The sequence below is a fragment of the Pseudomonas sp. AB39(2026) genome (genome assembly GCF_059831485.1).
In genome coordinates, this window is the sequence record NZ_CP195212.1 from 3,025,888 (window position 1) to 3,081,995 (window position 56,108).

Annotated in this window: 55 protein-coding genes and 1 other RNA gene (2 of these 56 only partly in view); 24 read left to right on the plus strand and 32 right to left on the minus strand. The window is 60.1% G+C overall.

All coding sequences use genetic code 11. From position 1 onward, the window contains the following. Positions 1-280, minus strand: partial view of an RNA-binding S4 domain-containing protein gene (locus ACSAMW_RS13945; RefSeq protein WP_500590799.1) — the 5' portion only. It extends 119 nt beyond the left edge of the window; 280 of the gene's 399 nt are visible here — the first part of the coding sequence; it begins with the start codon at positions 278-280; its stop codon lies off the left edge, out of view. 204 nt (positions 281-484) lie between these two features. Here ACSAMW_RS13945 and rimB point away from each other — a divergent pair, with 204 nt between their 5' ends. After that, positions 485-967 (plus strand): retropepsin-like aspartic endopeptidase RimB, encoded by a 483-nt coding sequence (gene rimB, locus ACSAMW_RS13950; protein WP_500590800.1) that lies wholly within the window; start codon positions 485-487, stop codon positions 965-967. Then, positions 964-1,869, plus strand: a complete 906-nt coding sequence (gene rimK, locus ACSAMW_RS13955) for a 30S ribosomal protein S6--L-glutamate ligase (RefSeq protein ID WP_168083237.1) — start codon at positions 964-966, stop codon at positions 1,867-1,869. Before rimB ends, rimK begins: the two co-directional genes overlap by 4 nt. Before the next feature lie 26 nt (positions 1,870-1,895). Here the strand turns inward: rimK and ACSAMW_RS13960 are convergent, their stop codons facing one another. Continuing rightward, complete coding sequence (locus ACSAMW_RS13960) at positions 1,896-3,206, minus strand: ATP-binding protein (RefSeq protein WP_500590801.1); 1,311 nt, start codon at positions 3,204-3,206, stop codon at positions 1,896-1,898. Between the two features lie 97 nt (positions 3,207-3,303). Next, a complete protein-coding gene (gene ompR, locus ACSAMW_RS13965) occupies positions 3,304-4,044 on the minus strand; it encodes an osmolarity response regulator transcription factor OmpR (protein WP_168083241.1) in 741 nt (246 codons plus the stop codon). 233 nt (positions 4,045-4,277) lie between these two features. Here ompR and ACSAMW_RS13970 point away from each other — a divergent pair, with 233 nt between their 5' ends. From ACSAMW_RS13970 to gshA, 3 genes are all read left to right on the plus strand, one after another. Continuing rightward, entirely contained in the window at positions 4,278-6,599 is a 2,322-nt protein-coding gene (locus ACSAMW_RS13970) for a Tex family protein (protein ID WP_500590802.1), read from the plus strand. Next, on the plus strand, positions 6,599-6,982 hold the full coding sequence (locus tag ACSAMW_RS13975) for a PaaI family thioesterase (protein WP_500590803.1): 384 nt from the start codon (positions 6,599-6,601) through the stop codon (positions 6,980-6,982). Before ACSAMW_RS13970 ends, ACSAMW_RS13975 begins: the two co-directional genes overlap by 1 nt. Positions 6,983-7,148: 166 nt before the next feature. Beyond that, positions 7,149-8,732 carry a glutamate--cysteine ligase gene (gene gshA / locus ACSAMW_RS13980; protein ID WP_500590804.1) on the plus strand — a complete coding sequence of 528 codons (1,584 nt, stop codon included), beginning with the start codon at positions 7,149-7,151 and terminating at the stop codon, positions 8,730-8,732. A gap of 35 nt (positions 8,733-8,767) precedes the next feature. Here the strand turns inward: gshA and argA are convergent, their stop codons facing one another. Both argA and argE read right to left on the minus strand, forming a co-directional pair. Continuing rightward, complete coding sequence (gene argA / locus ACSAMW_RS13985; RefSeq protein WP_500590805.1) at positions 8,768-10,066, minus strand: amino-acid N-acetyltransferase; 1,299 nt, start codon at positions 10,064-10,066, stop codon at positions 8,768-8,770. Between the two features lie 111 nt (positions 10,067-10,177). After that, positions 10,178-11,332 (minus strand): acetylornithine deacetylase, encoded by a 1,155-nt coding sequence (gene argE, locus ACSAMW_RS13990; RefSeq protein ID WP_500590806.1) that lies wholly within the window; start codon positions 11,330-11,332, stop codon positions 10,178-10,180. 132 nt (positions 11,333-11,464) lie between these two features. Here argE and ACSAMW_RS13995 point away from each other — a divergent pair, with 132 nt between their 5' ends. From ACSAMW_RS13995 to ACSAMW_RS14005, 3 genes are all read left to right on the plus strand, one after another. Further along, positions 11,465-12,829: a CYTH domain-containing protein gene (locus tag ACSAMW_RS13995; protein WP_500590807.1), complete on the plus strand. Its 1,365-nt coding sequence runs from the start codon at positions 11,465-11,467 to the stop codon at positions 12,827-12,829. Positions 12,830-12,931: 102 nt separating this feature from the next. Further along, positions 12,932-14,698 (plus strand): GspE/PulE family protein, encoded by a 1,767-nt coding sequence (locus ACSAMW_RS14000; protein WP_500590808.1) that lies wholly within the window; start codon positions 12,932-12,934, stop codon positions 14,696-14,698. Between the two features lie 93 nt (positions 14,699-14,791). Further along, a complete protein-coding gene (locus ACSAMW_RS14005; protein ID WP_500590809.1) occupies positions 14,792-15,109 on the plus strand; it encodes a DUF2388 domain-containing protein in 318 nt (105 codons plus the stop codon). A 94-nt stretch (positions 15,110-15,203) separates the two neighbouring features. Here the strand turns inward: ACSAMW_RS14005 and gcvH are convergent, their stop codons facing one another. The 8 genes from gcvH to ACSAMW_RS14045 form a co-directional block, all read right to left on the minus strand. Next, a complete protein-coding gene (gene gcvH, locus ACSAMW_RS14010) occupies positions 15,204-15,587 on the minus strand; it encodes a glycine cleavage system protein GcvH (RefSeq protein WP_500590810.1) in 384 nt (127 codons plus the stop codon). A gap of 43 nt (positions 15,588-15,630) precedes the next feature. After that, positions 15,631-16,710: a glycine cleavage system aminomethyltransferase GcvT gene (gcvT, locus tag ACSAMW_RS14015; protein ID WP_500590811.1), complete on the minus strand. Its 1,080-nt coding sequence runs from the start codon at positions 16,708-16,710 to the stop codon at positions 15,631-15,633. Positions 16,711-16,794: 84 nt separating this feature from the next. Beyond that, positions 16,795-18,342: an ABC transporter permease gene (locus ACSAMW_RS14020; protein ID WP_500594041.1), complete on the minus strand. Its 1,548-nt coding sequence runs from the start codon at positions 18,340-18,342 to the stop codon at positions 16,795-16,797. A gap of 74 nt (positions 18,343-18,416) precedes the next feature. After that, a complete protein-coding gene (locus ACSAMW_RS14025) occupies positions 18,417-19,418 on the minus strand; it encodes an extracellular solute-binding protein (protein ID WP_500590812.1) in 1,002 nt (333 codons plus the stop codon). A 128-nt stretch (positions 19,419-19,546) separates the two neighbouring features. Next, positions 19,547-20,785: a 2-octaprenyl-3-methyl-6-methoxy-1,4-benzoquinol hydroxylase gene (locus tag ACSAMW_RS14030; RefSeq protein ID WP_500594042.1), complete on the minus strand. Its 1,239-nt coding sequence runs from the start codon at positions 20,783-20,785 to the stop codon at positions 19,547-19,549. A gap of 32 nt (positions 20,786-20,817) precedes the next feature. Beyond that, positions 20,818-22,017: a 2-octaprenyl-6-methoxyphenyl hydroxylase gene (ubiH, locus tag ACSAMW_RS14035; protein WP_500590813.1), complete on the minus strand. Its 1,200-nt coding sequence runs from the start codon at positions 22,015-22,017 to the stop codon at positions 20,818-20,820. Next, entirely contained in the window at positions 22,014-23,348 is a 1,335-nt protein-coding gene (gene pepP / locus ACSAMW_RS14040) for a Xaa-Pro aminopeptidase (protein ID WP_500590814.1), read from the minus strand. The genes ubiH and pepP overlap by 4 nt, the downstream gene beginning before the upstream one ends. A 20-nt stretch (positions 23,349-23,368) precedes the next feature. Then, the gene (locus ACSAMW_RS14045; RefSeq protein WP_500590815.1) at positions 23,369-23,923 is read right to left on the minus strand and encodes a YecA/YgfB family protein; all 555 of its coding nucleotides are present in this window, start codon (positions 23,921-23,923) and stop codon (positions 23,369-23,371) included. A gap of 154 nt (positions 23,924-24,077) precedes the next feature. Here ACSAMW_RS14045 and ACSAMW_RS14050 point away from each other — a divergent pair, with 154 nt between their 5' ends. From ACSAMW_RS14050 to ACSAMW_RS14065, 4 genes are all read left to right on the plus strand, one after another. After that, positions 24,078-24,284 carry a TIGR02449 family protein gene (locus ACSAMW_RS14050; protein ID WP_168083271.1) on the plus strand — a complete coding sequence of 69 codons (207 nt, stop codon included), beginning with the start codon at positions 24,078-24,080 and terminating at the stop codon, positions 24,282-24,284. Continuing rightward, positions 24,284-24,601, plus strand: coding sequence for a cell division protein ZapA (locus tag ACSAMW_RS14055; RefSeq protein WP_168083273.1), 318 nt, complete (start codon positions 24,284-24,286; stop codon positions 24,599-24,601). Before ACSAMW_RS14050 ends, ACSAMW_RS14055 begins: the two co-directional genes overlap by 1 nt. A 32-nt stretch (positions 24,602-24,633) precedes the next feature. Then, positions 24,634-24,812: non-coding RNA, 6S RNA (gene ssrS, locus ACSAMW_RS14060), on the plus strand. Positions 24,813-24,872: 60 nt separating this feature from the next. Next, positions 24,873-25,475 (plus strand): 5-formyltetrahydrofolate cyclo-ligase, encoded by a 603-nt coding sequence (locus ACSAMW_RS14065; protein ID WP_500590816.1) that lies wholly within the window; start codon positions 24,873-24,875, stop codon positions 25,473-25,475. A gap of 21 nt (positions 25,476-25,496) precedes the next feature. Here ACSAMW_RS14065 and ACSAMW_RS14070 read toward each other — a convergent pair whose 3' ends face one another. Beyond that, the gene (locus tag ACSAMW_RS14070; RefSeq protein WP_500590817.1) at positions 25,497-25,637 is read right to left on the minus strand and encodes a hypothetical protein; all 141 of its coding nucleotides are present in this window, start codon (positions 25,635-25,637) and stop codon (positions 25,497-25,499) included. Between the two features lie 192 nt (positions 25,638-25,829). Here ACSAMW_RS14070 and ACSAMW_RS14075 point away from each other — a divergent pair, with 192 nt between their 5' ends. Beyond that, positions 25,830-26,279 carry an EVE domain-containing protein gene (locus tag ACSAMW_RS14075; RefSeq protein ID WP_500590818.1) on the plus strand — a complete coding sequence of 150 codons (450 nt, stop codon included), beginning with the start codon at positions 25,830-25,832 and terminating at the stop codon, positions 26,277-26,279. Positions 26,280-26,371: 92 nt separating this feature from the next. Here the strand turns inward: ACSAMW_RS14075 and ACSAMW_RS14080 are convergent, their stop codons facing one another. The 5 genes from ACSAMW_RS14080 to ubiD form a co-directional block, all read right to left on the minus strand. Further along, positions 26,372-27,607 (minus strand): M20/M25/M40 family metallo-hydrolase, encoded by a 1,236-nt coding sequence (locus ACSAMW_RS14080; RefSeq protein WP_500590819.1) that lies wholly within the window; start codon positions 27,605-27,607, stop codon positions 26,372-26,374. A gap of 143 nt (positions 27,608-27,750) precedes the next feature. Further along, positions 27,751-28,164: a flagellar basal body-associated protein FliL gene (locus ACSAMW_RS14085; protein WP_500590820.1), complete on the minus strand. Its 414-nt coding sequence runs from the start codon at positions 28,162-28,164 to the stop codon at positions 27,751-27,753. Between the two features lie 198 nt (positions 28,165-28,362). After that, positions 28,363-29,052 (minus strand): gamma-glutamylcyclotransferase, encoded by a 690-nt coding sequence (locus tag ACSAMW_RS14090; protein WP_500590821.1) that lies wholly within the window; start codon positions 29,050-29,052, stop codon positions 28,363-28,365. An 84-nt stretch (positions 29,053-29,136) separates the two neighbouring features. Further along, positions 29,137-30,105, minus strand: coding sequence for a CDP-6-deoxy-delta-3,4-glucoseen reductase (locus ACSAMW_RS14095; RefSeq protein ID WP_500590822.1), 969 nt, complete (start codon positions 30,103-30,105; stop codon positions 29,137-29,139). Continuing rightward, on the minus strand, positions 30,105-31,571 hold the full coding sequence (gene ubiD / locus ACSAMW_RS14100) for a 4-hydroxy-3-polyprenylbenzoate decarboxylase (protein ID WP_500590823.1): 1,467 nt from the start codon (positions 31,569-31,571) through the stop codon (positions 30,105-30,107). Before ubiD ends, ACSAMW_RS14095 begins: the two co-directional genes overlap by 1 nt. Before the next feature lie 248 nt (positions 31,572-31,819). On the opposite strand from ubiD, the gene zapE reads away from it, so the two are divergent. Together zapE and ACSAMW_RS14110 are read left to right on the plus strand one after the other, a co-directional pair. Continuing rightward, a complete protein-coding gene (zapE, locus tag ACSAMW_RS14105) occupies positions 31,820-32,896 on the plus strand; it encodes a cell division protein ZapE (RefSeq protein ID WP_500590824.1) in 1,077 nt (358 codons plus the stop codon). 111 nt (positions 32,897-33,007) lie between these two features. Next, on the plus strand, positions 33,008-33,769 hold the full coding sequence (locus tag ACSAMW_RS14110; protein WP_500590825.1) for a sulfite exporter TauE/SafE family protein: 762 nt from the start codon (positions 33,008-33,010) through the stop codon (positions 33,767-33,769). 67 nt (positions 33,770-33,836) lie between these two features. On the opposite strand, the gene rho is transcribed toward ACSAMW_RS14110, so the two are convergent. Together rho and trxA are read right to left on the minus strand one after the other, a co-directional pair. Next, positions 33,837-35,096, minus strand: coding sequence for a transcription termination factor Rho (gene rho / locus ACSAMW_RS14115; RefSeq protein WP_168083295.1), 1,260 nt, complete (start codon positions 35,094-35,096; stop codon positions 33,837-33,839). A 235-nt stretch (positions 35,097-35,331) separates the two neighbouring features. Then, complete coding sequence (gene trxA, locus ACSAMW_RS14120) at positions 35,332-35,661, minus strand: thioredoxin TrxA (protein WP_168083297.1); 330 nt, start codon at positions 35,659-35,661, stop codon at positions 35,332-35,334. 308 nt (positions 35,662-35,969) lie between these two features. Here trxA and ACSAMW_RS14125 point away from each other — a divergent pair, with 308 nt between their 5' ends. The 5 genes from ACSAMW_RS14125 to ppx all read left to right on the plus strand — a co-directional run bounded on the left by ACSAMW_RS14125 (position 35,970) and on the right by ppx (position 40,404). Next, a complete protein-coding gene (locus ACSAMW_RS14125; protein ID WP_500590826.1) occupies positions 35,970-36,752 on the plus strand; it encodes a transporter substrate-binding domain-containing protein in 783 nt (260 codons plus the stop codon). A gap of 34 nt (positions 36,753-36,786) precedes the next feature. Further along, positions 36,787-37,452 carry an amino acid ABC transporter permease gene (locus ACSAMW_RS14130; RefSeq protein ID WP_500590827.1) on the plus strand — a complete coding sequence of 222 codons (666 nt, stop codon included), beginning with the start codon at positions 36,787-36,789 and terminating at the stop codon, positions 37,450-37,452. Next, complete coding sequence (locus ACSAMW_RS14135) at positions 37,449-38,099, plus strand: amino acid ABC transporter permease (protein WP_500594043.1); 651 nt, start codon at positions 37,449-37,451, stop codon at positions 38,097-38,099. Before ACSAMW_RS14130 ends, ACSAMW_RS14135 begins: the two co-directional genes overlap by 4 nt. Further along, on the plus strand, positions 38,086-38,817 hold the full coding sequence (locus ACSAMW_RS14140) for an amino acid ABC transporter ATP-binding protein (RefSeq protein ID WP_500590828.1): 732 nt from the start codon (positions 38,086-38,088) through the stop codon (positions 38,815-38,817). The genes ACSAMW_RS14135 and ACSAMW_RS14140 overlap by 14 nt, the downstream gene beginning before the upstream one ends. Positions 38,818-38,901: 84 nt before the next feature. Continuing rightward, complete coding sequence (gene ppx, locus ACSAMW_RS14145; RefSeq protein WP_500590829.1) at positions 38,902-40,404, plus strand: exopolyphosphatase; 1,503 nt, start codon at positions 38,902-38,904, stop codon at positions 40,402-40,404. Here the strand turns inward: ppx and ppk1 are convergent. Continuing rightward, entirely contained in the window at positions 40,391-42,604 is a 2,214-nt protein-coding gene (ppk1, locus tag ACSAMW_RS14150) for a polyphosphate kinase 1 (RefSeq protein WP_500590830.1), read from the minus strand. The two genes, ppx and ppk1, sit on opposite strands and share 14 nt — an antisense overlap. A gap of 311 nt (positions 42,605-42,915) precedes the next feature. On the opposite strand from ppk1, the gene ACSAMW_RS14155 reads away from it, so the two are divergent. Next, on the plus strand, positions 42,916-43,518 hold the full coding sequence (locus ACSAMW_RS14155; protein ID WP_500590831.1) for a DedA family protein: 603 nt from the start codon (positions 42,916-42,918) through the stop codon (positions 43,516-43,518). 2 nt (positions 43,519-43,520) lie between these two features. On the opposite strand, the gene ACSAMW_RS14160 is transcribed toward ACSAMW_RS14155, so the two are convergent. Together ACSAMW_RS14160 and ACSAMW_RS14165 are read right to left on the minus strand one after the other, a co-directional pair. Continuing rightward, complete coding sequence (locus tag ACSAMW_RS14160; RefSeq protein ID WP_500590832.1) at positions 43,521-44,153, minus strand: LysE family transporter; 633 nt, start codon at positions 44,151-44,153, stop codon at positions 43,521-43,523. Positions 44,154-44,208: 55 nt separating this feature from the next. Then, entirely contained in the window at positions 44,209-46,119 is a 1,911-nt protein-coding gene (locus tag ACSAMW_RS14165; protein WP_500590833.1) for an ATP-binding cassette domain-containing protein, read from the minus strand. Positions 46,120-46,168: 49 nt separating this feature from the next. Here ACSAMW_RS14165 and ACSAMW_RS14170 point away from each other — a divergent pair, with 49 nt between their 5' ends. Beyond that, positions 46,169-46,615: a TIGR02444 family protein gene (locus ACSAMW_RS14170; RefSeq protein ID WP_500590834.1), complete on the plus strand. Its 447-nt coding sequence runs from the start codon at positions 46,169-46,171 to the stop codon at positions 46,613-46,615. Here the strand turns inward: ACSAMW_RS14170 and ACSAMW_RS14175 are convergent. Continuing rightward, positions 46,612-47,322: an AlgP family protein gene (locus ACSAMW_RS14175; RefSeq protein ID WP_500590835.1), complete on the minus strand. Its 711-nt coding sequence runs from the start codon at positions 47,320-47,322 to the stop codon at positions 46,612-46,614. The two genes, ACSAMW_RS14170 and ACSAMW_RS14175, sit on opposite strands and share 4 nt — an antisense overlap. A 169-nt stretch (positions 47,323-47,491) precedes the next feature. Between ACSAMW_RS14175 and ACSAMW_RS14180 the strand changes: the two genes are divergently transcribed. Next, complete coding sequence (locus ACSAMW_RS14180) at positions 47,492-48,151, plus strand: FKBP-type peptidyl-prolyl cis-trans isomerase (protein WP_500590836.1); 660 nt, start codon at positions 47,492-47,494, stop codon at positions 48,149-48,151. A gap of 6 nt (positions 48,152-48,157) precedes the next feature. Here the strand turns inward: ACSAMW_RS14180 and rsd are convergent, their stop codons facing one another. The 7 genes from rsd to ACSAMW_RS14215 form a co-directional block, all read right to left on the minus strand. Then, a complete protein-coding gene (rsd, locus tag ACSAMW_RS14185; RefSeq protein WP_500590837.1) occupies positions 48,158-48,631 on the minus strand; it encodes a sigma D regulator in 474 nt (157 codons plus the stop codon). Between the two features lie 200 nt (positions 48,632-48,831). After that, positions 48,832-49,320, minus strand: a complete 489-nt coding sequence (locus ACSAMW_RS14190) for a disulfide bond formation protein B (RefSeq protein WP_500590838.1) — start codon at positions 49,318-49,320, stop codon at positions 48,832-48,834. Between the two features lie 148 nt (positions 49,321-49,468). Then, positions 49,469-50,704 (minus strand): heme biosynthesis HemY N-terminal domain-containing protein, encoded by a 1,236-nt coding sequence (locus tag ACSAMW_RS14195; protein WP_500590839.1) that lies wholly within the window; start codon positions 50,702-50,704, stop codon positions 49,469-49,471. After that, positions 50,701-51,900 carry a uroporphyrinogen-III C-methyltransferase gene (locus tag ACSAMW_RS14200; RefSeq protein WP_500590840.1) on the minus strand — a complete coding sequence of 400 codons (1,200 nt, stop codon included), beginning with the start codon at positions 51,898-51,900 and terminating at the stop codon, positions 50,701-50,703. Before ACSAMW_RS14200 ends, ACSAMW_RS14195 begins: the two co-directional genes overlap by 4 nt. 28 nt (positions 51,901-51,928) lie before the next feature. Beyond that, entirely contained in the window at positions 51,929-52,678 is a 750-nt protein-coding gene (locus tag ACSAMW_RS14205) for a uroporphyrinogen-III synthase (protein ID WP_500590841.1), read from the minus strand. After that, on the minus strand, positions 52,675-53,616 hold the full coding sequence (hemC, locus tag ACSAMW_RS14210; protein WP_500590842.1) for a hydroxymethylbilane synthase: 942 nt from the start codon (positions 53,614-53,616) through the stop codon (positions 52,675-52,677). Before hemC ends, ACSAMW_RS14205 begins: the two co-directional genes overlap by 4 nt. Positions 53,617-53,731: 115 nt before the next feature. Continuing rightward, entirely contained in the window at positions 53,732-54,481 is a 750-nt protein-coding gene (locus tag ACSAMW_RS14215) for a LytR/AlgR family response regulator transcription factor (protein WP_500590843.1), read from the minus strand. Positions 54,482-54,939: 458 nt separating this feature from the next. On the opposite strand from ACSAMW_RS14215, the gene argH reads away from it, so the two are divergent. Then, positions 54,940-56,108, plus strand: partial view of an argininosuccinate lyase gene (gene argH, locus ACSAMW_RS14220; protein WP_500590844.1) — the 5' portion only. It continues 226 nt past the right edge of the window; only the first 1,169 of its 1,395 coding nucleotides appear in the window; its start codon is at positions 54,940-54,942; its stop codon lies beyond the right edge, outside the window.

Below are 56,108 nucleotides of genomic sequence, written 5' to 3' on the forward strand. Positions count from 1 at the left end.
TGCTGTCTTCTGTTTCGGCATACAACTGTTGCGCCTCGGGCGCACCCCGACGCACATCGCTCAAAGCCTTCACCACGACCGTACGCTCGTCAAAACCGGTACGTAGCTGAAACTCGTCGCCCAACCGAGGCTCTTTTCCAGGCTTGCAGCGCTCCCCACGGCAATGCACCTTGCCGCTTTCGATGGCGGCTTTGGCCAAGGCCCTGGTTTTATAGAAACGTGCCGCCCACAGCCATTTATCAAGGCGAACTTTGCTGTCCTGCTCAGCCTGTTGTGCCACTGCGTAACCTCATTTGGAAACATTCATCCACTTTACTACCCCTGCGCAGGGATGCAACGTGGCCCCGCTTTGTTTAGAGTGCCGCACATGTTCAACCGCTGACGCAATCAGGCCCACTTCGCGGTCTATGCAATGGCCCGGCCGCGTTGCGTTGCCAGCCTCGGCTCAGCCTCTTGAAGGGGCAATTAATTTTGGGCAAACCTGTTGAAGACTTTCGACCACCTTACCGTCATTGGCCTTCGCGAATGGATCGCGCTACCCGAATTGGGCGTGGCAGGGCTTCGTGCCAAGATAGACACAGGGGCCAGTACCTCCAGCCTACATGCGACGGAAATCGAACCTTTTGAACGCGACGGCCAGCGCTGGGTACGCTTCAACGCGCACCTGGGAACGGTGGTGCAGTTGCGCCACCGCCGGTGCGAAGCCCCGCTGGTGGCGAGAAAAACCATTAAAAGCTCCAATGGGCTGGCACAAACGCGCTATGTCATCCGCACCATGATGGCCTTGGGTGATCGTGTATGGCAGGTGGAGTTCACCCTCGCTTGCCGCAAGGCCATGCGTTACCGCTTGCTGTTAGGGTCCAAGGCGCTGATAGATGGCCAATTGGTAGTCAACCCTGGCGAAACGTACATACAAAATAAACCAACGTCTCCGGCCTCTCTCTCCCTCTCCCCAGGTGCTGAATGAAAATCGCTGTGCTATCGCGCAATCCGCGCCTGTACTCCACCCGACGGCTGGTTGAAGCCGGAACAGAGCGTGGCCATGACATGGTTGTAGTGGACACGCTTCGGGCCTATATGAACATTGCCAGCCACAAGCCGCAGATCCATTACCGTGGCAAGCCGCTGGAAGGCTTCGATGCAGTGATTCCGCGCATTGGTGCGTCTGTCACTTTCTATGGCTGCGCCGTATTGCGTCAATTCGAAATGATGGGGGTATTCCCACTCAACGAATCGGTTGCCATCGCCCGCTCTCGGGACAAGCTGCGCTCCCTGCAGCTGCTTTCTCGAAAAGGCGTAGGGCTGCCTGTAACCGGATTCGCCCACTCGCCGGACGATATTCCAGACCTGATCCAGATGGTCAACGGCGCGCCACTGGTTATCAAGGTGCTGGAAGGCACACAAGGCATCGGCGTGGTGCTGTGCGAGACCACCAAGGCTGCTGAATCGGTGATTGAGGCCTTCATGGGCCTGAAGCAGAACATCATGGTGCAGGAATACATCCAGGAAGCAGGTGGCGCCGACATCCGATGTTTTGTGGTGGGTGACCGGGTAATCGCTTCCATGAAGCGGCAGGCCAAGCCAGGGGAGTTCCGCTCCAACCTTCACCGCGGCGGCAGTGCCAGCCTCATCAAGATCACCCCTGAAGAGCGCATGACTGCCATTCGGGCAGCCAAAGTGATGGGGTTGAGCGTAGCTGGGGTTGATATCCTACGCTCCAACCACGGCCCATTGGTCATGGAAGTGAACTCGTCCCCAGGCCTTGAGGGCATCGAATCTACTACCGGCAAAAATGTTGCCTGCATGATTATCGAACACCTGGAGAAAAACAGCGGGCCGAACCTTACGCGTACACGGGGCAAGGGCTAAGCCAGGCGCGTGGACCTCCTGCTCGGCTATATCGCGTCCCGTGGTAGCACCAGGTTCAGTGGCAGGCGAACCCTGGCCTCTAGCCCACCACCAGCACGGTTGCGCAGCTCCACGTTGCCGCCGTGCATGGAGGCGATACGCTTCACAATGGCAAGGCCCAGCCCTGTGCCTTTGCTTTTGGCCCGGTCGCCTCGGGTGAAGGGGTTGAAGATACCTTCGAACTCTTGTGGGTCTATGCCTTCCCCCCTGTCCAGTACGCTGAGCACTACATAGGGTGCGCTGGAGTCACCCGACACGAAAGCCGCTACTTCAACGCCTTTGCCGGCGTGGTACAACGCGTTACCAATCAAATTGTTCAGCAGCCGTTTGATGGAAATACGCCGCAATGGGAAAGCCGGTATCGGCTCAAGGCACAAGCGCACACGCTGATCCGGCTGGTTGAAGGGCGCAACGACCTCTTCAACCAAAGCGCCCAAATCCGCTTCCTCTACGGTTTCGTCGCGACCGTCGCGGATAAAGGCCAGGAACTGGTCCAGAATGGCATCCATGTCCTCGATATCACGCACCATCCCTTCGGCAAATTCGTTGTCGCTGCTCATCAAGTCCAGCGACAGGCGCAACCGCGTGAGCGGCGTACGAAGGTCGTGAGATACGCCCGCCAGCATCAATTCCCGTTCGCGGCCCGCCTGCTCGACGTCTTCGGCCATCTGGTTGAAGGCGCTGTAGACCTCGGTCATTTCGCTAGGGGTGTCACTGATAGGCAAGCGGATGCTTCGGCCCTGCCCCAGTTGCCGGGCCGCGAATACCAGGTGCTTGAGTGGCTGATTGAGCTGGCGTACGAAAATCCAGGCGGAGGCCGTGGAGAGCAGACCAATTGCCAGGAACCAGCCCAGCACGCTCCAGATTTTCTGGCCGCGAAGCGGATGGGGGTACAAGGGTACTTTCAGCCAGTCCTGCCCAATGCTGGGCGCGCGCACCCACAGGGCGGGTGGAGCATGCACCCGTAGCCGCACCTCGGTATCTTCCCCCAGCTCTGCCTGCATCTGCCGCTGGTAGATTTCGCTGTAGGGCCAATGCTGCTCGCCTTCCGGTACGGCGTCCTTGGTGACCCGCAGCAGGCCTGCCGCCTCTGCGATCTTGCCTTGGTTCTCCTCATCGGCTGACCAGTAGGCACGAAGCGTCAAAGCCACACCGTGGCTGTATTGCCGGTCTACCAATACGTCCTCATTCATGAGCAGGTAAACCAGGGTCAAAGCCTTGGAGAAGAGCACAACGATAAGGACCAGCCATAGCGTGCGGGCAAAGAAGCTCTGGGGGAACCACACAGGGGTTTTCATAGGGCCAGCCTATTTCGGGGTCATACGCCGAGCGCGCCGGCAAAACAAAAAGAAACGGGCAGGCATACCTTTCGACATGCCTGCCCGACGCATTACGCTACTTGCCCGCGTTGCCGTCCGGCACGAACACGTAGCCCACTCCCCAGACCGTTTGTATATAGCGGGGTTTGGAAGGGTCAGGTTCGATCATGCGTCGAAGGCGCGAGATCTGCACGTCAATGGAGCGCTCCAGAGCATCCCATTCCCGGCCGCGAGCGAGGCTCATGAGCTTGTCGCGCGTGAGCGGCTCTCGTGCATGGGTGACCAGCGCCTTGAGCACCGCGAATTCGCCCGTGGTCAGCATGTGCACTTCGTCACCACGCTTGAGCTCGCGCGTAGCCAGGGACAGGTGATATTCCCCGAAGGATACGGTCTCGTCACTGGCACCCGGCGCGCCTGGCACAGGCGCCGACTGGCGGCGCAGCACGGCTTTCACGCGTGCCGCGAGCTCGTCTGGATTGAAAGGTTTGGCCAGGTAGTCGTCGGCGCCCAGTTCCAGCCCTTTGATACGGCTCAGCTCATCGCCCTTGGCAGTAAGCATGATGATAGGGATCTGGTTGTTCGCAGCACGAAGCCGGCGACAGGCCGAAAGACCATCTTCCCCCGGCAGCATGAGGTCCAGTACCACAAGGTTGAACACTTCCCGGCTCAAGAGGCGGTCCATCTGCTCCACGTTGGGCACGGCCCGAGCACGGTACCCCTTGCTGACGAAGAAGCGCTCAAGCAGGCTGCTCAATCCCGGGTCGTCATCCACGATGAGGATTTTTTCACCTTCGTTGGTTTGGGCGGTGCTGCTCATGAATAACTCCTTTGCTGTCGGCCCACATTATGGCGCAGCCGCCGCGGTACGTGCTTCGCGCATTGTTAGCAGATTTTTCTTCGGCACCCTTGTATACCCCAAAATGGCTACCTCAGGGCCCCGTGCAACGTTTCGCTGGTTATAATGCGACGCTTTTTGCGCCGGCGAGTGCCCGGCCCGGTTTGCCGCCTGTACCTTGCAGGCGCAGGCATCACAGTCATTCAGGTGGTTTTATGGAAAGCATCAACAGCCGCATCGCCGAAGAACTGGGCGTGCGCCCACAACAGGTGGAGGCTGCGGTAGCGCTGCTCGACGAAGGCTCCACAGTGCCCTTCATCGCACGTTACCGCAAGGAAGTGACCGGCAGCCTGGACGACACCCAGCTGCGCCACCTGGAAGAGCGGCTGCGCTACCTGCGCGAACTGGACGATCGCCGGGCCAGCATCCTGGCCAGTATCGAGGAGCAAGGCAAGCTTACTCCGGAACTGGCCCGGGACATCCGCTTGGCCGATACCAAGACACGCCTTGAAGACCTTTACCTTCCCTACAAGCAGAAGCGCCGCACCAAAGGGCAGATTGCCCTTGAAGCAGGCCTGGGCGAACTGGCCGACAGCGTACTGGCCGACCCCATGCTGGTACCGGAGGCCGAAGCCGCCCGCTTCGTGGACGTCGAAAAAGGATTACCGGATGTTCGCGCCGTGCTGGAAGGTGCCAAGTACATCCTGATGGAGCGTTTTGCAGAGGACGCCAGCTTGCTGGGTCGCCTGAGGAGCTTCCTTGGGGAGCAAGCCACCCTCGCCGCCCGTGTCGTACCCGGCAAGGAAGAAGAAGGCGCCAAGTTCCGCGACTACTTTGAGCATGATGAGCCTTTGAAGAATGCACCCTCCCATCGGGCGCTGGCCATCTTTCGGGGCCGCAACGAAGGTATCCTGGCCGTATCGCTCAAGGTGGGGGACGAAGCGCCCGGTACGCTTCACCCTTGCGAGCTAATGGTGGCTGAACAGGTGGGCCTGAAAAACCAGGGCCGCCCTGCAGACAAGTGGCTGGCCGAAGTGGTGCGCTGGACGTGGAAGGTCAAGCTGTACACGTCCCTGGAAAACGACCTGCTGGGGGAGCTGCGCGAGCACGCCGAAGCGGAAGCCATCAATGTGTTTGCCCACAACCTGCATGACCTGCTGCTGGCCGCGCCTGCCGGCCCGCGTGCCACGCTTGGGCTGGACCCTGGCCTGCGCACCGGCTGCAAGGTGGCCGTGGTCGATGCCACGGGCAAGCTGCTGGATACCGCAACCGTCTACCCCCACGTTCCCAAGAACCAGTGGGACCAGACCCTGGCCGTGCTGGGCGCCCTTTGCACCAAGCACAATGTGGACCTCATCGCGATCGGCAACGGCACGGCCAGCCGCGAGAGCGACAAGCTGGCTGCCGAACTGATCAAGAAATACCCGGCGCTGAAACTCACCAAGGTCATGGTGTCTGAGGCCGGCGCCTCGGTCTATTCCGCTTCGGAGCTGGCTGCACGGGAATTCCCCGACCTGGATGTGTCGATCCGTGGTGCCGTATCCATTGCGCGCCGCTTGCAGGATCCCCTCGCCGAATTGGTGAAGATCGATCCCAAGTCCATTGGCGTGGGCCAATACCAGCACGATGTGTCCCAACTCAAGTTGGCACGTGGGCTGGATGCAGTCGTGGAAGACTGCGTGAACGCCGTGGGCGTGGACGTGAATACCGCCTCTGTAGCCTTGCTGGCACGCATTTCCGGCCTCAATACCACTCTGGCACAGAATATTGTCAGCCATCGGGACGCCAACGGTGCTTTCCGCACTCGCGCAGACCTGAAAAAAGTCAGCCGGCTGGGTGAGAAAACCTTCGAACAGGCTGCAGGCTTCCTGCGGGTCATGAATGGTGACAACCCGCTGGACGCCTCGGCCGTCCACCCCGAGGCCTACCCGCTGGTTCAACGTATTGCCGCCCAGACCGACCGGGATATCCGCTCGCTGATTGGCGACAGCGGCTTCCTGCGCCGCCTGGACCCTGCCCGCTACACCGATGAAACCTTCGGCCTGCCTACGGTCACCGACATCATCAAGGAACTGGACAAACCTGGCCGTGACCCTCGCCCCGAGTTCAAGACCGCTGCCTTCCAGGATGGCGTTGAAGACCTCAAGGACCTACAGCCTGGCATGGTGTTGGAAGGGGTCGTGACCAACGTTACAAACTTCGGGGCCTTCGTGGACATTGGTGTTCACCAGGACGGCCTTGTGCATATTTCGGCCCTGTCCGAGAAGTTTGTGAAAGACCCCCGCGAGGCGGTGAAGGCCGGTGACGTGGTCAAGGTCAAGGTGATGGAAGTGGACATCCCGCGAAAGCGCGTGGGCCTGTCCATGCGTATGAGTGACACGCCTGGGGAAAAAATCGAAGGCAACCGTGGCACCAGCCGCCCCGGCGGAAATCGCTCGTCGAGTACGCCCAAACCACGGGAAACCGCTACTGCTGCACCTGCTACAGGCGCCATGGCAAACCTGTTCGCCAATGCCAAGGCCCTGAAGAAACGCTGATGGATATTCCCGCACAAGCGACGCAAAGCGCATTCAGCCAACTGCTGGGCTGTAGGGTGGTGGCGCTGGACGAGGGCCGCGCGGAAGTGGCTCTCGTCCTCACGCCACCGCTGCGTAACCGTGGCGGGGTACTGCATGGGGGCGCATTGTTCAGCCTGGTCGATATCGCAATGGGCCTGGCCTGCTCCACGTCACATGGTTTCGACAAGCAAAGCGCTACCCTGGAATGCAAGATCAATTACCTGCGGCCGGTGTCAGAGGGTGAGGTCACCTGTGTGGCCACGGTACTCCATGCCGGCCGTCGGACATTGGTTGTAGAAGCACACGTGTCGCAAGCTTCCAAAATGGTGGCCAAGGCACAGGGTACCTTTGTCGTTCTATAGCCCCGCTGCTTGAAGTGGGGTAAGTTCGGCACGTAAGCGGCAACGCCGAATGGCCTCCAGACGCAACCTGTAACGAACAGGTTGATAACGATCAGGCGCCTCCTCGACCTTGCAGAACGTCACGGCCATCCCCATATCGGGGCGATCGACGCGTAAGGACATCAACTTGAGCGAACTTCTGAACCGCCGCCTGCACTTGCTCGGCGAGCCTGCCAACCTGCCCCTGCTCAAGCAGTGCCTGCATGGTATAGAGCGCGAATGCCTGCGCGTAACCGTTGAGGGTAGGCTGGCACAAACGCCGCACCCTGAAGCGCTCGGCTCTGCGCTGACCCACGAACAGATCACCACGGATTACTCCGAAGCGTTGGTCGAGTTCATCACCCCAGCGCTGCCAGACCCTGCCGACACACTCGAAAGCCTGGATAACATCCATCGCTTTGCTTACACGGCGCTGGGTGAAGAATTGTTATGGGCCCCTTCTATGCCTTGCGCCCTGCCGGCCGAGGAAGACATACCGCTGGCCTGGTATGGCAGCTCCAACATCGGCCAGCTCAAGCACGTGTACCGCAAGGGCCTGTCCATACGTTACGGGCGCACCATGCAGTGCATCGCCGGTATCCACTACAACTTCTCGTTGCCTGCCCCTTTGTGGCCCCTGCTGCGGGCGGCAGATGCCAGCGACAGTACAGACCGGGACTTCCAGTCTGCTGCGTACATTGGCCTGATTCGCAACTTCCGCCGCTACAGCTGGCTATTGATGTATTTGTTCGGCGCTTCACCGGCACTGGATATCGGCTTCCTGCGTGGCCGACCGCATCGGCTGGATACCTTGGACGCCAGCACGCTATACCTGCCCTACGCCACCAGCTTGCGCATGAGCGACCTGGGCTATCAGAACAACGCCCAAGCCAGCCTTACTCCCTGCTACAACGACCTGCAAAGCTACACCGAAAGCTTGCGCAAGGCCGTGGCCACGCCCTACCCGCCTTATGTGGACATCGGCACCCACAAAGACGGTGAGTGGGTACAGCTCAACACCAATGTGCTGCAGATCGAAAACGAGTACTACTCCAGCATTCGGCCCAAGCGTGTGACGTATACCGGCGAGCGGCCGATCCAGGCGCTAATGGCCCGGGGCGTTCAGTATGTTGAAGTGCGGTGCCTGGACATCAACCCGTTCCTGCCAACGGGTGTGGACCTGGAGCAGTCCCGCTTCCTAGATGCGTTCCTGATGTACTGCGCCCTGGAAGAGAGCCCTTTGCTGAAAGGGCCGGAGTGCAGCGATTGCACGGACAATTTCATGAAAGTGGTGAAGGAAGGCCGCCGCCCTGGGCTTGTACTGCAACGCAACGGCGAAGCGATCACTTTGCAAGGCTGGGCCAACCAGTTGCTGGAGTCGATTGCCCCCCTGGCCGAGTTGCTGGACCAAAGCCACGAGATGGGTGATCACCGCCGCGCACTGGAGACCATGCGCGCACGCGTGGCCGATGCCTCCCTTACACCATCGGCCCAAGTGCTGGCCAGCATGGTGGAAAACAAGGAAAGCTTCAGCCAGTTCTCCATGCGCCAGACCCTGGCCCATGCCGAGTACTTCCGCAGTACGCCTTTGCCTGCCGAGCTACGAGATGCCTTCGAGGCACAAGCCAGCGCGTCACTGGAGCAGCAACATACGCTGGAGCGTGACGAAGTAGGTGAGTTCGACCTGTTTGTGTCGGCGTACCAGGCGAGCATTTTGGGCATCAGCCAGTAGCCCGGTGAGCCAAACACCGGGCGGCAGGGCCGAACCTACAGCGTTTTCTCGAAGATCTTCGAATTACGTGTGAAGTTGTAGAGCGAGGCCCGCGCTGCCGGCAGCCGCTCTACACTGCTAGGGCTGAAGCCCCGCTCGCGGAACCAGTGCGCCGTGCGCGTGGTAAGCACGAACAACGTTGAGAGGCCCTGCTGGCGTGCCCGCGCCTCAATGCGCTCCAGCAACTCATCGCCTCGGCCACCATGGCGGTATTCCGGGTTCACGGCCAGGCAGGCCAGCTCGCCTGCTTCTGAATCAGGAATCGGGTAGAGCGCGGCACAGGCGATGATCATGCCCTCACGCTCTACTACACTGAATTGTTCGATCTCGCGCTCCAGCACTTCTCGCGAGCGCCGCACAAGAATGCCTTGCTCCTCCAGGGGGCTGATCAGCTCGATCAGACCGCCAACGTCTCCGATGTTGGCTTCGCGTACCTGTTCGAACTGCTCTTGGGCGACCAGTGTGCCGCTACCGTTGCGGGTGAACAACTCCGCCAGCAGCGCACCATTTTCGGCATAGCTGACAATATGGCTGCGGGCCACACCCCCGCGACAGGCCTGCGCAGCAGCGTCCAGCAACTCACCTTGGTAATCACTGCCCAAGCGTTCCAGATGAGCGGGCACCTGCTGAGGGCGCAGTTCGCGCACCAGCTGGCCGCGCGCGTCCAGCAGGCCAGGCTCGGCGCCGAACAGCAGCAGCTTGTCAGCTGCTAGGTCGATAGCTGCGCGGGTGGCCACGTCTTCGCAGGCAATATTGAAAATCTCCCCAGTCGGGGAATACCCCAAAGGGGACAGCAATACAATGGTGCGCTCATCCAGCAGGCGGTTGATGCCTTTGCGGTCGATCCGCCGTACTTCACCGGTGTGGTGGTAATCCACACCTTCCACTACGCCAATAGGGCGTGCGGTGACCAGGTTGCCGCTGGCTACACGAAGGCGGGCGCCCTGCATCGGCGAGGACGCCATGTCCATCGACAGGCGGGCCTCGATGGCCACCCGCAGGTAGCCCACCGCATCGATCACGCATTCCAGCGTAGGGCCATCGGTGATACGCAGCCCTCTATGGTAATGAGGCGTAAGGCCACGCTGCGCCAGCCGGCTTTCGATCTGCGGGCGCGACCCGTGCACCAGCACCAGGCGCACGCCCAGGCTATGGAGCAGCACCAGGTCGTGAACGATGTTGCCGAAGTTGGGGTGCTCAATGCCGTCACCGGGCAGCATCACAACAAAGGTACAGTCCCGGTGGGCGTTGATGTAAGGAGAAGCATGGCGAAGCCAATTGACGTATTCGAACATGGAGCAGCCTGTACAGAAATTGGAACGGATAGAGTGCGGGGAATGGGGACGGTTATCGTCGTAACAGGCCTGGCAACACGCGCACATCTCCTTTTTCTGTAGGTTCCACGGCTAGGCTTCAGCAGGCCGCAGGCAATAATGTTCAACAAGGTCCTGGATCAGACGCAGCGTAGGGTTCAAACGTGACATTTCAAGGAATTCCCCTGGCTGGTGCGCACAGGCAATATCGCCTGGCCCCAAGACAATGGTCTGGCAGCCGAGCTGTTGAAGATACGGGGCCTCTGTTCCGAATGCCACCGCTTCTGCCCGATGGCCGGTGAGTTTTTCTGCAACCTGCACCAGTTCGCTGCCTGCCGGCTCTTCGAACGGCGACACCTCAGAGAACAGCGGCTTGTAGTTAATTTCCACGTGGTGGCGCTCTGCAACAGGGCGAAGTTTTTCAGCAATGGCTTCGCGCAGCATGGCAGGGTCCATGCCCGGCAGAGGGCGCAGGTCAAACTCCATGGAGCATTGCCCGCAGATACGGTTGGGGTTATCACCTCCGTGAATGCAGCCAAAGTTCAGGGTGGGCTGGGGCACGCCGAACTGGGGGTTCTGATAGCGTGTCTGCCATTCCTGCCTCAGGCCCATCAGCGCACCAATCGACTCATGCATGGCTTCCAGCGCGCTGTGGCCCAAGCTCGGGTCAGAAGAATGGCCACTGCGCCCCAGGATATCGATGCGCTCCATCATCACGCCTTTATGCAGGCGCACAGGCCGCAGGCCGGTGGGCTCGCCAATGACGGCTGCCCTGCCCAAGGGCGCACCTTCTCGGGCCAGTGCCTTGGCGCCGGCCATGGAGCTTTCTTCGTCACAGGTGGCCAGGATCAGCAAAGGCTGGCGGAAGGGCTGGGCCAGCAAAGGGCGAACCGCTTCGATCACCAGCGCGAAGAAGCCCTTCATGTCGCAGCTACCCAGGCCTACCCAGCGCCCATCCACCTCGGTCAACTTCAGCGGGTCTGTGGCCCACAAGCGTTCGTCATAGGGCACCGTGTCGCTATGGCCCGCCAGCACAAGGCCGCCAGGGCCCGTGCCATATGAGGCCAGCAAGTTGTATTTACCCGCTGACACTTCGCGCACATCGCACTTGAATCCCAGCTCGGACAGCCAGCCTGCCAACAGGTGGATCACCGGGCCATTGCTTTGGTCGAGGCTGGGCTGAGTACAGCTCACCGAGGGGGTGGCCACCAGGGCGGCAAAGCGTTCCTTGAGTGTCGGCAAAGGCATCGCATACTCCTTGAAGCATTATGAACGGGTGGCGGACCGACCAGGGCCGGGGGCATAGGCCCTGTGACTGCTGTACACTGCCAGGCTACTTGCCTCTACGCTACGCCTTGTCTGCGTCTGGAAATACCCACCATGCACAAAGAAACCGAAATCAAATTGCGCGTCAGCCGCGAAACACTGGCTGCCTTGCGCGAGCATCCCCTGCTGAAAAAACGTAACAAAAGTGGATGGTCCCGTCACGAGTTGTTCAACCAGTATTTCGATACTCCTGAACGCGACTTGGCGCAGGCACGCGTGGCATTACGCCTGCGAAAGGACGGGGAAGACGTGATCCAGACGCTTAAAACCCGTGGCCAGAGCATTGCCGGGCTGTCCGAGCGCAACGAATTCGACTGGCCCCTGGCCAAAGCCAAACTGGACCTGAAAAAGCTGGACGACAGTTGCTGGCCGGCTGACCTGGCCGAGCTGGACAAGAAAACCATCAAACCCTTGTTCACTACCGACTTCGTACGCGAGAAGGCCGAAATTGCCTGGGGCCGCGGCAAAGCCAAGGTCGTGATCGAGGCCGCCCTAGACCTGGGCAAGGTCACAGCCGGCAAACTGTCGGAAGAGATCTGCGAGCTGGAGCTGGAACTGCGCGAAGGCGACGCTGCCGCCCTGTTGGAACTGGCCCATGAGCTGGCCGCCAGCCTGCCCCTGATGCCCTGCGATATCAGCAAAGCTGAACGTGGATACCGCCTGCTCGACCCTGCCAGCTATACCCTCGCCATACCGGCGCCTAGCCTGGAAGCGGACCAGCCCCTGGACGATGCTTTTACGTCAATTGCCTGGCACCTGCTGGGCAGCAGCCAGCGGCTGGCCGAACAGTATCGGCACACTGGCCAATGGCGCTTGCTTCAAGACTGGGTACAGCAGCTCATCGAGCTTCGTGCACTTTTGGGTAGCCTGGGCCAGGCTGCGCCTCGCCCCACTACGCATGACCTGCGTACAGAACTGGACGCACTGCTTGAAGACTGGCGCCCACTGCTGGATGCCGGTCAGGACGATGAAGACATCCGTGCCGCGGCCCCAGAGCAATTCATCGAGGAGCTGACGGACCCGCGTTGGGGCCATTTCTCGCTGAGCCTGTCGCGCTGGCTGCTGGCGCGCAGCTGGACGGTAGAGCGCGCCAACCGTGGCAACCGCCAGGGGCAAGCGGCCTTGGCCAATTGGCTGGCTACGTTCCTCAAGGAAGAAACCGGTGCCCTGAAGCTGGAACGTTACGAAATGCAGCCTGAGGACCTCGCCGAACAGCTGCCACGCATAGAGCGTGTGCAAGTGTGGCTGCGCCACGCCCGCCATGTGCTGGCGGTGGAAGAAACCGACCGCCTGTATGGGGAGTTGAACAAGCTGCATACCCTGGCCAGCCTGCCGGTCAGCGACGACGTGCTGCAGCCGCGTGCAGACCAGGCGGCTGTCGTCAGCCGTACCCGCGCCTGGAAGGCCTTGTCGCGCTGAAGCACGCACATATGCGCTGACAGTTGCCGCCTGCACTGGAGGTGAGGCCGGGGTAGGATTTCCCGGCCGGGCAAGGATGCCCCTCACCGCACAGGACACGCCATGGCCTTTGCCTCCTACACAGAAGATACGCCGCTCGACCTTGCTGGACTCCTCCAGGCACTGGTTCGCCAGAAGCGCCTTGCACCCGCGGCTGCCGACCTTGCGCTCACGTCTCGGAACGATAGCCCGGGCACTCACCCACTTGAATTCATCGCTGCACTGGCGCTGGACGACCTCATGGCGCCTGGGCAGCCATTGCACCTTGAAGCCCTCTGTATTTGGTTGGCGGAGCATGTGGGCCAACGCTACGTGCGGCTGGACCCGCTCAAGCTGGGCCGGCGGCTGGTCACTACCTCTATGCCAGCCGCTTTTGCCCGGCACCATCAGATTCTGGCCGTGGCAGCGGATGAACACAGCCTTACTGTCGCAAGCGCCCAGCCGGGTATCCGGGGGTGGGAGGCTGACCTGGCCCAGGCGTGTAGGAAAACCATCCAGCGCGTGATAGCCAACCCTGTCGTGCTGCGCCACTTGATTGATGATTCCTTCCAGTTGGCCCAATCGGTCAGTGGTGCCAAAAGCCAGGGGCCGGTGGCCTATGGGGATGCGTTCGAGCAATTGCTGCCCTTGCAAGGTGTGCAAGAAAGCGCAGCAAGCTACGAGGCACCTGTTGTGCAGATCGTAGAGTGGCTGTTCAAGTACGCCTTCGAGCAAGGCGCCAGCGATATTCATATCGAGCCTCGCCGCGAACAAGGTGACATCCGCTTGCGGATCGACGGAGTACTGCGCGATGCCCACCAGTTTCCCGCACCTGTCACCCTTGCAGTCATCAGCCGGCTCAAATCGCTCGGGCGCATGAACGTTGCAGAAAAACGCAAACCTCAGGACGGCCGGGTAAAAACACAGGCACACGACGGGACCGTAGTAGAACTGCGAATGGCCACCCTGCCCACGGCCTTTGGCGAAAAAATGGTGTTACGTATTTTTGACCCAGGCGTGCTCAAGCAAGGGCTATCAGCGCTTGGGCTTTCCCGCACTGACCTGCAGCGCTGGCAGGCACTGCTGGGGCGCCCTCACGGCATTATCCTGGTCACGGGCCCCACTGGTTCTGGAAAAACCACCACCCTATACGCCAGCCTCCACCAGTTGGCTACGCGGGCGGTCAATCTGTGCACCATTGAAGACCCTATTGAAATGGTGGAGCCTGCCTTTAACCAGATGCAGGTGCGCCCTGCCATTGAACTGGGCTTTGCCGAAGGCATACGTGCGCTGATGCGCCAGGACCCGGACATCATCATGATCGGGGAAATCCGGGACAAGGAAACCGCCCATATGGCGGTTCAGGCGGCGTTGACTGGGCACTTGGTGCTGTCCACCCTGCACACCAATGATGCACCGGGCGCCCTCACACGGCTGCTAGAACTAGGCATTCCCAGCTACTTGGTGAGGGCAACCCTGCTCGGCGTTATGGCCCAACGCCTGTTACGCCTGTTGTGCCCACACTGCAAGCTCCGCCAGCCACTGGCTGAAGTGGGTTGGCGCAGCCTTGTAACCCCAGAGGAAGGCTCGCCCCGTGCGACGGCTTATGCGCCCAAAGGGTGTGACCTGTGTGGCGGCTCAGGCTATAAGGGCCGTGCTGGCGTCTATGAACTGATGGTGATGGACGAGCCCTTGGCCCAGTGCGTTGGGCCAGCACCTGATCTGGCTCAGGTTCGGCAAGTGGCGTGCAAAGGCGGCATGAAGCCCTTGCGTATGGCAGCTGCACGGTTGGTGGCCGCTGGCCAGACGAGCCTGGCCGAGGCCTTGCGAGTGGTCCCGGGGCTTGCCTGAAAGCGCCGTACTACCATGGGCACGTGGTGGAACTCTCGCCCTGCGCAAACGCTCAAACGGGGTGGATAACAACACCACTCGGAGTACGCAGTCATGCGTGTCAAACTTGCTGTAGCAACCCTCGCGCTCGCCTCCTTGCCCCTCGCTTCGGCCATGGCCGATCCCTTCTGGCGCAATGTGCTGTCCTCAGGGGCAACCACTGGCTCCACCTACCTGACATCGCGTGATCACAAGTTGGTAGTGGCTACGCAAGATGACGCCGGTAGCTTCGTCGCCAGCAACGGGGAAATCCGTGGCCCTTACCTTGAGGCTGCCATTACCCAGTTAAGGGCTGACCAGCCAGGCCTGAGCGCTTCCGACATGGACCTGGCCAACGCAATCCTTGCCAAAAACGCATTGGCTGACCAATAAGCATCCAAGCTGGCCTGCAGGCTGGACGCATTCGACCCGGTGGGATTGTTTACGTGCTCGCCGGGCACCTGCCGTCCGGCCCGTGACCACCGGCTTATTCGCCGATAGCGGACCTGTAGCCATTTGCATCGAGCAATTTTTCAAGATCAGCAGCATCTGCAGGCTTTATCTTGAAGAACCATGTGCCATAGGGGTCTGTGTTCACACTTTCTGGTGCATCGCCCAAGGCTTCGTTGACTTCGATTACTTCACCGCTGACCGGTGCGTAGATATCCGAAGCTGCTTTCACTGATTCCACCACCGCAACCTGATCCTCAGCGGTCACTGACTTGCCGATATCAGGCAGCTCGACGAACACCACGTCACCCAAGGCTTCCTGAGCGTGATCGGAAATGCCAACAGTGACGGTGCCATCGGCTTCCAGGCGAGCCCATTCATGGCTTGCGGCATAACGAAGTTCAGCGGGGATATTGCTCATGGAGGGTCCTCAAAGGTAAACGGGGGCTTGCCACGGTTGGCGGTCAGATCAGAATTTTGCCATGTCGCACGAAGGTGGGTTTCACCACCCGCACAGGGTACCACTTGCCACGAATTTCCACTTCCGCCCGTTCGGGCGTCTGCCGTGGCACGCGTGCCAGGGCTATGGACTTGTTCAGCGTAGGCGAAAAACCACCACTGGTGATTTCACCTTGGTGCTGGTTGAGGCGAACGACCTGATGAGCACGTAGCACACCCCGCTCCTCAAGCACTAACCCCACTAGCCGTGAAGGCGGCCCAGAGGCCATTTCCGCTTCGAGGGCAGCGCGCCCAATAAACGGACGCCCTGCAGGCTCCATGGCCAGGGTCCAGCCTAGGTTGGACACCCAGGGCGAATGCGCTTCATCCATTTCCTGGCCATAGAGGTTCAGGCCGGCCTCCAGGCGCAGCGTGTCACGTGCCCCAAGCCCGATGGGCGAAATACCGGCCCCTACCAGGTCGTTGAACAGGGCACACACGTCCGCTGCCGGGACAATGATCTCCAGCCCATCCTCGCCGGTGTAGCCCGTGCGTGCGATGAACCAGCCGTGATCTTCACCGGCTTCAAAAGGCTCCAGGCGACGAATCAATGTAGCGCGTGAACCACCGAGCACGCTCGCCACCCGCTCCCGGGCAGTAGGCCCCTGCACCGCGAGGATAGCGACCTCGGTCTGCTCAATTACTTCTACGGCAACGCCTTCAGCCTGCAGGCGCAACCAGGCGAGGTCCTTGCTGCGTGTGGCCGCGTTGACCACAAGGCGGTAACTGGCTTCCCGCCGGTATACGATCAGGTCATCGATCACGCCGCCCATAGGATTGAGCATGGCACTGTAGAGCGCCTGACCTGCCACAGCTAGCTGGTCGATGTCATTGGCCAGCAATTGGCGCAACCAAGTGTGCGCTTCGGGCCCGGCGATATCGATCACGGCCATGTGCGACACATCGAACACGCCACAGGCTTGCCGCACTTCGTGGTGCTCTTCAACCTGCGACCCGTAGTGCAATGGCATGTTCCAGCCGCCAAAATCGACCATCTTGGCGCCAAGCGCCAGATGCTGGTCGTACAGCGGTGTACGCAATCCCATGGCGCTCTCCTTCCCCGCGCTGCGAATGCGCGGCATTGTAGCCTTCATCCTGGCCTCTGGCACCCTGGCATATGAGTACAGTGCCTATGCCCGGGGCCGCGCTGAACGGCGGATCAGCATCACTACAGGCACGAGCCCCACTAGCACCAGGCTAAGCGCGGGTAACGAGGCCCGGGCCCATTCACCTTCGCTGGTCATCTCAAATACACGCACGGCCAGCGTATCCCAGCCAAATGGCCGCATCAGCAGCGTTGCTGGCATTTCCTTGATAACGTCTACAAATACCAGCAAGGCAGCACTCATGGCAGCTGGCGCCAGCAGAGGTAGGTACAGGCGCCTGAACAGCATGAAACCACCTGACCCCAGGCTGCGTGCCGCTTCGGGCAATGAAGGCCGTACCCTTGACAGCGCTGCCTCCAGCGGCCCGTAGGCCACCGCCAGGAACCGCACCAAGCAGGCCAGCAGCAGCCCCGCCAGGCTACCGAGCAACACGGGCTGGGCAGGCCCGCCAAACCCGTGTACCAAAGGGATGACCACAACCCGGTCCAGGTAACTGAAGGCAAGCATGATTGCCACGGCCAGGACGGACCCTGGGAGGGCATAGCCCAGGTTCGCAATGGCAACACCCATGCGCACTTCGAAGCGCGGAACGCGCCGCCGGGCAAACGCTAGCAGCAGCGACGCCGCCACAGTGAGCAACGCTACCCCAACCCCCAGGTACAGGCTGTGGCTGACCAGCGCCATATAGCGTTCGTCCAGATCGAACCGCCCTCGACGCCACCACCACAGCAGCAGCTGCAGCATGGGAATCGCAAATGCACAGGCGAATACTCCCGCACACCAGGCGGTGGCGAGCCAGGCCTTGAACCCTGTCAGCCGATACAGAGGGGCGGTTCGTGCACGCTCGTGGGCAGCGCCCGCCCGGCCGCGGCTACAGCGTTCCAGCCCAAGGCCGATCATGACCATCAGCAGCAACAGGCTGGCTAGCTGGGCGGCTGTACCGAGACTGAAGAACCCGTACCAGGTCTTGTAGACAAGCGTCGTGAAGGTGTCGAAATTGAACACGGACACAGCACCGAAGTCTGCCAGCGTTTCCATCAAGGCCAAGGACACGCCAGCAGCAATCGCAGGGCGCGCCACGGGCAGCCCAATGCGCCAGAAAGCGCCCCAAGGCGTACACCCTAGCAGCCTTGCGGCTTCGCTCAGCCCGCGCCCCTGCGCCAGGAATGCAGACCGCGCCAGCAGGTAGACATAGGGATAGAACACCAGCACAAGCACTGTGATCACGCCGCCTGTGGAGCGCACGCGCGGCAAGCGGGTGCCAGCACCAAACCACTCCCGCAACAGGGTTTGCACAGGGCCGGAGAAATCAAGCAAGCCCACAAATACGAACGCCAGCACATAAGCCGGTATCGCGAATGGCAGCATGAGGGCCCAATCCAGCCAGCGCCGCCCAGGGAATTCGCAGAGGCTGGTCAGCCAGGCAAGGCTGACACCCAGCAGGGTCACACCCACCGCCACCCCTGTAGCCAGCTTCAGGGTATTGCCCAGCACCCTGGGTAGCTGGGTGTGCCACAGGTGCACCCAGATATCAGCCTGGATATCGCCCCAGGCCGCTACCAGCACAACCATTGGGAGCAACACCAGAGACGCCAGCACGGCGGTGACCAAGTACCAACGCCCTGTACCTGATGAAGCCGGGGCAGTCAGTTCCAGCCCGCCCTGTCCATGAGCCGGATCGCTTCAGCCTGCCGTTGCCCGGCAACCTCCACGGCAACAGGGTCTGCCTTGAACGTGCCCCAGCTAGCGACTTCCGCGGAAGGCGCCACTTGAGGGTTGGCAGGGAATTCCTGGTTGACCTCGGCAAAGATAGCCTGGGCATCGGGCCCGGTCAGCCACTCCATGAGGGCTTTGGCAGCTTGTGGATGAGGCGCATGGCGCGTAAGCCCAATACCCGAAAGATTTACGTGAACACCCCGGCCTTCCTGATTAGGCCAATACAACCGAACCGGCAGGTCTGGGTTTTCCCGGTGCAGGCGCCCATAGTAGTAGCTGTTCACGATGCCCACGTCGCATTGGCCGGCGGCAATGGCCTGGAGCACGGAAAGATCATCGGAAAATACATCCGTAGACAGGTTGTTTACCCAGCCGCTGACCACTTTCTCCGCTTCGGCTGGCCCGTGGGTTTCGATCAAGGTGGCCGTAAGGGACTGGTTGTACACTTTTTTGGCGGTGCGCAGGCACAGGCGGCCTTCCCAGGCTTCACCTGCCAGCGCCTCATACGTGGACAAGGCTTCGGGTTTTACGCGGTCGGTTGAATAGGCAATGGTGCGTGCGCGTAGGCTGAGCCCTGTCCAGGCATGGGTCGAAGACCGGTACTGCGCGGGAATACGGGAATCGATAAGGGGGGATTCCACCGGTTGCAGAATGCCCATTTGCTCGGCTTGCCACAGGTTGCCTGCATCGACGGTCAGCAGCAGGTCCGCAGGTGTATTTGCGCCTTCAGCCTTGATCCGCTGCATCAGTGGGGCTTCCTTGTCCGTGATGAAGCGGATAGGCACCCCGGTATGCGCGGTATAGGCATCGAACACAGGCTTGATGAGCTCGTCGATACGTGACGAGTACACCACCACTTCATCCTTGGCATGGGCCAAAACACTGCAGAGGGAAAGCGCTAGCCCAGCGAACACGCGCGAGACAAGAGGCATGGGAAAAGTCCGCAACGGCAAAAACGAAGATGATAAAGACTCTCGTTTTGCCGGACAAAGGCTTCCTGGGCCACACTAGTTACTGAATGTAACTCAACACCTCTATGCTTGATGCTCGCGCTCTACACCTAGGGTGATGGCTCAACGGCTTTGGCCAAGTGCGGCAAGTCCCCGCTAAGCCCCATTGCCTGCCGTACGAACAAAGCCTTGGCGTCCGGCAAACGCTGCACCAGTGACAGGCCGGTATTACGCAGCCATCGCAGGGGTAGAGGGTCAGCCTGGAACAGCCGCTCGAAGCCCTCCATTGCCGCCATCAGCGCGAGGTTGTGCGGCATGCGTCTACGCTCATACCGGCTTAGCACACGCTTGTCCGCCAGGCGTTCACCCCGCTGATAAGCCTTCAACAGCTCTTCAGCCAGTATGGCGGCGTCCAGCAACCCCAGGTTCACGCCTTGGCCAGCCAGCGGGTGAATGGTATGGGCCGCATCACCGATCAAGGCCAGCCCGCGCTCCACGTAGCGCTGCGCATGACGTTGACGCAGCGGAATGCACACTCGGGTATCGGTATGCAAAACGTTCCCGAGGCGATGCTCGAAGCGGCCCGCGAGCGCTGTGCAAAAGCCTTCGTCGCTCATGGCCATCAGGCGCTTGGCTTCCTCGGGCGTAGTGGACCAGACAATGGACGACCAATGCTCTCCCGCGGGGCCCTGTAGCGGCAGGAAGGCCAATGGCCCGTCGTCACCGAAACGCTGCCAGGCAGTGGCTCGATGGCTGAGCTCGGTGCGTACGCTGGTCACGATAGCGTGGTGGAGGTAATCCCACTCTCGGGTACCCGTTCCAGCCAGTTGCCGGATCACTGAATGGGCGCCGTCGGCAGCGACCACCAAAGACGTGCGTACCTTCACGCCATCGGCCAGTGTCAGCAGGCGATCATCGCCTGAATACCGCATCTGCTCCACCCTGGCTCCGCCCAGCAAACGGATGCCCCGCTGTTGCAGGGCGTCGAGCAGAGCGTCCTGGACCACACGGTTCTCGACAATATGGCCCAGTACGTTGGCTCGCACGCTGGCGGCACTGAAGTGAACATTACCTGTACCGCTGCCTTCCCAAACGTCCATGTCCGTGTAGGGGCTTACGCGCCGGGCCCGCATGCCCTCCCACACGCCTAACCGCTCGAAGATACGCTGGCTGGCAGCCGATAGCGCGCTCACCCTCGGCTCGAACGGGGCAGCCGGGTCAAAGGCAACCGGGGCCAGTGGGCTGCCGTCGATCACCAGTACATCAAGGCCGTGACCTGACAACGCCAGGGCCAAAGTGCTCCCTACCATGCCAGCGCCAACAATCGTTACATCCGCCGTCATTTCCACGGGTTGGCCGCCTTTGCCATTGGCTGTTGTATTCATCGAGAAGTGACCGGTGCACGGCTGCTGCCCAAACCCATGGCCTGGCGCGCGAACCACTGACGTGCAGGGGGTAGAAGGTCCAGCCCGATCAGGCCAAGGTTACGCCCGTGAGCTACCCACTGACCCGGCTGGGAAAATAGCCGAGTCACCTGATCTGAAAAGCCTGTTGTCCATTGCTGGTCCCGCTGTTGAGCCGCCAGGTAGCCGTGCAGGGTGGAAAGGTCCCCGGGCGCGCATTCGCTTGCCCCAAGGGCCTGGGCCAGTGCGTGCACATCACGCAGCGAAAGGTTGAACCCCTGGCCAGCGATCGGGTGCAGGCTGTGCGCAGCATTGCCCAGCACCACCAGATGACGCCTTACCTGCTCTCGTGCCTGGGACAATGACAACGGGTACAGGCTGCGAGCCCCTACTTGGGTAAGTGAGCCTAGCCGATAGCCGAAGCGGCGCTGGAGCTCAGCCAGGAAAACGGCATCTGGCAATTCGCGTAGCCGTTTTGCATCGGCCGGCGTGCGGGTCCAGACCAGTGCGCAACGATTATCTGCCAATGGCAGCAGGGCCAGCGGGCCGTCGTCGGTAAAGCGTTCGAACGCCTGCCCATGGTGGGGCTGATCGAAGCTCACGTTGGCGATCAAGGCCGTCTGGTCATAGTGCCGAACGCTGACCTCAATCCCCAATTGATCACGTAACCCGGAGCGGCCGCCGTCGGCCAATACGGCCAGGGAACAATCCAACTGGGTTTCATCAGCCAGTGTCAGCTGATAGCCATCTGGTTTCGCCTGCAGTGCCACGACCTCGGCGGGGCATCGCCAACTGACCACTGCGGGGTCCAGTGCTGCCCATAAACATTGCCCAAGCCAGGCGTTCTCAACCACATAGCCCAGCGCCGGTACGCCCTCTTCCGTGGCGTCGAGCCGTGTGGCACCGAAGCGCCCGCGGTCTGACACATGAATACGCCGAATAGGCTCGGCATGGCGCTCTATTTCAGGCCATACACCAAGCTGTTCATAAATAAGCCGCGTGCCGTATGAGAGCGCGGAGCTGCGGGCATCGTAGCTGGGCTGGTAGCCCTTTCCCGGCGCGAAAGGCTCGATAAGCAGAATGCTCCAACCTTTTTCTCGCGCCAGTGGCTGTAGCGCCAATGCCAGGCTGGCACCTACCAGGCCCCCACCAATAATGGCAATGTCAGAGCGTGTCATGGGGTCACCGCACGCGCAGCCGCCATCAAGGCCTCGATGTCGTCGATCGCCTTGGGTACGCCGCTGGTAAGCACCTCGCAACCTGTGCGCGTGACCACCACATCATCCTCGATACGCACGCCGATACCACGCCACTTCTTGGCAACCTGCTCATTCTGGGGGGAAATATAAATGCCCGGCTCTACCGTCAAGGCCATGCCGGGTTCCAGCACGCGCCATTCACCGCCCACCTTGTACTCGCCCACGTCATGCACATCGAGTCCCAGCCAATGGCCGGCACGGTGCATGTAGAAGCCACGGTGGGCCTCGGCAGCAATCAGTGTATCCACATCCCCCTCCAGCAGGCCCAGGCGAACCAGGCCTGCAGTAATCACCCTTACCGTGGCTTCATGGGCAAGGTTCCAGTGCTTGCCTGGCGCGATTTCGGCGAACGCGGCCTCCTGGGCCTGTAACACGATCTCGTAGATAGCCCGCTGCTCAGGCGAGAACGTGCCGTTTACCGGGAAGGTGCGCGTGATGTCGCTGGCATAGCAATCGATCTCGCAACCGGCGTCGATCAACACCAGGTCCCCGTCGCGCAACGGCGCGTTGTTGTCTTGATAGTGAAGAATGCACGTATTTCGGCCAGCGGCGACGATGGAGCCGTAGGCCGGCAGCCGAGCACCTCCACGGCGGAACTCGTAGTCCAGTTCCGCTTCCAGGCTGTATTCGTACAAACCGGCGCGTGCGGCCTGCATGGCCCTTATATGGGCTCTTGCCGAGATGGCCGCCGCCTCGCGCATCACCTTTACTTCAGCCGTGGACTTGTACAGGCGCAAGTCGTGAAGCAGGTGATCCAGCGCTACGAACTCCTTAGGCGGTTGCGCACCCAGGTTGGCTTTGGAGCGGATCTGGTTTACCCATTCCATCAAGTGACGATCGAATTCAGGATGGCTACCCATGGCGGTATAGACACGGTCGCGCCCCTCGATCAGCCCTGGCAGGATGTCGTCGATATCGCTGATAGGGAAGGCGTCATCGGCGCCGAAGTCCCGAACGGCGCCCTCCTGGCCAGCACGCAGCCCATCCCACAACTCTCGCAAAGGGTCACGTTCCCGACAGAACAGTACGTATTCTCCGTGCTCTCGACCTGGGATCAGGGCCATCACCGCCTCAGGTTCGCCGAAGCCGCTCAGGTACTGGAAGTCACTGTCCTGACGGTAAGGGTGCTCAACGTCACGATTGCGAAGGGCCACTGCCGCTGCCGGAAGAATGGCAATGCTGTTGGGGACCATTTCGGCCATCAGGGCCTTGCGCCGGCGAGCATATTCGGGCTTTGGAATCTGGACCATGCGGCAGGGCTCCTGGGCAATCAGTGCAAGGATGGCTTGGGTGCCGGTGCAACTGGTTTTACCAACTCCGAGTACAGCAGCAAAGGGGCGACCCGAAGGTATTCGGTCACTTCCATATAGTCGGTTTCGGCCTCCTCAGACTCATCGAGCGCATCCTGGATCTGTGCAATGGACGCCAGGTCCTGAAGCACTTCCCGGGCATCTTCGCTAAGTTTGGTACCGCCAACGGCAAGCCCGAAGCCGGTCAGGAAACCTTGGCACCACTGGCCAAGCGCGCCCGTGCGTTCGGCCAGCAGGAAGTCGTCGCCTGGCAGCAGCAGCACAACGGTCATGTCGGTGCTGGTGAGCTCGGCCTTCACCATTTCCTGCAGGCCCACCAGGGCCTGGCGAATAGTGCCGTCAGCCGGCGCGCCAAGGACTTCGACTGCGTCGTCCAGCCAAGGCTCCGGTTCGAAGCCGGCACCAGCGCAACTGCGCCCCAGCAGCAAGCCATGCAGTTCGGCGGGGGAAACGGGATACCCATTGTCAGCGAGCAGTGAGGCGAAGGCGGCGTACGGCGAAGTGGTGTTAGGCATAGGCGGCTAGGCGCCGGGCGGCGCAATGTCTAGAATGAAGGCTTCGTATCCTACACCGGCAGGATAGCCAAGGCCATCGACGCAACCGCCGGCCCGCACTGTGGTCTGCATTCGATCACACCGCTCCATAACCAGGACATCCAACCGCCCGACCATGGAACAGAATGACCTGCAAGCGCTGATGGGCAAGATCGAACTGTTGATCGAACGCGTCGAGCACCTGAACCGGCAAAACGCCCTCCTCCATGCCCAGGAACGCACCTGGCGCGAAGAGCGAGCCTACCTGATCGAGAAAAACGAAGTCGCCCGCCGCAAGGTCGAGTCAATGATTTCGCGCCTCAAGGCCCTGGAGCAAGACTGATGAATTCGAGCAACAGCGTTACTGTGCATATCCTGGACAAGGAGTATTCGATCATGTGCCCGCCCGAAGAGCGCGGCAACCTGATCAGCGCGGCACGCTACCTGGATGGCAAGATGCGCGATATCCGCACAGGTGGCAAAGTCATTGGCGCTGACCGTATTGCCGTAATGGCAGCCTTGAACATCACCCACGACCTGCTGAACCGCAAGGAAACCAGCGAATCGCAGCCCGGTGCGGCTACCCGCGAGCAAGTGCGCGACTTGCTGGAGCGGGTAGACCTGGCGCTTGCCACTAGTCAGATCGCAACCAGGGGCTGATTCGTGGAGAAGGTTTGGGGTATACTGGTGCCCGCTCCCTGTAGTGCGCGCCAGTCGGTCATGTCCCTGAGCCGATACGCACAACCACGGAAGTTGCACGTCGGGGCTGGTGTGCATGTCCGCTCGACGGAAAGCCTGAAGGCCCCCTGTAATTTCCACCTTGAACTTTCGGGTTCAAGGGCTACACCGACAGCGGTACGTCGGGGAGTACCTCTTCTTGGCCCAGCCTTTGGGCACACAGGTTCCCCTGCTACTTCCGGAGCCTGCCTGCATGATCAAAACCTCCAACCTTACTCGTAGCCAATTGCGCAAAGCGCTTCGCGAAGCCCGCAAATCGTTGCCGCAGGCCCAGCAACGCAAAGCCGCAGCAGGCTTGTATCGGCAGTTGAGCCACCACCCGTTGTTCCAGCGTGCCCGCAGCGTGGCGCTCTACCTGCCCAATGACGGCGAGATAGACCCCCGCCCCTTGCTGCGCAGTGCCCAGCGCCGGGGCAAGCATACTTACCTGCCCGTGCTCAGCCCTTGGCCAAGAACCAAAATGGTGTTCCAGCGCATACGCCCTGGCGAGCGCCTGCGGGCCAACCGTTTTGGCATTGCCGAACCTGTGCGCTGCCCGAGGAGGCAACGGCGGATCTGGGCGCTGGACCTGGTGCTGTTGCCACTGGTGGGCTTTGATGAGTTCGGCGGCCGGCTAGGGATGGGCGGGGGGTTTTACGACCGTAGCCTGGCCTACCGAACGCGCCGAGTGGCCTGGCGCAAGCCTACGCTGCTGGGGCTTGCCCATGAATGCCAGAAGGTAGACAGGCTGGAGCAAGCCAGTTGGGACGTTCCCTTGCAGGGAACGGTGACAGACAGGCGCTGGTATTTGGCCTAGCCTGAGCAGGCGCAGGAACGCTTAACGCAACGGAACGGCATATACCGCTTCAGCAGGATCGGCTGCGCTGCGCTCCCAGAAGGTCTGTGCATAGCCAGTGGTGACCACACCCAAGCCAAACAGAAAGACCAGTATCCACAGCAAGTCCGGTTTACGCCGCATTCCTGGCCCTCCTTAAGGCATGTCAATCACGGTGAGTGGTGGCTCAAGGCCCCCATTTGAGGCGCCTAGGCTTAAAATGGGCGCATTCTCCGACAGCTCTCCGTCACATGCAAACGTTGATTTTGACCAACCGTCGGGAGAATCAACCCTGTAACCTTTCCTTGATAAAGCCCGCTTGAAGGATCGCCAAACATGGCCTATTGGCTGATGAAATCAGAGCCCGAAGAATTGTCCGTCCAAAGCCTCGCATCACTGGGCAACGCTCGGTGGGATGGAGTGCGCAACTATCAGGCCCGCAACTTCATCCGTGCCATGCAGCCTGGCGATCTGTTCTTTTTCTACCACTCCAGCTGCCCTGAACCTGGTATCGCGGGGATTGCGCGCGTTGACAGCCTGCCCTACCCCGACCCTACCGCGCTGGCTTCAGATAGCCCCTATCACGACCCAAAAGCTTCCGAGCTTAAAAACCCGTGGCTATCAGTCGACGTCAGTTGTCAGCAGGTGTTCCCCTCGGTACTTGGCCTGGGGTTGCTCAAACAGCAGGTGGCACTTGAAGAATTGGCGCTGGTGAAAAAAGGCAGCCGCCTGTCGGTGATGCCAGTGACAGAGGCGCAGTGGGAAGCGGTGATAGGGTTGGTTTAGCGTACAGCGCAAACTTAACGTCCTTTAAAAAGCTAGAGGAAGGCATGGGGGCACCTGATCTACATTGGAGCAAAGCCCCCACTGAGGTTGGGTTACTTAGACAACTCCATCAACATCCGTGTCAGCAGATACACCCGCGGCACCACGCTTTCCACTTCCGCATACTCTTCAGGCGTGTGGATATTGCCGCCCACAATGCCAAAGCCGTCCAGGGTAGGGACGCCCACCGCTGCGGCCAGGCTGGCATCCGCAGCACCGCCGGTGCCTTCTACGGTCAGCTTGCGCCCCAGCTCACCGTAGATGCCTTGAGCCATGGCCACCAGCTTATCGCTCGCGGGGGTTTGCGGCATGGGCGGCAAGCCGCGCTCCAGGCGAGTGGTCACCTGGGTATCTGCAATAAGCTTGTCAGCAGAGACCCTAGCCAGGTCTTTTTCCACCCGGTCGAATTCTTCCGGCACGGCCGCCCTTACATCCGCCTTGGCCACGGCGTGGTCGGGAATCACATTGATACGATCCCCTGCATTGATGACGGTGAAATTGACCGTGGTTTTTTTCTCGGCATCACCCAACTGGCCCAGTTGGAGGATCTGGTGCGCCGCTTCAATGGCCGCATTGCGGCCCAATTCAGGCGCAACGCCAGCGTGGGAAGCCTTGCCAGTCACTTCCACCACCGCCGTGGCGCTGCCCTTGCGCCATACCACTAGGCCGTCCGCAGGCCGACCGGGCTCCAGGTTGAGCACCACGTCATGGGTTTTGGCAACCTTCTGAATCAAGGCGCTGGCGGCCTCGGAGCCTGTTTCCTCACTGGCGTCGAGCAGCAGCGTGATCTGGCCGTAATCCTTGAAGTTGGACTGCTTGAGAATCTGCAAGGCCTGGAGCGCGACCACGATACCGCCTTTGTCGTCCATCACCCCCGGCCCGTAAGCGCGCCCGTCTTTGATATGGAAGGGCCTTGCTGCGGCCGAACCCTCCTTGAACACAGTATCCATGTGGGCCAGCAACAAGATGTTGGCCTTGCCCGTACCTTTTAAGGTGGCAACCAGGTGCTGGCTTTTATCAGGTGCCGTGTTGGGGAAGGTTTCGATGCTGGCGCCCAGCTTTTTCAACTCCGCCTCAACCAGGGTGCGGACTTGGGTAAGGCCGGGCTCATAGCCAGAGCCTGAGTCGATGTTGACCAGTTGCTCCAACAACTTGAGGGCCGGATCCTTCAAGTGCTCTGCTGCCTGTTGCACCTTGGCGTCGACGGCAGCCTGCACCGGTAATACGGCCAGGGACATGGCCAGTGCCAAGGCGGACAGCAGCAGACGGTTGGATGGCGACAACGGCATAGGTAACTCCTTGAATTGAAATGTATCTGAACTGTAGACGGTCTTATTCAGATCGCACGTTTCAGCCACTCAAGGGTGTTATCTAGCCTCAGGTGAGGCGGCACAGGCTTCAATGCGAAGCCTGTATAAAGGGGAAGCCCGCCTTACTGCACAATCAGGTTATTGAACAGCAAGTCTTCGACCACAGGCTTCCCCTCCTCGTCATTCAATACCTGTTGGGTTTGCTTCAAGGCCTGTTGGCGCAGCGCTTCCTTGGCATCCCCAGAGCCCATCGAATCCATGGTTTGCTGGTTGAACAGCTGCACCAACTGGTTACGGATCAAAGGTTCATGATGCTTCACCGCTGCCAGGGCTTCAGGGCCTGTGACTTTGAAGGCGATGTCGGCCTTGTACACATGCAGCCGGGGCCCGCCGTCCATAGCGTAATTGCCCACCAGGGGCGGGGACAGTGAGTAATAGACGACCTTGGGCGGTCCCTCCTTCGATTCCCCGCCCTCTTCGGCGTGGGCAGCGAAGGGAAGACATACAGCCAGCAATACAGCGATCCAGGGTTTCACAGCGTTGATTCCTCGTTCTATGCGCGGCAGGCACAGCAATGATGGGCAGCTACCAGATGCGGCCGCCCGTGCAAGGTCGGGCTTGCCTACACTATCGGCCACTACTTGCAAAGGAATAGCCCAAGACTGGGTAATTGTGCAAAGCCTTTGGCGGCACACACAACATCCGCGGCACACGCGCGGCGTGATTCAGGTGGGCTAAGTACCCTGTACACACCCTGGTGGAATAGCACTGGCAGGCGTTAGTGCCATTTCCAGCCAACGCTTGAAACGCGCTTCCAGGTTTCGGTCTGGCATGGCGTGGGAGCGCAGTGCCGTGATGGTTTGCTCTACATAGTCGCGACAACTGCCAGACCGCCCACAGGCACTGGCCAGCACCTGCACCAGCAGGTCGTCAGGCAGGTTGCCGGCATAGGTGGGCAGGTGGCGCTCAAGCACAAAGCCCAGTGCCTGGACCTTGCTCCCGTCCTCCAGCCGGCAGGTGAGCCAGTGAGGGCGGTAAGAGGGATAGGGCATCTCACGCTTCCACAGGGCCATCAGTGACGCCTGCAGGTGCTCATCATGCAGCCGGTAGGCAAACCCGGTACAGGAGCCACCACGATCCAGGCCAAACACCAGGCCAGGTTTCTGTGGTGTGCCACGGTGCTCTTGTGACCACAGATACAGCCCACGGTGGTAGCCATGTACCCGCGCGCGGCGCCGTTCGACGCTGTTACATTCCGGTCGCCAGATCAACGACCCGTAGGCAAACAGCCATACCGGCCCACCCGCGTGCTGGCTCATGGTTGCGGCCAGCGAGCAGGCCAGCTCTTCATCGCTCAGTTGCGGTGTATCAAGGATAGGTGGGTACGCGGTTGGGTACGCAAGGGCAGGTTCGAGTGCCGACATGGAAAAACCCCGGGAGTTCCAGACTGCTTACCCGTCACTCTAACCGAAGCACGCTGCCAAGGGAGTACCGGCCATCGCGACAGCTCAAGCGCGAGGGGCGTAGGCAAATACATCCGCGCGCATCTGGTGCGCATCCATACCAGCCTCTACAAGCGCGTCCAAGGTGGCATAAACCATGGCCGGTGAACCGCTGGCATATACCTGCACGGTCGTCAGGTCCGGGATGTCTTCTCTTACGGCTTCATGCAACAGCCCACAACGCCCTTCCCAACCACATGGGTCACTGACCACCTTGTGCAGGAACAGGTTAGGCAGGCTTTCCCATTCGTCCCATTGATCGACCTGGTAGAAGTCCTCTACCCGCCGCACGCCCCAATACAGATGAACCGGATGATGAAAGCCTTTGGCGCGGCAATGCTCGATCAGGCTGCACATCTGCGCCATACCGGTACCGGCGGCGATCAGTACCAGAGGCTCGTCTGGCAGCTCTGCCAAGTGAGTATCACCGTAAGGCAGCTCCACATGGGCCAGGCCTTCCCGTTGCAGTTGAGCGAGCAGTTTGAGCGCACCCTCCTCACGCCCCAGGATATGCAGCTCCAGCGCACGGCCACTGTGGGGAGCGGAGGCAATGGAAAATGCCGCTTTGTCAGCGCCGTTGCGCTCCATCAGCAAGTACTGCCCGGCATGGTAGCGAGGGAGCTTCCCAGCCGGCGCCTGCAGCCGCACTCGCCATACGTCTGCCCCCACCTGTGCGCATTCGGTCACCTGGCAGGCGAGCCTTCGTAGGGGCAGCTCGCCCCGCAGCAGCACGCCGTCCCATAGCACCACACAATCGTCCAGGGGCGTAGCCACGCAGGTATACAGCTCGCCATGTTCGCGCACCTGCCCCTCCTGAGACACCCGGCCCTCGACCAACAGGGCAGCACACACATGGCAATTACCATTACGGCAACTATGAGGGCAGTCATAGCCCAGGCGCCGGGCGGCATCGAGGATGTGCTCACCAACCTGCACGTCCAATACGGCGCCCGAAGGCTGCAAGGTTACGCGCATCAGTCTATTCCCAGCTGATTCCAGAGTTCGTCCACACGGCGAGTAATGGCAGGGTCCTTTTCAATCACCCTGCCCCATTCCCGTGTGGTTTCCCCTGGCCACTTGTGGGTGGCATCCAGGCCCATCTTCGAGCCCAGGCCGGACACCGGCGAAGCGAAGTCCAGGTAATCGATGGGCGTATTGTCGATCAGCACCGTATCGCGTTTGGGGTCCATACGGGTGGTCACGGCCCAGATCACGTCGTTCCAGTCCCGGGCATTGATGTCGTCGTCGGTGACGATCACGAACTTGGTATACATGAACTGGCGCAGGAATGACCACACCCCCAGCATCACCCGCTTGGCATGGCCGGGGTACTGCTTCTTGATGGTCACGACCGCCATGCGGTAGGAACACCCTTCTGGCGGCAGGTAGAAGTCGACAATTTCCGGGAACTGCTTTTGCAGAATGGGCACGAACACTTCGTTCAGCGCCACGCCCAGGATCGCAGGCTCATCCGGTGGCCGGCCGGTATAGGTGCTGTGATAAATAGGCCGTGTACGGTGGGTGATACGCTCCACTGTAAATACCGGGAAGCGATCGACTTCGTTGTAATAGCCGGTGTGGTCACCGTAGGGGCCTTCATCGGCCATCTCACCAGGATGAATCACGCCTTCAAGCACGATTTCCGCACTGGCCGGCACCTGCAAGGTATTGCCACGGCACTTGACCAGTTCGGTGCGGTGGCCGCGCAGCAGGCCAGCGAATGCGTATTCGGACAGGCTGTCCGGCACTGGCGTGACGGCGCCCAGAATAGTCGCAGGGTCTGCGCCCAGCGCCACGGCCACCGGGAACGGTTCGCCCGGATGCTTCTCACACCATTCCCGGTAATCCAGTGCGCCGCCACGATGGCTGAGCCAGCGCATGATGACCTTGTTGCGAGCGATCACCTGCTGCCGGTAGATACCCAGGTTCTGCCGTTCCTTGTTGGGCCCTCGGGTAACCGTAAGCCCCCAAGTAATCAGCGGGGCTACATCGCCTGGCCAGCAGTGCTGAACAGGCAGCACGCCCAGGTCCACGTCGTCGCCTTCGATCACGACGTCATGGCAGGCAGCGTCTTTAAGCACCTTGGGCGCCATGGAAATGATTTTCTTGAAAATCGGCAGCTTGGACCAGGCGTCTTTCAGCCCCTTGGGTGGCTCCGGCTCTTTGAGAAAGGCCAGCAGCTTGCCGATTTCGCGCAGCTCACTGACCGATTCGGCACCCATGCCAAGCGCCACGCGCCCCGGTGTGCCAAACAGGTTGCCCAACACCGGCATGCTATGCCCCACCGGGTTTTCGAACAGCAGCGCCGGGCCCTGCTTGCGCAGGGTACGGTCGCAGATTTCAGTCATTTCCAGCACCGGCGACACCGGCACTGCGATGCGTTTCAATTCTCCGCGCTGCTCTAGCTGCTGCACGAAGTCCCGCAGGTCCTTGAATTCCATCGCCCAGATCACACCACAAAAGAGGCGCCTAGCTTACCCGCTATACCTCGCCTGTGCGCAACCCCTTGGTGCATAGGTGTGATAGGCGCGCTTGGCTTTCAAGTGCAGCGCGCGTAAAGCTAGCGAGAGCGCCCGTCGATACTCGCACCTAGAAAATTCCGAACACAGGTAGCTTGTCAGGCTCCGACAACTGTTCCTGTGCCTCGGCTACGCCTACTATTCAGCACCGCTCCTCGATAGGGTCAACTATGAAACATGGCAGCCCTGGAAACGACGTTATAGCCGCCATTGAGCAGGCCGCCCATGCCAAGGGGTACACGCTCGATACCTATCAAATTGCCGTGGCTCAACGCCTTGGCGCTCTAACCCAGAAGCTGCTCAAGCCGTCGCTGCTGATGCGGCTCGGGCAAGGGATACCGCAGGGGCTATACCTCTGGGGGCCGGTAGGCCGTGGCAAGAGCTTTATGCTGGACGCCTTTTTTGCAGCCGTTCCTCTACAGCAAAAGCGTCGAGTGCATTTCCATGCATTCTTTCGAGAGTTCCACCAGCGGATGTTCGATCACGGTGCCACCCGTAATGCCGTAGGCATGGCACTGGATGCCCTGCTTGGCGATTGTCGATTGCTGTGCTTTGACGAATTTCACTTACACGACATTGGCGATGCCATGCTCATGAGCCAATTGTTCAGAGCATTGTTCAACCGCCGCTGCGTTGTGGTCGTAACGTCCAATTACCCACCTCAAGGCCTGCTGCCGAACCCGCTCTATCATGAGCGCTTTTTGCCGACTATCCAGCTGATCGAACAGCATCTGGAGATCCAGCCCGTAGCGGGCGATACGGACTATCGTGCCTCCACCAACGCCTCGGCAGACGCTTTCAACCAAGGTGCCTTTATCTGCCCTGGCACGGCAAGGCAGCGGCAAAGCCTTGGGCTACCTGACGGGCCTGTGATAACCGAAAACCTTACAGTCAACCGCCGCTCACTGACTGGCCTGGCACTGGACGAAAGCACCGTGTACTTCACGTTTGCAGACCTATGTGAGGCCGACTCGGCCACAATCGACTACCTAGCGCTGGTTGACCGTTACGCGCGTTGGATTATCGATGCCGTCCCTAGGCTTTCTACCGCCAGTGCCGCCGGGCAACAGCGTTTCTTGAACCTCATAGACGTGCTGTACGACAGGCGCTCCGTGCTTTTTTTGATCAGCGAGGTGCCCCTCTCTCAAATGATGGACGATTGTGAGTCGGGAGACCTGGCGCGGACCCGTAGCCGCGTGAGTCAGCTTCGTGAGATCTGCCACGCCATGCCAGAAACAGCGCCTTGAATCACAGTCGCAAAAAAGGCTTAATTTGGATCCTTTAAAGATTGCACAATAAGTTTCGCCTTATTAGGATCCCAAAGCGAATTAACCCTATAACAATAAAGGATTCGTGCGATGAGTGATGGGTTGACCATCGGCTGGGGCCCTTATGCCTTGATTTTTGCCACCCTGCTGGGCGCTTACGTGATTTTTGGTATTGCAGGTTTTGGCACCGCTTTAGTGGCAAGCCCTGTACTGGCACTGTTCATCCCTGTTGCCAAGATCGTCCCTTTGCTGGCCTTGATGGACTTGTTTGCGGCATTGGTGAATGTAAGCCGTGATGGGCGCAATGCCGATTGGAGTGAGTTGCGGCGGCTTGTGCCCATGATGATCCTGGGCAGTCTGATAGGTGCGGCAATTCTTCTGACCACCCGCCCAGAATACCTTCTACCGGCGCTAGGCATTTTCGTCACGGCCTATGCGCTGTACTCCCTTAGCGGGTTTAAACCTCAGCGTAGCTTCAATGCCGCCGCAGCCTACCCCTTCGGTTCGATTGGCGGCATCTTCAGTGCCTTGTTTGGCAGTGGTGGGTTTATCTATGCGATCTACCTTAGCGGCCGGCTTCCCACCAAAGAGGCCATGCGCATCACTCAAACAACACTCATCGGCCTAAGCACCCTTACCCGTGTTGTGCTGTTTGCACTTGCCGGCGTGTACCTCGATCCCAGCCTGTTGTGGCTAGTGCTCTTCCTCGCGCCTGGCATGCTGATCGGCGTGACTGTGGGCAGACGCATCACACTTACTATGTCCCGAGAGCAGTTTCTCAAAGTGATCAATGTCGTTGTACTTGTTTCCGGTATTGCTTTGATCGCTCGCTATTACGCCTACCCAGCCTAGCGGTACAAACATTTTCGCAAAGTACAAAAAACGGCGCCCGAAGGCGCCGTTCTCTTGAAACGCACTGTTACTTGCGCTTCATCGACAAGAAGAACTCGTCGTTGGTTTTGGTCTGCTTGAGTTTGTCCGTGAGGAACTCGATGGCAGCGATCTCATCCATCGGGTGCAGCAGCTTGCGCAGAATCCACATGCGCTGCAATTCGTCGTCGGCGGTCAGCAACTCTTCGCGGCGGGTGCCGGAGCGGTTGATATTGATGGCCGGGAATACACGCTTTTCAGCGATACGGCGATCAAGTGGCAGCTCCATGTTGCCCGTACCCTTGAATTCCTCGTAGATCACTTCGTCCATCTTCGAGCCGGTTTCAACCAGCGCGGTGGCGATAATGGTCAGCGACCCGCCTTCCTCGATGTTCCGCGCCGCGCCAAAGAAGCGCTTTGGCTTCTCAAGGGCGTGGGCATCCACACCACCGGTCAGTACCTTGCCGGAGCTTGGAATCACGGTGTTGTAGGCACGCGCCAGGCGGGTGATGGAGTCCAGCAGGATGACCACATCCTTCTTGTGCTCGACCAGGCGTTTGGCCTTCTCGATCACCATCTCGGCCACTTGCACGTGGCGGGTTGGCGGCTCGTCGAAGGTGGACGCAACCACTTCGCCGCGCACGGTACGCTGCATTTCGGTCACTTCTTCCGGGCGCTCGTCGATCAGCAGAACAATGAGGTGGCACTCAGGGTTGTTACGGGTAATGTTCGCGGCAATGTTCTGCAGCATGATGGTTTTGCCGGCCTTGGGCGGCGCCACGATCAAGCCGCGCTGGCCTTTACCGATAGGCGCACACAGGTCGATCACACGGCCTGTGAGGTCTTCGGTGGAACCATTACCGGCTTCCATCTTCAAGCGCTTGTTGGGGAACAACGGCGTCAGGTTTTCGAAGAGAATCTTGTTCTTCGCGTTTTCCGGACGGTCGTAGTTGATGGTGTCGACCTTCAACAGGGCGAAGTAACGCTCGCCTTCTTTCGGCGGGCGAATCTTGCCCACGATGGTGTCACCGGTGCGCAGGTTGAACCGGCGGATCTGGCTCGGCGATACATAGATGTCATCCGGCCCAGCCAGGTAAGAGGCGTCGGCGGAACGGAGGAAGCCGAAACCGTCCTGGAGGATCTCCAGCACGCCGTCACCGGATATCTCCTCGCCACTTTTGGCGTGCTTTTTCAGCAGGGAGAAAATCACATCCTGCTTGCGAGAGCGGGCCATGTTTTCGATGCCCATCTGTTCGGCCATTTCGAGCAGGTCGGTGATCGGCTTTTGCTTGAGTTCAGTCAGGTTCATAGAGGGAATGACGTGTTCTGTATGGAGGGAATAAGCATTTGGGCTTAGAGAGGCCGCGCCGGGGAGAGGCGATAGGATCGCGCACAAATTCGAATTGGAATGCGTCGGCGACGACTTGCAGGGGGCACCAGAGAGGCTAGTGCGAGGCCGAATTTAACACCTGATCGCAGGCCCGTCTAGTCGGCAGAATGAAAAACCCCGCGAAGTGCGGGGCCTTGTGCAGCAGATGCAACCATTAGATGTTCGCGTCGATGAAGGCTGCGAGCTGGGACTTGGACAAGGCGCCTACCTTGGTAGCCGCTACTTCGCCGTCTTTGAACAGCATCAGGGTAGGAATGCCACGCACGCCATGCTTGGCTGGGGTTTGCTGGTTTTCGTCAATGTTGAGCTTGGCAACGGTCAACTTGCCTTCGTATTCCGAAGCAACGGCGTCCAGCACAGGCGCGATCATTTTGCACGGGCCGCACCATTCAGCCCAGTAGTCGACCAGCACAGGGCCTTGGGCCTTGAGTACGTCAGCCTCGAACGAGGCATCGCTTACGTGTTTGATCTTGTCGCTGCTCATTAAAATCTCCTGGTCACGACCTTGAAAAGTTGGGTACATCATAGCCCCCTACGGTTGTAACCGGAAGCTAAGGGCTATTGAGTCTACCTATGGCCTGCAAGCATTTAACTTATGACCGAGCACCTGCAAAAAAATGCACTGTGAACGATCACTGCCTTTAAAACACTGGTGCGCAAGCACCACGGCAGAGCACCTGCTTGGCAGCATCAGGCTTGTGGCAAGGCTTGGCTCCTTTTCGTAGGGGCCCTAAATGCACTGGCATGCCCTGTGCAACAGCTGCTCCATCCTGGCCCATATTGGAGCACCCCATGCTCAAAGGTTGTATTTCACTGTTCGCTGCCACCGTATTCGCTTGCTCGCTCACCCAGATCGCTCATGCCGATGGCTTGGCCGACATCACCGAGCGCGGCACGTTACGCGTGGCGGTACCACAGGATTTCCCACCCTTTGGTTCAGTGGGCCCTGACATGAAGCCCCGCGGCCTGGACATCGATACTGCCCAATTGCTGGCCCAACGGTTGAATGTGAAGCTGGAATTGACCCCGGTGAACAGCACCAACCGCATTCCCTTCCTGACCACCGGCAAGGTTGACCTGGTGATTTCCAGCCTAGGGAAAAACCCTGAGCGTGAGCAGGTGATCGATTTTTCCAACGCTTATGCACCCTTCTACCTGGCCGTGTTCGGCCCGCCCGATACCGTTGCCGCCAACCCTGACGACCTTAAGGGCAAGACCATCAGTGTGACCCGTGGGGCTATTGAAGACATTGAGCTAAGCAAGGTGGCGCCTGAGGGCGTTACCATCAAACGCTTCGAGGACAACAACTCCACCATCGCGGCCTACCTGGCCGGGCAAACCGACCTGATCGCCAGCGGCAACGTGGTGATGACCGCCATTACCGAACGCAACCCCAAGCGGGTTCCTGCCCTCAAGTTCAAGCTCAAGGATTCGCCGGTGTATGTGGGCGTGAACAAGAACGAGCCGGCGTTGCTGACCAAAGTCAATGACATCATCGCAGCCGCAAAAGCTGACGGTAGCCTCAACAAGAATGCCATGACCTGGCTCAAGCAGCCGTTGCCTGCCGACCTCTGACGGCGCACTGCGCCGGCTGACCCAAGGACGCCCCATGGCTTACCACTTTGACTTTACGCCCGTGCTGCAAGCCGCGCCCCTGTTGTTCAAGGGCGCGGGGGTCACCCTGGCACTCACGGCAACCGGTGCGGTATTCGGCCTGGCCTTGGGCATTTTGGGTGGCGTGGCTCGGGCCTGGAAGGTAAGGCCGTTAGCGGGCATTTTCGCGGTCTATGTAGAGGCTATTCGCAATACGCCCTTTCTGGTGCAGCTGTTTTTCATCTTCTTCGGCCTGCCCTCGTTGGGCGTTCAGATCAGCGAATGGCAGGCTGCAATTCTGGCGATGGTCATCAACCTGGGCGCTTACAGTACCGAGATCATCCGTGCAGGTATCCAGGCCGTGCCCCACGGGCAACTGGAAGCGGCAGCAGCGCTGGCGCTGACCCGGGCCGAGGCCTTCCGGCACGTGATACTGCGGCCCGCTCTTGCCAAGGTTTGGCCAGCGTTGAGCAGCCAAATCATTATCGTGATGCTTGGCTCGGCCGTCTGCTCGCAGATCGCGGCCCAGGAGCTCAGCTTTGCAGCCAACTTTATCCAATCGCGCAATTTCCGAGCATTCGAAACCTACCTCCTGACCACCCTGCTGTACTTGTTGCTGGCCATTGGTGTGCGCTGGGCACTGGCATGGCTGGGGCGGTACCTGTTCAAAGGGGCCCGCTGATGGACTTCACGTTCTGGGACATCGCTCGCAACCTGCTCACGGGCCTGCAATGGAGCCTGCTGCTGTCACTGCTGGCCTTCATCGGTGGTGGCGTACTGGGCTGGCTGGTGCTGCTGGCACGCGTGTCTACTCATACTCTTCCTCAGGCACTGGCCACGGTATTCATCGAAGTGTTCCAGGGCACACCTTTACTGATGCAGTTGTTTCTAGTGTTTTTCGGGGTCGCCCTGCTGGGCGGCGACATTTCGCCCTGGATGTCCGCTGCCATTGCACTCACGCTGTTTACCGCCGCCTACCTGGCCGAAATCTGGCGCGGCTGTGTGGAGGCCATTCCCGGTGGCCAGTGGGAAGCGTCTGCCAGCTTGGCGCTTACTCGCTATGAGCAATTGCGCCACGTGGTGCTTCCCCAGGCCTTGCGCATTGCCGTTGCACCAACGGTTGGCTTTTCCGTTCAGGTGGTCAAAGGCACGGCCGTGACCTCCATTATCGGTTTCACCGAGCTCACCAAAACCGGCAGCATGCTGGCCAATGCCACCTTCGAACCGTTCATGGTGTATGGCTTGGTTGCCTTAGGTTATTTCTGCCTGTGCTTCCCGCTGTCGTTGTTCGCTCGCTATCTGGAAAGGAGGCTGCATGCCGCTGCTTAGAGTGACTGCCCTGCATAAATACTACGGCGACCACCATGTACTCAAAGGGATCGACCTTAGCGTGGAGGAAGGCCAGGTGGTGGCGATCATTGGGCGCAGCGGCTCGGGCAAAAGCACGCTGTTGCGTACTCTCAATGGGCTGGAAACTATCAATGACGGCGTTATCGAAGTGGATGGCCAATACCTGGATGCCGCCCGTGCCGATTTGCGTGCGCTTCGCCAGACGGTTGGCATGGTGTTCCAGCAGTTCAACCTGTTCCCGCACCTGAGCGTGGGGGAAAACGTGATGCTTGCACCTCAGGTGGTGCGCAAGGTCACCAAGGCAGCGGCACGTACCCTGGCCCGTGACATGCTGGAACGCGTAGGCCTTGCAGACAAGTTCGATGCCTTCCCGGATCGCCTGTCAGGGGGCCAGCAACAGCGCGTAGCTATTGCGCGGGCATTAGCCATGTCGCCGAAGGTACTGTTGTGCGACGAAATCACGTCGGCGCTGGACCCAGAACTGGTGAACGAGGTGTTAAGCGTGGTCCGGCAGTTGGCCAAGGACGGCATGACGCTGATCATGGTGACCCATGAAATGCGCTTTGCCCGAGAGGTAGGGGACAAACTGGTCTTCATGCACCAGGGCCGGGTTCACGAAAGCGGTGATCCCCGGCAGCTATTCGCCGCACCAGGCACGCCTGAGCTGGCCCATTTCCTTGGGCAAGGGGCGCAATGAGGGTGGCCGCCTAAAACCGGGTGCCGTTGGCGAAGCACGCGGATCGTGGCAGGATGCACAGGTTATCGACCGAGAACCTCGAACATGCCGCCACTCAAGCCGACGAACCTGTCACTCATTGCTGCGATTGACCTGGGGTCCAACAGCTTTCACATGGTTGTGGCCAAACCGGTCCAGGGCGAGATTCGTATCCTTGAACGGCTCGGCGAAAAGGTCCAATTGGCTGCTGGCATAGACGACCAACGCCAGTTGAGCGAAGAGTCCATGCAACGCGGGCTGGACTGCCTCAAACGCTTTGCGCAGTTGATCAATGGCCTGCCTTTAGGCGCTGTGCGTATCGTAGGCACCAACGCCTTGCGTGAAGCGCGTAACCGGGGCGAATTCATCCGCCGTGCCGAGGCGCTGCTAGGCCACCCCGTGGAGGTGATCTCAGGCCGTGAAGAAGCCCGCCTGATCTACCTTGGTGTGTCCCATACCCTGGCCGACACCCCCGGCAAACGCTTGGTAACCGACATTGGCGGTGGCAGCACCGAATTCATCATTGGCCAGCGCTTCGAGCCATTGATTCGCGAAAGCCTGCAAATGGGCTGCGTGAGCTTTACCCAGCGCTACTTCCGCGACGGCAAGGTTACCCCGGCCCGTTATGCCCAGGCCTACACAGCAGCCCGGCTGGAAATCATGGGTATCGAAAATGCCCTGCATCGGCTGGGCTGGGATGAAGCCATCGGCTCATCAGGCACCATTCGGGCCATTGGCGCTGCCATCAAAGCCGCAGGGCTCGGCTCGGGTGAAGTGAACGCTGAAGGGCTGGCCTGGCTCAAGCGCAAGGTCTTCAAGCTGGGCGATATTGAAAAACTCGACTTCGATGGGCTCAAGCCTGATCGCCGCGCCATCTTCCCCGCAGGGCTGGCCATTTTGGAAGCCATCTTCGACAGCCTTGAGCTGCAGCGCATGGATCACTGCGAAGGCGCCTTACGCGAAGGCGTGCTGTATGACCTGATGGGCCGCCATGGCCATGAGGATGTGCGTGAGCGCACCTTGAGCTCGCTCATGGACCGCTACCATGTGGACCTGGGCCAGGCTGCACGCGTGGAGCAGAAAGCACTGAGCGCGTTCGACCAGGTCGCCGATGCCTGGGGGCTGGAAGACGGCGTATGGCGAGACCTGCTGGGCTGGGCTGCGAAGGTACACGAGGTGGGCCTGGACATCGCCCATTACCACTACCACAAGCATGGTGCCTACCTGATCGAACATTCCGACCTGGCCGGTTTTTCCCGGGAAGATCAGCACATGCTGGCACTGTTGGTGCGTGGCCACCGTCGCAACATTCCACGCGAGCGTTTTGCAGAGTTTGGTGAAAATGGCAAAACGCTGATCCGTCTATGCGTGCTGCTGCGCTTTGCCATCCTGTTCCACCACATACGCGGCACCCAGGAAATGCCTCAGGTGCAGCTGCAGGCGGGCAAGGATACCCTAGACGTGGCATTCCCTGCCGGGTGGCTGGAAAACAACCCTTTAACCCAGGCCGACTTCGCCCTTGAAGCCGAGTGGCTGACCCGGGTTGGGTTCACCCTTACCGTACGGTAAGGGGCTGGTTACTGAGCCGGTCGAGCAACGTGACCTGCGCATTGCGCGGGTTCTGGTTGCCGGTCGGCGTTTGACGCACGTAGGTACCGTCCGGCTGTAGAATCCAGGCGTGGGTATTGTCCGTCAGGTAGGCCTCTACCTCCTTCTTCACCCGCGTGATCAGCTTTTTGCCTTCTACCGGGAAGCAGGTTTCCACTCGGCGGTCCAGGTTGCGCTCCATCCAGTCGGCACTGGACAAGTACAGCTGCTCTTCCCCTCCGTTGAGGAAATAGAACATGCGGGTGTGCTCCAGGAACCGGCCAATGATCGAGCGCACATGAATGTTATGGGAAACCCCTGGCACGCCAGGCCGCAGGCAGCACATGCCGCGCACGATCAGGTCGATCCGCACGCCAGCCTGGCTGGCCTTGTACAGCGCGCGGATGATCTTGGCATCGGTAAGCCCGTTGAACTTGGCCACGATGTGCGCGGGCTTGCCGTCTACAGCAAACTGGGTTTCCCTCGCGATCATGTCCAGCATGCCCTTCTTGAGGGTGAAAGGCGCATGCAGGAGCTTTTTCATGCGCAAGGTTTTACCCATGCCGATCAATTGCGTGAACAGTTTGCCTACGTCTTCGCACAGGGCGTCATCGGACGTTAGCAAGCTGTAGTCGGTGTACAGCCGTGCGTTGTTGGCGTGGTAGTTACCCGTCCCCAGGTGCGCATAGCGAACAATTTCGCCAGCCTCGCGCCGTAGGATCAGAATCATCTTGGCGTGCGTCTTGAAACCGACCACGCCGTAGATCACCACCGCACCCGCTGCCTGCAGCCGGCTGGCCATTTGCAGGTTGGACTCTTCGTCAAAGCGCGCGCGCAGTTCGATCACCGCCGTGACTTCCTTGCCGCTGCGTGCCGCGTCTACCAGGGCATCTACGATTTCCGAGTTGGCCCCGCTGCGGTACAGGGTTTGCCGGATAGCCAGAACATGGGGGTCTTTCGCGGCCTGACGCAGCAGGTCCACGACTGGCGTGAAGGACTCGAAAGGGTGCAACAGCAGAATGTCCTGCTTGCTGATTACGCTAAAAATGTTTTCAGCGTTCTGCAGCAGCTTGGGAATGGCTGGTGTGAACGGCACGTGCTGCAACTCTGGGTGGCTATCCAGGCCCGTGATGCTGAACAGACGCGTAAGATTGACCGGCCCGTTGACCTGGTACAGCTCCGACTCAGCCAGGTTGAACTGTTTGAGCAGGTAGTCCGACAAGTGCTTGGGACAGGTATCGGCGACCTCCAGGCGTACTGCATCGCCGTAACGGCGCGAGAACAACTCGCCACGTAGGGCACGCGCAAGGTCTTCCACGTCCTCGGAATCCAGCGACAGGTCGGCGTTTCGGGTCAGGCGGAACTGGTAGCACCCTTTTACCTTCATGCCTTGGAACAGGTCGTCAGCGTGGGCATGAATCATAGAGGACAGGAACACAAAGTTGTCGCCCACACCGCCCACGTCCTCTGGCACCTTGATCACGCGCGGCAGCAGGCGTGGCGCTGGAATAATGGCCAGGCCTGAGTCTCGCCCGAAGGCGTCAACACCCTCCAGCTCTACAATGAAGTTCAGGCTCTTGTTCACCAGCAGCGGGAACGGGTGAGTCGGGTCCAACCCGATCGGCGTGATGATGGGAGCGATTTCATCACGGAAATAGCGCCTCACCCACGCCTTGAGCTTGGGCGTCCAATGGCGGCGGCGGATAAAACGTACCTGATGCTTTTCGAGTTCAGGTAGCAGGATGTCGTTGAGAATCGCGTATTGCCGGTCCACCTGAACATGCACCAGCTCGCTGATGCGGGCAAGGGCCTGGTGAGGCTGCAGGCCATCGGCACCCGCCTGCTCACGGGCAAAGGTGATCTGCTTCTTGAGCCCGGCTACGCGGATTTCGAAGAACTCATCCAAGTTGCTGGAAAAGATCAACAGAAACTTGAGGCGCTCAAGCAAGGGGTAGCTTTCGTCCAGTGCCTGCTCAAGGACGCGAATGTTGAACTGCAGCTGGGACAGTTCCCGATGGCTATACAACACAGGGTCGTCCAGGCCCGGAATGGCCATGACGGGCACGGCTGGCGCTGCCTCCAGGGGTGCTTCGAGCGGCATCTCGGCCACGATGTCCTGCAGGGGTTCGGTCACAGGTTGAGCCTCTTCTACGACCAGATCGGGGAGCGCTTCATTATTCATGTGAATATCCTGAAGGGCCAGAGGCCCGGGGGCAATGGGCGGCACACACTGCGATGTCGTTAGCCACAGTGACGATGGCTTGCAGGCCAAGGTCACGGCCGCCAGCGAGCGGGCGCCAAGCAAGCGTGCAATTGCCGTCGGAGACGAACCGGGCTGTTATAAGGCCAGCCTGTGACAACCGCATGACAGCCACGTATTGATAGACGTAGAGCGTCTGCAGGCCTCAATGTTCACGTCGAGACACATATCGACACTTTCATGAAGTTCTCTTAAGGGTTAGGCTGCGCGTTCATTTCGCCAGCATCTTGAAAATGCTCCATCAATTTCTCAACGATTTCGGCTACCTGGCCCTGTTCCTGGGGACCTTCTTCGAAGGCGAAACCATCCTGGTGCTTGCCGGGTTTCTCGCGTTTCGCGGATACATGGACATCAACCTGGTGATGCTGGTGGCCTTCTTCGGCAGCTATGCCGGCGATCAGCTGTGGTATTTCCTGGGCAGGCGCCATGGCCGGCGGCTGCTGGCCCGCAAGCCGCGTTGGCAAACCCTGGGAGATCGTGCGCTGGAGCATATCCGCAAGCACCCAGACCTGTGGGTGCTTTCCTTCCGGTTCGTTTATGGGCTGCGCACTGTGATGCCTGTCGCCATCGGGCTGTCCGGCTATCCACCACGCCGTTACCTGCTGCTCAACGGCATCGGTGCCGCTGTTTGGTCCATCGCCTTGGGCCAGGCGGCGTATCACTTCGGCTCGGTGCTAGAGCGTTTACTGGGCAGTGTAAAAAAGTACGAGCTTTGGGTACTCGGCATCCTGCTATTGCTGGGTGTGGCCCTGTGGATTGCCCGCCGTATCAAGGCCGCACGCATTGCACGCAAGGCCGAACAGGCCGGCAAGCTACCCGAGCCACCAGCTCAATAACCCTATAGTGGCGCGCGACGCAGCGTTGCCAGGAAGGTGGCAGCACCTATGAAAAGGCCCGCGAACGTGCGGTTAAGGCGCTGCTGCTGCCGCGGGGTACGCATCAGGCGCAGTACCTTCGAGGCCAGGCCTGTATAACCCGCCATCACAATCAAATCAACGGTCACCATGGTGGCCCCTATGATCAGATATTGGGCAAGGAGTGGGGCCTGCGGGTCAATGAACTGAGGCAACACGGCCAGCATGAACACCAAGGCTTTGGGATTGCTTACGTTTACCAGAAACCCGCGAAGCACCAGGCTGGTGCGGCTGCCGCCCACTGCTGGGGTTGAGTCGCCTTGCATGTCCATGGGTGCGGCCCGCCACTGGCGGATGGCAAGGTACAGTAGGTAGAACACCCCGAACCATTTGATCACCGTAAAGGCTGTAGCGGAGGCTGCCAGAATGGCACCGACGCCTGCCGCGACTACGGCGATCTGCAAAGCTAACCCTAACTGAAGGCCCAATGCGTTCCAGTATCCCCTGCCAAAGCCATATCGCAGGCCAGAACTCATTGAAGCAATAGCGCCCGCGCCAGGGGATAGACTAATTACCCAACTGGCTGCCAGAAACGCCAACCATGTGTGCCATGCCATGCAATACCTCCTGTACCGCGGGTAAGCCTGCTTGTTGAAGCAGGGGGCCTGAACGTCAGCCCAGTTGTTCCAGCTCACCTTGCAAGGTTTCCAGCAACTCTAGCGCCGCCATCCAGTCTTCTTCAAGGCGGCCCTCCTCTACCTTTAGGGAGGCCTGGCGAGCAAGCAGCGTCTTGAGTTCATCCTTCTGCGCCGCTTCATACACGGCGCTGTCACCCAGCCTGGCCTCTATGCGGGCCAGCTCCTCGTGTACGGTACCCAAACGGGCTTCCAACCGATCCGCTTCACGCTTGTGTGGCGCCAATTGTTGGCGCAGGGCAGCCGCCGCCTGGCGCTGGGCCTTTTTATCCAGGCCGTTACTGTTGCTTGAAGGCGCGGAGGTGGGCGCATGGCGTTGGCGGTAATCCACCAGCCACCGCGCGTAATCGTCCAGATCGCCATCGAAGGGTTCCACACGGCCTTCTGCAACCAGCATGAAGTCGTCTGTGGTGCTTTTGAGCAGGTGTCGGTCATGAGACACCACCAAAACCGCACCACCGAACTCCTGCAAGGCCATGGTCAGCGCCAGACGCATTTCCAGGTCCAGGTGGTTGGTGGGTTCGTCGAGCAGCAGCAGGTTAGGCCGGCCCCAGGCAATGAGCGCCAACGCCAGGCGAGCTTTCTCGCCTCCTGAGAAATTGAGCACCGGCTCGTCGATGCGCGCGCCACGGAAATCGAAGCCGCCCAGGAAGTCTTTCAGCGTTTGCTCGCGCTCGGCCGGGGCCAGGCGCTGCATATGCAGCAGGGGGCTGGCCTTGCCGTCCAGCGAGTCCAGCTGGTGCTGAGCGAAATAGCCGACCTCAAGGTTCTCACCACGCCGCAGCTCTCCGCCCAACGGCGACAGCTCGCCTGCCAGGTTCTTGATCAGGGTGGATTTACCCGCGCCGTTTGGCCCCAGGAGGCCAATGCGCGCACCCGGTACGAGCTGCAGCTTCACCTTTTCCAGCACCACCTTGGTGTCATAACCCAAGCGCGCGTCGGACAGGTCCAGCAAGGGGCTGGACAGCTTGTGGGCTTCGCGGAAGATAAACTCGAAGGGAGAGTCCACATGGGCTGCAGAAATCTCTTCCATGCGTTCCAAGGCCTTGATCCGGCTTTGGGCTTGCCGTGCCTTGGTCGCCTGCGCCTTGAACCGCGCAATGTACTTTTCCATATGCGCACGGCGGGCTTGCTGCTTCTCGTACACCACCTGTTGCTGCGCCAGGCGCTCGGCCCGGGCACGCTCGAAGGCGGTGTACCCACCCCTGTAAAGCGTGAGCTTGCGCTGGTCCACGTGGGCAATATGGTCAACCACGGCGTCCAGGAAATCGCGGTCGTGAGAAATCAGCAGCAAGGTGCCAGGATAGCCCTTGAGCCACTCCTCAAGCCACAGGATCGCATCCAGGTCCAGGTGGTTGGTAGGTTCGTCGAGCAGCAATAGGTCCGAGGGGCACATCAGGGCCTGGGCCAGGTTCAGACGCATCCGCCAGCCACCGGAGAAGTCGCCTACGGGCTGGTCCATCTGTGTATTGCTGAACCCAAGCCCGGCCAGTAGCTTGCGCGCCCTTGCATCGGCGGTATAGCCGTCGGCAGCGTCCAGCTCGGCGTGAGCTCGGGCCAGAGCCGTCCCCTCCTGAGAGGCTTCGGCAGCCGCTAGCTCGGCCTGGATAGCGCGCAGGCGCTGATCTCCATCGAGCACGTAGTCCACGGCGATACGGTCCAGCGTATCGATTTCCTGGCGCATGTGAGCGATGCGCCAGTCTGGCGGCAGGTTGCAACTGCCGGCGTCAGGTGCAAGCTGGCCGCGCAACAGGGCAAAAAGGCTGGACTTGCCGGCGCCATTGGCACCGATCAGTCCGGCTTTTTGACCGGCGTGCAGGGTCAGCTCGGCGCCTTCTAGCAAGCGCTGCGGGCCACGTTGTAAAGTAAGGTTCTGAATTCGGATCATAATGGCGGCGGAGTTTACCAGCTTCCCTGCAAACTGGCGTGGGCTGACGATGCACAATGAGCTTTGGCAGTATGCAGGCAGGGTATATGCACTGCCTGGGGTGGAAACGGCCTGCCTCGAACTTCAGGCCACTGGCGCTAACGTATGCCTGGCCTTATGTGCACTTTGGCTGGAGCACCGGCAGGTCCGGTGGTCAAGCGCCGGGGCTGAGACGCTGGAGACTCGCGCGCGTGTCTGGGCCGAGGCTGTGGTAAACCCGCTCAGGGCGCTACGCCAGGGCTGGCGTGCCGAGGCCCAGCACGATGCCGCACTGGGCTCGATCAGAAACGAAGTGAAACGTCTGGAGCTTGAAGCTGAGCACGTGCTGCTGCAGCGCCTGGAGCAGGCTACCGCAGGTTGGCCCACCGGCCCCTCTGCAGACCCGGCCTGGTTGACCTGGGCCGTGGCGGACGTGGGCGCCCGCCTTGCACTACGTGAAGCTATGGCACAGCGTTAGCCGTTCGCTGGCCCGCCGTTGCCGCCGGTCGGCGCCTCAGAGGCTGTGACCTTGCCAGCGACCGTACGAGGCTTGCGCGGAGCGCGCTTGGTGAGTGCCGCAGCAGCCGGCGTAGTCGCAACGTCCTCACCTGAATGAACAGCTGTTGCCAAGGCCGCCTTGCGTGCAGCAGGCCTGCGCCCTACGGGCTTGATAGCTGGCGCAGGCACCGAATCAGTGGCGGGGGTGGCAGGTGTTGCTGCAGCAGCCTGGGGCGCTGCCTTGCGGGCTGGCGCTACGGAAGGTGGAACTGTGGCGCCTTTGGCACTGCGTTTATCAAGAGCTTGCGCTACGGCTTCACGCACTTTGCCTACACCTTGGGCAAGCGCCAGGCCGGCCTGCACGTCATTCTTAAGCTCGCCAATGTACTGGCGAGTTTCACGCTGACGATGCTGCAGGTCATCTAGGGCACCTTCAAGCATGTCTACATTGGCGCGCGCTTTTGCCTGCGCCTTGGCCTTGCCCGCAGCGGCAGCCTCTTCGACACGCGTGCGGTGCTTGTGAAGTTTTTCTTGCACCTTGGTCCGCTGCTTTTCCAGCTTGGCAAGGACCTTTTCGGCATCAGTCAGGGCCTGTGTACAGGCGTCTTCAAAATGGTCCAACAAACTGGCAGTCAGTTGCTGAAGCAGGTGCAACGGTGTGCTTACGGGCTTCTTCTTAGCCGACATGATGTTCCTCCTGACTGGGTGGCCTTGCATGGTATGCCTACCGGTCCTAGCTCGCCAGCAAGCAACGGATAATTTTACGTGACAGCCCGCCGGCTTCAGGCAACGCATCCCAAAGGTGGCAACCCTGGCCAAGGGCGACGATAATCGAGCTTCACCTCGGGAGTTTTCAATGTCGCGTTTCCTGTTGTTCACGCTATGCCTGGCCGCGCCTTTGAGCTTGGCCGAAGACGCACCTGCGACCGCTCACGACCTAGGCTATAGCCTGGGTGCCAGCATCGGCGAGCGGTTGCGCGACGACCAGCCTGGCCTGGACATAGAAGCACTGGTGGAGGGTTTGCAGCAGTCCTACCGTGATCAACCGCTGGCGTTGGACAAAGCAAGAATCCGCCAGATTCTGGCGGACCATGAGGCCGCATTGAACCCGCCTGCGCAAGGGTCAACAGTGGAAGCAGCGCTACAGGCCGAGCGGCGTTTCATGGCAACTGAGCACGCACGCGCTGGCGTTCATGAATTGCCCGGTGGCGTTCTATACACGGAGTTGGCGCCTGGCCAGGGACAGAAGCCTACTGTCAGCTCACGTGTGGAGGTGGTGTATATAGGCCAATTGCCAGACGGCACGGTGTTTGACAGGAATGATCAGCCACAGTGGTTCCGGCTGGACAGCGTGATAGAGGGCTGGAAAATCGCGCTTGAGCAGATGCCTGCCGGGGCTCGATGGCGCGTGGTAGTGCCTTCGAGCCTAGCGTATGGCGCAGAAGGCGCAGGGGAGCTTATTCCACCCTACACCCCCCTGGTATTTGAGATCGAACTGCGTAACCTGGCGGGTTGAAGCGGTTCAGGCCTGAACGGCAACGTGCTCGCGGTGAGCGGTATGCAGGACCTCGATCAGGCAATCTTCCAGTTCGAAACGCTCATGCAGAATGCCACCTAACTCACGCAACCGCGCACAGAGGTCTGCAAAATCCGTGCAGTCGCCCTTGTCGCAATGGTCGTTGAATTGCAAGCAGCGCTCGGTAAGCACATCGAGGCGTGGATAGATCTGTTCAGCCAGCTCAAGGCCGCGCTCGTCACCAAACGCTTTGGCTTCTTGGGTTAGCTGCTCATACACCCCGAAGTGACCAGCAGATACGTAATCCACCAATGTTCCGCAGAAGTCCTGAAGTGCAGAGCGACGAAGGCGGCCTTCCTCTGAAGCCTCTTCGATGGCACCAAACGCCTGAATCAGGTGTTGGCGATCCTGCAACCACCGGTCGATGATCAAATGGACCCCACCCCAACGTTCCTGCGCATTCTGACAACTTTCCAGCATGGTCTGTTCTTCCCTTGAGGTTTACGCTGAAGACGGAACGCAAACCAGCCAATGGCCAGCGAACCAGCACTGTACGACTCATCGAGCGTAGCAAAGGGCCATGCTCTGGTGCGTTAAAGGAGAGTATGCCCCAGTGCTTGCAGCGGCAAGACGCAGCGCCGCAATCTTCATACAAGCGTTTGATTCCAGCGATCGGCTGGTCAGCGTTGGAGCACTTGCATGAATGAAATCACCCCAAGGCCAGTGAAGGTCAGAAGGCTCCACTCAGGCAAGCTCATGTCCAGTAGCGTCCAGGTGACGATGGCGCAGTCGGGGGAACCCAATACAAGCACCTTCAATGTCTGGAGCAGAGCCTCAGACTTATCAAGGTGCAAAAGGTTCGGCATGCAAACCCGTTCCTGCAGGGGGGCGTGAGCTTGAAGCCACAATTGCCGCATGGCCGACGCGGCGCCGGCACCTATGGCCAGCAAAGCGCCGGCTGCACACAGGCGGGCCCCTGAGAGGGTACGTGCCTTGAACCAGCCAAACATACTTGTGATTGCCACTAGCAGTAGGCAACCTCGCTGAATCACACACGTAGGGCATGGTCGCAGAAAGGCTGTGCTCTCTACATAAACTGCCGCGCTCAACATTAGCATGGCCACTGCGAAGACCAACACAAACAGATGACGCGAACGGGCCAATGGCATGTGCAATCCAGCTACGCGGTTAACGGGCAGCCACGTTAGTTGAAAGCCTCCAAGCCTTTCAAGCGTGGCAACACCAGAACCAATCTGAAAAACCAAGGCGTTCAAACTACCGACCTCAGCCCGCCAGCAGTTTATGGCCGCAATCAGGTTACGCCCTTACAGGGCTCGGCAGCGGCAATGCTAAAAGGCGCTCGTCCAATAGGCCCAGGCCCTCCTGAAACAACGCATTACTGCGCTGTGTATCGCCCAGTTGCGCCAACAGCCTCGCCAGCTCGGCACAGGTCTCGGGGTTACGCTGACAACGCAGGCTGGCTTCCAGGTAATCGCGTGCCTTTCCCCATAGCCTGTCCTGTAGGCATAGGCGCCCCAAAGTCAGTAGAAGGCTGGGGTCCTGTGGGTGCGCTTTGAGCAGGCTTTCGGCAAAGGCCACCGACTTCGCAGGTGTGTCCCCTGCCACCAAGCCATACTGGCGCACCAAGTGGCTGTCATAGCTGCGTTTCAGCGCATTGCGTACCACTTCTTCAGCTTTCGCTGAAGCACCCAGACGGCGCAATCGCTCAGCGTAGCTGAGCACCAAGGCAGGTTCGTGGCGTTGGTTGGCACTCAGTTGCTGCCAGGCGCTATCCAGTTCCACTTCATTAGCAGCCTCGCCTTCGAGCCCACCTGACAGCAACCGTGAACCCACTGCCTGTTGCTCAAGCGCCGCGATATCTTCGGGACGCATTACTTTGTGCTTGCGCAGTTCCGGCAGCAGGCGAACCAGGGTAGGCCACTCTTGGCGTTGCACACAGACACTCGCCAATTGCCGCAGCACCTGGGTATTCCCTGGATAGCGTTGGTGCATCACCTCGAGCGTTGAAAAGGCCCCTTCGCTGTCTGCGCGATCGACCTGCAACTGGGCGTGGTTCAGCGCCACCGCCAGCTCAGCCTTGGGTTGACGCGCCAAAGCCTTCTCCAACAACGCATCACTTTGATCGTAAAAGCCTTGCTCGTTAGCCGCGCGCGCGGCGCCCAAGTAATAGAACAGCGGGTACTGCTCATTTTCAGCAGCAAGCGTAAGGTGCTTTTGCGCACTGGCCCAGCGGCCCTCGGCCAGGTCTACCTGGCCACGCGCGATCGCCGAATGCAGCCGGCGCTTACGGTTGCGACGCGACCAGGGATTTACCATCCCTCCCGAAGTGGCCAGCATGCGGAACACGCTGACGAGCACAAAGCCTATCAGTACCAAGGCCAGCAGGGCTGCCAAGGTGGTCCAGAGGCCTGACTCATAACGGAATACGTGTGGGTAGTCGATTAGTACGTAGCCGGGATGGAGGGAAATGCTCAGGCCGATCACTAACGCGAGCGCGATCGTGACAAACAGCACCACGTACAGGCGCTTCATGGCTGACGCTCCTGTGTTTCAGCCGGCTGATGACGACGTGCCATGTAGGCTTGCAGCGCCGCCAGGCTACCTGACAGGTCCGGGGTATCCACGGTCACACGACTGGAAGCCAATTGCTCCAGTTTCAATAGCACACTGGCGCTTTGGGTGTTGTCCTGGTTGAAGTTTGCTGTAAGCACCTCACGGGCCTGTGCTACCGCCTGCTTGAACACAGGTTGCTCACCGTTCAAAGCGGCCCATTGGGCCTGCTCAAGGGCAAGGCTTAGTGCTAACCGTACCTGCGTAAGGCTTTGCCCAGCTAGCAATGGCCGCACGTTGGCATCCGGGTTGAAATCAATACGGAAGAAGCTGGAAATACGTGCCCACCATTGCCGCCAATGCAGTGTGCTGTCGTCTTCGACGGCATTGACTGCATCACGATCGGCTTCGAATTGTGGTGCAAGCACAGAGAGCTGGGCTGCCTGCTCACGCAGGGCCGCAAGCTGCAGGAACAGCCCGGTACGGTCAGGCTGCTCCGTAGCCTGCAGTGCAGCCAAGCTACGGGCAAGTTGCTCGCGGGCAGCGAAGGCATTGGGATCATCCTGCTCACGCAGAATATCATCGGCGCCTTGAACCAGTGCACGAGCGCTGTTCACATCCTGAAGCGCCGATAACCTCAGGCTTGCCAGGCGGACTAAGTGTTCGGCCTCAGCCAGCCTCCAATCCTGCCGGCTTGCGCCCAGTACAGTTTCCATACGCTGCCCGAGGCGCTGTTGATCGCCTTGGAGCTGCGTAATCAGCCGGCGCCGTTCTTCAAGTTCGCTGGCTGTTGGCAGCTGAGCCAGTCGCTCGTCAAGGCTGCGTGCCTGGCTGGCAAGTTCACGACCGTTGGACGCCAGGCTTTCTACCTGGCTGCCTTGCTGCTGCTGGCCGGCACTAAGCTGGCGCAGTTGCCAAGCGGCCCACCCGCCTACACCGAGGCCTGCTGCAGCTACCAGCAAGGCGAGCACGGCGATACCTCGACCAGCGCGTGGGCGCGTAGCAGCGTTACGGGCAGCAGGCGGCGGTGTTGCTGAACCCTGTGCAGGCTTGAGAGGCTCGCGTACAGGCTCTGGCCCTGAGGCCGAAGCTTTTGCCGTACTTGATACCGGCTCCCCTACCGGTGTCGGCTTAGGGAGAGGGCCTTTAGAGTCGTTAGGTGGGACTGTTTCGCTCACGTATCCTTCCTTTGTCGAGGGGCGCGGTTCACGGGCTTAAGGTGGACAGGGCAGCCATCAGGGCAACGCTACCTGCGCCGCGGCAGTTGATAGGATTACGGCAGCCTAGCGATCGTGCAAGGCCAGCCACGCGTTCGCTAGGCACGAACAAGGGCCGCGCTGCAAGTTCAGGCCAGGCAGTACCGGCAACACGGTACAAATGTTCCAGCCCCTGACCACTGCTGACCACCGCGCCATTCAGGCGTTCCGCTTGCAGCCGTTGGGCAACTGCATCAGCAGGATAGTCAGGCGCGCTACGCCGGTACAGTTCGAGGTATTCCACAGCAATACCTCGGTCGCCCAGGCGCTCGGCTAACCACTCTCGCCCCCCTTCTCCGCGCAATATCAATACGCGGGCGTCAGGCCCGCCTATCGCGGCCTCAAACGCAGGTAATCGCCACAAGGCTTCGCTGTCATCCCCCCGCGGAGGGAACTGCGGCTTCAGGCCAGCCTGCTCGAGCACCGCTGCAGTAGCGGCGCCCACGGCAAACCAGGCTGGGCTGGTAAGGGTTGGGGCAGGGCTTAAAAAACGCACGCCTAGCTGGGCCGCCGGTTTGCTCACAACCACCACAGCGGTGAAGCGCTTCAAGTTGGGAGGCGGGGCCAAGGACGCTACTGGGCGCGGCTCTATCAGCAGCATGGGCATGGCACTGCCGTAGTGGCCCTGATCTGCCAATTCAGCTGCCAGCGCCTCACACTCGGCCTGTGGGCGCGTTAGCAGCAGCCGCCACATGCTCAATGAGGTTCGCTGCCTGCATAAACCTCGTCCAGAATAACTTTGGCACCTTTGGCCAGTAGTTCATCCGCAATACTGCAACCCAGCGCTTCGGCGCTAGCCATGGGCGCCCGGCCCTCGGCGTGCAGCAAGTGAGTGCCATCTGGCCGCCCTACCATCCCCCGTAGCCATACCTGCTCACCTTCCAACACTGCATAAGCCGCAATGGGCACCTGACAGCCGCCGTTGAGCTGTTTGTTCATGGCGCGTTCAGCGTCTACACGCACGGCGGTAGGGCCATGATGCAAAGGCGCAAGCAAGGTATGCAGCACGGCGTCTGCAGTGCGGCACTCGATGCCTACAGCACCTTGCCCACCTGACGGCAGGCTGCTTTCAACAGAGAGCGTGTCCCGGATCCGGTCTTCAAAGCCCAAGCGAATGAGCCCGGCCGCCGCGAGAATAATGGCGTCGTATTCACCGGCGTCGAGTTTGGCCAGGCGCGTATTGACGTTACCTCGCAAAAAGCGGATTTGCAGGTCTGGCCGGTATGCAAGCAACTGAGCCTGGCGCCTGAGGCTGGACGTGCCGACAATGCTGCCTGCCGGAAGGTTTTCAAGGCTGGCGTAGGTAGTGGATACGAAGGCGTCTCGGGGGTCTTCACGTTCACAGATGCAGTAAAGGCCAAGCCCTTCGGGAAAATCCATAGGTACGTCTTTCATCGAATGCACAGCGATGTCTGCACGGTCTTCGAGCAACGCTGTTTCCAGTTCCTTTACGAACAGGCCCTTGCCGCCGATCTTGGCCAACGGCGAGTCCAGTAGCTTGTCGCCTCGGCTGACCATAGGTACCAGAGTGACTTGCAACCCTGGGTGGGCGCGCTCAAGGCTGGCCTTTACATAGTTGGCCTGCCACAAGGCAAGTGCGCTTTTGCGCGTGGCGATGCGAACCGTTCGAGCGTGCATGGGGAGACACCAAAGCCAAAATACGGCCAATAATAACATTTCCCCACGGCCAGGACCGCCCCGCGCCCCTATCGGCCCGATAGAGGCCTGTTCGTCAGGGGCAACGGCAGATGACTCAAAGTTGCTGCATTATCTTGCGTACACCTGCCACATGGCGGCGGCTGACAACCAAGGCGTCACCATTGAGCCCCTTGAGATACAGCTGGAAGTGACCCACAGGCGTACGCTGAAGTTTTTCTATGCGCTCCCGGGCCACTAGTGCGTTACGGTGGATACGCACAAAACGGTCGCCAAACTCATCTTCGAGGGCCTTGAGGGGTTCATCCAATAACACCTCGCCACTCTCGTGGCGAAGCGTGACGTACTTATGATCGGCAATAAAGTAGATGACCTGATCCATGGGAATCAGCTCAATGCCCTTGCGCGTGCGTGCGCTGATATGCGTGCGAGGGCCCGTGCTGCCAGCACTGGCGGCTGGCCGGGTAAGTGCGGCCAGTGTCAACCGGTTGGGGCGTTCTGCTCGTTTCAAAGCGTCAGACAACTTGTCCGAACTCACTGGTTTCACGAGGTAGCGAACTTCGTTGTTTTCGAAGGCGCTGACGGCAAACTCGTCCTGCCCGGCACAGAATACGATGGCCGGTGGAGCGTCTCGCTCACAGAGCTTTGCAGCAACCTGCAGGCCATCAAGGCCGGGCATGCGGACGTCCAGCAGCACCACATCCGGCTTAAGGCTATCAATCAGCGTCAAGGCCTCGGCGCCGTTTCCTGCGCCTGGTTCTAGGACGCTGTACCCTTCGAGGTCGCTGACCATTCGGCTCAGTTTCTCGCGGGCCATGGGTTCGTCATCAACGATCAGGACATTCATAGAGTGCCGGATTCCTGGGTAAGTCTTGCGGATAAAAAGCGGAAACAGGTGAGCGGGCAGCCGTGACGGCGCTCCACGCTGAGACTGGCACTTGTATCGAAAAGTGCCATAAGCCTCAGCGATCTCTCAACTGCGCTTGCAGGCATAGGTGTTAAAGCCGCTATCGCAAGGGGGATGGTCCTGTTATTGGGGCGCAACTGATCTCTCCCTGGTCGCCTGCCATTGGCCCCCCACAGGGGCACGGTCCGTGCTCGTGGCGCCAAGCCTTTGAACGGGCCGATGCGCGAGATTGCGGCGTCCTTCTCACTGTAGACGCTTGTTAGCGGAATATTGCTCAATCGCCCTGCCTCCTTTTAGCCATCGGCTAAACGCTGGCCGGGCAACGGCGGCACGCGGCCCTTGCAGGGCAACCCTGCTATGATGCAGACCTCCCGTTCGAACCTTTACACGAGCCTTTCATGAGCACCGACAAGACCAATCAGTCCTGGGGCGGCCGCTTCAGCGAACCCGTCGACGCCTTCGTCGCCCGTTTCACCGCTTCGGTCAGCTTTGACCGCCGCCTGTATCGCCATGACATCATGGGCTCGGTGGCCCATGCCACCATGCTGGCACAAGTGGGGGTGCTGACAGCGGCAGAACGAGACACCATCGTTGATGGGCTCAGTACCATTCAGGCCGAGATCGAAGCCGGTGAGTTCGACTGGCGCACGGACCTTGAGGACGTGCACATGAACATCGAGGCCCGCCTCACCGATCGCATTGGTGTCACGGGAAAAAAATTACACACCGGCCGTAGCCGTAACGACCAGGTAGCCACGGATATCCGCCTATGGCTACGTGACGAGATTGACCTCATTCTGGCCGAGATCACGCGCCTTCAGGAAGGCTTGCTGACCCTTGCCGAGCGCGAGGCCGGTACCCTCATGCCAGGCTTTACACACTTGCAGACGGCACAGCCTGTGACGTTCGGCCATCACCTGCTGGCCTGGTTTGAAATGCTCAGCCGGGACTACGAACGTCTTGTCGATTGCCGCAAGCGCACCAATCGTATGCCATTGGGCAGCGCGGCCCTGGCGGGCACCACCTACCCTATCGACCGGGAAGCAACCTGCGCACTGCTGGGTTTCGAAGCCGTAAGTGGAAACTCGTTGGACGGCGTATCCGATCGGGATTTCGCCATCGAATTCTGCGCGGCGGCCAGCCTGGCCATGATGCACCTGTCACGCTTCTCCGAAGAACTGGTGCTGTGGACCAGTGCGCAATTCCAGTTCATCGACCTGCCGGACCGCTTCTGTACGGGCAGCTCCATCATGCCTCAGAAGAAAAACCCGGATGTGCCGGAGTTGGTACGGGGCAAGAGCGGCCGCGTGTTCGGCGCGCTGATGGGCCTGCTCACCCTGATGAAGGGGCAGCCTCTGGCCTATAACAAGGACAACCAGGAAGACAAGGAGCCGCTGTTCGACGCCGCCGATACCTTGCGCGACTCGTTGCGCGCATTTGCCGACATGGTGCCGGCTATCAAGCCCCGCCCGGACATGATGCGCGAAGCCGCGCTACGCGGTTTCTCCACCGCCACAGACCTGGCCGACTACCTTGTACGCCGTGGCCTGCCCTTCCGTGATTGCCA

Coding starts and splice junctions, on each gene's coding strand:
- rimK (WP_168083237.1), top strand. CDS start 964: ATGAAAATCGCTGTGCTATCGCGCAATCCGCGCCTGTACTCCACCCGA.
- ACSAMW_RS13960 (WP_500590801.1), bottom strand. CDS start 3,206: ATGAAAACCCCTGTGTGGTTCCCCCAGAGCTTCTTTGCCCGCACGCTA.
- ompR (WP_168083241.1), bottom strand. CDS start 4,044: ATGAGCAGCACCGCCCAAACCAACGAAGGTGAAAAAATCCTCATCGTG.
- ACSAMW_RS13970 (WP_500590802.1), top strand. CDS start 4,278: ATGGAAAGCATCAACAGCCGCATCGCCGAAGAACTGGGCGTGCGCCCA.
- ACSAMW_RS13975 (WP_500590803.1), top strand. CDS start 6,599: ATGGATATTCCCGCACAAGCGACGCAAAGCGCATTCAGCCAACTGCTG.
- argA (WP_500590805.1), bottom strand. CDS start 10,066: ATGTTCGAATACGTCAATTGGCTTCGCCATGCTTCTCCTTACATCAAC.
- argE (WP_500590806.1), bottom strand. CDS start 11,332: ATGCCTTTGCCGACACTCAAGGAACGCTTTGCCGCCCTGGTGGCCACC.
- ACSAMW_RS13995 (WP_500590807.1), top strand. CDS start 11,465: ATGCACAAAGAAACCGAAATCAAATTGCGCGTCAGCCGCGAAACACTG.
- ACSAMW_RS14000 (WP_500590808.1), top strand. CDS start 12,932: ATGGCCTTTGCCTCCTACACAGAAGATACGCCGCTCGACCTTGCTGGA.
- ACSAMW_RS14005 (WP_500590809.1), top strand. CDS start 14,792: ATGCGTGTCAAACTTGCTGTAGCAACCCTCGCGCTCGCCTCCTTGCCC.
- gcvH (WP_500590810.1), bottom strand. CDS start 15,587: ATGAGCAATATCCCCGCTGAACTTCGTTATGCCGCAAGCCATGAATGG.
- gcvT (WP_500590811.1), bottom strand. CDS start 16,710: ATGGGATTGCGTACACCGCTGTACGACCAGCATCTGGCGCTTGGCGCC.
- ACSAMW_RS14020 (WP_500594041.1), bottom strand. CDS start 18,342: ATGGTTGTGCTGGTAGCGGCCTGGGGCGATATCCAGGCTGATATCTGG.
- ACSAMW_RS14025 (WP_500590812.1), bottom strand. CDS start 19,418: ATGCCTCTTGTCTCGCGCGTGTTCGCTGGGCTAGCGCTTTCCCTCTGC.
- ubiH (WP_500590813.1), bottom strand. CDS start 22,017: ATGACACGCTCTGACATTGCCATTATTGGTGGGGGCCTGGTAGGTGCC.
- pepP (WP_500590814.1), bottom strand. CDS start 23,348: ATGGTCCAGATTCCAAAGCCCGAATATGCTCGCCGGCGCAAGGCCCTG.
- ACSAMW_RS14045 (WP_500590815.1), bottom strand. CDS start 23,923: ATGCCTAACACCACTTCGCCGTACGCCGCCTTCGCCTCACTGCTCGCT.
- ACSAMW_RS14050 (WP_168083271.1), top strand. CDS start 24,078: ATGGAACAGAATGACCTGCAAGCGCTGATGGGCAAGATCGAACTGTTG.
- ACSAMW_RS14055 (WP_168083273.1), top strand. CDS start 24,284: ATGAATTCGAGCAACAGCGTTACTGTGCATATCCTGGACAAGGAGTAT.
- ACSAMW_RS14065 (WP_500590816.1), top strand. CDS start 24,873: ATGATCAAAACCTCCAACCTTACTCGTAGCCAATTGCGCAAAGCGCTT.
- ACSAMW_RS14070 (WP_500590817.1), bottom strand. CDS start 25,637: ATGCGGCGTAAACCGGACTTGCTGTGGATACTGGTCTTTCTGTTTGGC.
- ACSAMW_RS14075 (WP_500590818.1), top strand. CDS start 25,830: ATGGCCTATTGGCTGATGAAATCAGAGCCCGAAGAATTGTCCGTCCAA.
- ACSAMW_RS14080 (WP_500590819.1), bottom strand. CDS start 27,607: ATGCCGTTGTCGCCATCCAACCGTCTGCTGCTGTCCGCCTTGGCACTG.
- ACSAMW_RS14090 (WP_500590821.1), bottom strand. CDS start 29,052: ATGTCGGCACTCGAACCTGCCCTTGCGTACCCAACCGCGTACCCACCT.
- ACSAMW_RS14095 (WP_500590822.1), bottom strand. CDS start 30,105: ATGCGCGTAACCTTGCAGCCTTCGGGCGCCGTATTGGACGTGCAGGTT.
- ubiD (WP_500590823.1), bottom strand. CDS start 31,571: ATGGAATTCAAGGACCTGCGGGACTTCGTGCAGCAGCTAGAGCAGCGC.
- zapE (WP_500590824.1), top strand. CDS start 31,820: ATGAAACATGGCAGCCCTGGAAACGACGTTATAGCCGCCATTGAGCAG.
- ACSAMW_RS14110 (WP_500590825.1), top strand. CDS start 33,008: ATGAGTGATGGGTTGACCATCGGCTGGGGCCCTTATGCCTTGATTTTT.
- rho (WP_168083295.1), bottom strand. CDS start 35,096: ATGAACCTGACTGAACTCAAGCAAAAGCCGATCACCGACCTGCTCGAA.
- trxA (WP_168083297.1), bottom strand. CDS start 35,661: ATGAGCAGCGACAAGATCAAACACGTAAGCGATGCCTCGTTCGAGGCT.
- ACSAMW_RS14125 (WP_500590826.1), top strand. CDS start 35,970: ATGCTCAAAGGTTGTATTTCACTGTTCGCTGCCACCGTATTCGCTTGC.
- ACSAMW_RS14130 (WP_500590827.1), top strand. CDS start 36,787: ATGGCTTACCACTTTGACTTTACGCCCGTGCTGCAAGCCGCGCCCCTG.
- ACSAMW_RS14140 (WP_500590828.1), top strand. CDS start 38,086: ATGCCGCTGCTTAGAGTGACTGCCCTGCATAAATACTACGGCGACCAC.
- ppx (WP_500590829.1), top strand. CDS start 38,902: ATGCCGCCACTCAAGCCGACGAACCTGTCACTCATTGCTGCGATTGAC.
- ppk1 (WP_500590830.1), bottom strand. CDS start 42,604: ATGAATAATGAAGCGCTCCCCGATCTGGTCGTAGAAGAGGCTCAACCT.
- ACSAMW_RS14155 (WP_500590831.1), top strand. CDS start 42,916: ATGCTCCATCAATTTCTCAACGATTTCGGCTACCTGGCCCTGTTCCTG.
- ACSAMW_RS14160 (WP_500590832.1), bottom strand. CDS start 44,153: ATGGCATGGCACACATGGTTGGCGTTTCTGGCAGCCAGTTGGGTAATT.
- ACSAMW_RS14165 (WP_500590833.1), bottom strand. CDS start 46,119: ATGATCCGAATTCAGAACCTTACTTTACAACGTGGCCCGCAGCGCTTG.
- ACSAMW_RS14170 (WP_500590834.1), top strand. CDS start 46,169: ATGCACAATGAGCTTTGGCAGTATGCAGGCAGGGTATATGCACTGCCT.
- ACSAMW_RS14175 (WP_500590835.1), bottom strand. CDS start 47,322: ATGTCGGCTAAGAAGAAGCCCGTAAGCACACCGTTGCACCTGCTTCAG.
- ACSAMW_RS14180 (WP_500590836.1), top strand. CDS start 47,492: ATGTCGCGTTTCCTGTTGTTCACGCTATGCCTGGCCGCGCCTTTGAGC.
- rsd (WP_500590837.1), bottom strand. CDS start 48,631: ATGCTGGAAAGTTGTCAGAATGCGCAGGAACGTTGGGGTGGGGTCCAT.
- ACSAMW_RS14190 (WP_500590838.1), bottom strand. CDS start 49,320: ATGCCATTGGCCCGTTCGCGTCATCTGTTTGTGTTGGTCTTCGCAGTG.
- ACSAMW_RS14195 (WP_500590839.1), bottom strand. CDS start 50,704: ATGAAGCGCCTGTACGTGGTGCTGTTTGTCACGATCGCGCTCGCGTTA.
- hemC (WP_500590842.1), bottom strand. CDS start 53,616: ATGCACGCTCGAACGGTTCGCATCGCCACGCGCAAAAGCGCACTTGCC.
- ACSAMW_RS14215 (WP_500590843.1), bottom strand. CDS start 54,481: ATGAATGTCCTGATCGTTGATGACGAACCCATGGCCCGCGAGAAACTG.